Source organism: Nostoc foliaceum FACHB-393, assembly GCF_014698505.1.
Classification (GTDB): Bacteria; Cyanobacteriota; Cyanobacteriia; order Cyanobacteriales; family Nostocaceae; genus Nostoc; species Nostoc foliaceum_A.
Genome location: NZ_JACJTD010000014.1, coordinates 1 through 57,671 on the forward strand (window position 1 = coordinate 1; position 57,671 = coordinate 57,671).

At 41.5% G+C, this 57,671-nt stretch carries 46 protein-coding genes and 1 riboswitch (1 of these 47 running past the window's edge); of the genes, 23 read left to right on the plus strand and 23 right to left on the minus strand.

The window, feature by feature from the left end:
* Positions 1–287: 287 nt before the first annotated feature.
* Positions 288–1,523 (minus strand): FIST signal transduction protein, encoded by a 1,236-nt coding sequence (locus H6G92_RS13630; RefSeq protein WP_190894216.1) that lies wholly within the window; start codon positions 1,521–1,523, stop codon positions 288–290.
* Positions 1,524–1,892: 369 nt separating this feature from the next.
* On the opposite strand from H6G92_RS13630, the gene H6G92_RS13635 reads away from it, so the two are divergent.
* Positions 1,893–2,138 (plus strand): Calvin cycle protein CP12, encoded by a 246-nt coding sequence (locus H6G92_RS13635; RefSeq protein WP_190894217.1) that lies wholly within the window; start codon positions 1,893–1,895, stop codon positions 2,136–2,138.
* A gap of 461 nt (positions 2,139–2,599) precedes the next feature.
* On the opposite strand, the gene H6G92_RS13640 is transcribed toward H6G92_RS13635, so the two are convergent.
* A complete protein-coding gene (locus H6G92_RS13640) occupies positions 2,600–2,773 on the minus strand; it encodes a hypothetical protein (RefSeq protein WP_190971437.1) in 174 nt (57 codons plus the stop codon).
* A gap of 251 nt (positions 2,774–3,024) precedes the next feature.
* On the opposite strand from H6G92_RS13640, the gene H6G92_RS13645 reads away from it, so the two are divergent.
* From H6G92_RS13645 to H6G92_RS13670, 6 genes are all read left to right on the plus strand, one after another.
* Positions 3,025–3,621, plus strand: coding sequence for a DUF3177 family protein (locus H6G92_RS13645; RefSeq protein WP_190894219.1), 597 nt, complete (start codon positions 3,025–3,027; stop codon positions 3,619–3,621).
* 35 nt (positions 3,622–3,656) lie between these two features.
* Positions 3,657–3,953 (plus strand): DUF7734 family protein, encoded by a 297-nt coding sequence (locus tag H6G92_RS13650; protein ID WP_190894220.1) that lies wholly within the window; start codon positions 3,657–3,659, stop codon positions 3,951–3,953.
* Positions 3,950–4,366, plus strand: a complete 417-nt coding sequence (locus tag H6G92_RS13655) for a universal stress protein (protein ID WP_190894221.1) — start codon at positions 3,950–3,952, stop codon at positions 4,364–4,366. Before H6G92_RS13650 ends, H6G92_RS13655 begins: the two co-directional genes overlap by 4 nt.
* 128 nt (positions 4,367–4,494) lie before the next feature.
* A riboswitch (adenosylcobalamin-variant (AdoCbl-variant) riboswitch) is annotated at positions 4,495–4,584 on the plus strand.
* On the plus strand, positions 4,571–6,217 hold the full coding sequence (cobG, locus tag H6G92_RS13660) for a precorrin-3B synthase (RefSeq protein WP_190894222.1): 1,647 nt from the start codon (positions 4,571–4,573) through the stop codon (positions 6,215–6,217). (Overlaps the previous riboswitch by 14 nt.)
* Positions 6,218–6,265: 48 nt before the next feature.
* Positions 6,266–6,892, plus strand: coding sequence for a precorrin-8X methylmutase (locus H6G92_RS13665; RefSeq protein WP_190894223.1), 627 nt, complete (start codon positions 6,266–6,268; stop codon positions 6,890–6,892).
* Between the two features lie 2 nt (positions 6,893–6,894).
* Positions 6,895–7,599, plus strand: a complete 705-nt coding sequence (locus tag H6G92_RS13670; RefSeq protein WP_190894224.1) for a precorrin-2 C(20)-methyltransferase — start codon at positions 6,895–6,897, stop codon at positions 7,597–7,599.
* Between the two features lie 85 nt (positions 7,600–7,684).
* On the opposite strand, the gene H6G92_RS13675 is transcribed toward H6G92_RS13670, so the two are convergent.
* The 6 genes from H6G92_RS13675 to H6G92_RS13700 all read right to left on the minus strand — a co-directional run bounded on the left by H6G92_RS13675 (position 7,685) and on the right by H6G92_RS13700 (position 14,689).
* Entirely contained in the window at positions 7,685–8,371 is a 687-nt protein-coding gene (locus H6G92_RS13675; RefSeq protein WP_190894225.1) for a PHP domain-containing protein, read from the minus strand.
* A gap of 475 nt (positions 8,372–8,846) precedes the next feature.
* Complete coding sequence (locus tag H6G92_RS13680; protein ID WP_190894226.1) at positions 8,847–9,983, minus strand: AIR synthase related protein; 1,137 nt, start codon at positions 9,981–9,983, stop codon at positions 8,847–8,849.
* 98 nt (positions 9,984–10,081) lie between these two features.
* On the minus strand, positions 10,082–10,288 hold the full coding sequence (locus H6G92_RS13685; RefSeq protein WP_190894227.1) for a hypothetical protein: 207 nt from the start codon (positions 10,286–10,288) through the stop codon (positions 10,082–10,084).
* A gap of 266 nt (positions 10,289–10,554) precedes the next feature.
* Complete coding sequence (locus H6G92_RS13690; protein ID WP_190894228.1) at positions 10,555–11,157, minus strand: superoxide dismutase [Fe]; 603 nt, start codon at positions 11,155–11,157, stop codon at positions 10,555–10,557.
* 641 nt (positions 11,158–11,798) lie between these two features.
* Positions 11,799–13,400, minus strand: a complete 1,602-nt coding sequence (locus H6G92_RS13695; RefSeq protein WP_190894229.1) for a bifunctional pantoate--beta-alanine ligase/(d)CMP kinase — start codon at positions 13,398–13,400, stop codon at positions 11,799–11,801.
* A 185-nt stretch (positions 13,401–13,585) separates the two neighbouring features.
* Positions 13,586–14,689 (minus strand): septal ring lytic transglycosylase RlpA family protein, encoded by a 1,104-nt coding sequence (locus H6G92_RS13700; RefSeq protein ID WP_190894230.1) that lies wholly within the window; start codon positions 14,687–14,689, stop codon positions 13,586–13,588.
* A gap of 897 nt (positions 14,690–15,586) precedes the next feature.
* Here H6G92_RS13700 and glsA point away from each other — a divergent pair.
* Entirely contained in the window at positions 15,587–16,570 is a 984-nt protein-coding gene (glsA, locus tag H6G92_RS13705; protein ID WP_190894333.1) for a glutaminase A, read from the plus strand.
* Between the two features lie 365 nt (positions 16,571–16,935).
* Positions 16,936–17,253, plus strand: a complete 318-nt coding sequence (locus H6G92_RS13710) for a hypothetical protein (RefSeq protein ID WP_190894231.1) — start codon at positions 16,936–16,938, stop codon at positions 17,251–17,253.
* Positions 17,254–17,724: 471 nt separating this feature from the next.
* On the opposite strand, the gene H6G92_RS13715 is transcribed toward H6G92_RS13710, so the two are convergent.
* From H6G92_RS13715 to H6G92_RS13735, 5 genes are all read right to left on the minus strand, one after another.
* Entirely contained in the window at positions 17,725–18,540 is an 816-nt protein-coding gene (locus H6G92_RS13715) for a DUF1838 domain-containing protein (protein WP_190894232.1), read from the minus strand.
* 104 nt (positions 18,541–18,644) lie between these two features.
* Positions 18,645–19,829, minus strand: a complete 1,185-nt coding sequence (locus tag H6G92_RS13720; protein ID WP_190894233.1) for an AbrB family transcriptional regulator — start codon at positions 19,827–19,829, stop codon at positions 18,645–18,647.
* A 239-nt stretch (positions 19,830–20,068) separates the two neighbouring features.
* Positions 20,069–20,407: a hypothetical protein gene (locus H6G92_RS13725; protein ID WP_190894234.1), complete on the minus strand. Its 339-nt coding sequence runs from the start codon at positions 20,405–20,407 to the stop codon at positions 20,069–20,071.
* Between the two features lie 422 nt (positions 20,408–20,829).
* The gene (locus tag H6G92_RS13730) at positions 20,830–21,195 is read right to left on the minus strand and encodes a Lin0512 family protein (protein ID WP_190894235.1); all 366 of its coding nucleotides are present in this window, start codon (positions 21,193–21,195) and stop codon (positions 20,830–20,832) included.
* 294 nt (positions 21,196–21,489) lie between these two features.
* Positions 21,490–21,858: a Crp/Fnr family transcriptional regulator gene (locus H6G92_RS13735; protein ID WP_190894236.1), complete on the minus strand. Its 369-nt coding sequence runs from the start codon at positions 21,856–21,858 to the stop codon at positions 21,490–21,492.
* Between the two features lie 216 nt (positions 21,859–22,074).
* Between H6G92_RS13735 and H6G92_RS40280 the strand changes: the two genes are divergently transcribed.
* The 3 genes from H6G92_RS40280 to H6G92_RS13745 all read left to right on the plus strand — a co-directional run bounded on the left by H6G92_RS40280 (position 22,075) and on the right by H6G92_RS13745 (position 26,999).
* The gene (locus H6G92_RS40280; RefSeq protein WP_277926743.1) at positions 22,075–22,206 is read left to right on the plus strand and encodes a hypothetical protein; all 132 of its coding nucleotides are present in this window, start codon (positions 22,075–22,077) and stop codon (positions 22,204–22,206) included.
* 170 nt (positions 22,207–22,376) lie between these two features.
* Positions 22,377–25,259: an isoleucine--tRNA ligase gene (gene ileS, locus H6G92_RS13740; protein ID WP_190894237.1), complete on the plus strand. Its 2,883-nt coding sequence runs from the start codon at positions 22,377–22,379 to the stop codon at positions 25,257–25,259.
* Between the two features lie 588 nt (positions 25,260–25,847).
* Positions 25,848–26,999: a histidine decarboxylase gene (locus H6G92_RS13745; protein ID WP_190894238.1), complete on the plus strand. Its 1,152-nt coding sequence runs from the start codon at positions 25,848–25,850 to the stop codon at positions 26,997–26,999.
* Positions 27,000–27,072: 73 nt separating this feature from the next.
* Here the strand turns inward: H6G92_RS13745 and H6G92_RS13750 are convergent, their stop codons facing one another.
* Positions 27,073–30,465 carry an EAL domain-containing protein gene (locus H6G92_RS13750; protein WP_190894239.1) on the minus strand — a complete coding sequence of 1,131 codons (3,393 nt, stop codon included), beginning with the start codon at positions 30,463–30,465 and terminating at the stop codon, positions 27,073–27,075.
* A gap of 223 nt (positions 30,466–30,688) precedes the next feature.
* Positions 30,689–31,573 carry a ParA family protein gene (locus tag H6G92_RS13755; protein WP_190894240.1) on the minus strand — a complete coding sequence of 295 codons (885 nt, stop codon included), beginning with the start codon at positions 31,571–31,573 and terminating at the stop codon, positions 30,689–30,691.
* Positions 31,574–31,831: 258 nt separating this feature from the next.
* On the opposite strand from H6G92_RS13755, the gene H6G92_RS13760 reads away from it, so the two are divergent.
* Entirely contained in the window at positions 31,832–33,007 is a 1,176-nt protein-coding gene (locus tag H6G92_RS13760; RefSeq protein ID WP_190894241.1) for a homospermidine biosynthesis protein, read from the plus strand.
* A 115-nt stretch (positions 33,008–33,122) separates the two neighbouring features.
* On the opposite strand, the gene H6G92_RS13765 is transcribed toward H6G92_RS13760, so the two are convergent.
* Positions 33,123–35,465, minus strand: coding sequence for an adenylate/guanylate cyclase domain-containing protein (locus H6G92_RS13765; protein WP_190894242.1), 2,343 nt, complete (start codon positions 35,463–35,465; stop codon positions 33,123–33,125).
* Positions 35,466–36,234: 769 nt separating this feature from the next.
* Here H6G92_RS13765 and H6G92_RS13770 point away from each other — a divergent pair.
* The gene (locus H6G92_RS13770; protein WP_190894243.1) at positions 36,235–37,578 is read left to right on the plus strand and encodes a P-loop NTPase fold protein; all 1,344 of its coding nucleotides are present in this window, start codon (positions 36,235–36,237) and stop codon (positions 37,576–37,578) included.
* Complete coding sequence (locus H6G92_RS13775) at positions 37,529–39,589, plus strand: tetratricopeptide repeat protein (RefSeq protein WP_190894244.1); 2,061 nt, start codon at positions 37,529–37,531, stop codon at positions 39,587–39,589. Before H6G92_RS13770 ends, H6G92_RS13775 begins: the two co-directional genes overlap by 50 nt.
* Before the next feature lie 19 nt (positions 39,590–39,608).
* Here H6G92_RS13775 and H6G92_RS13780 read toward each other — a convergent pair whose 3' ends face one another.
* Together H6G92_RS13780 and H6G92_RS13785 are read right to left on the minus strand one after the other, a co-directional pair.
* Positions 39,609–39,827, minus strand: coding sequence for a type II toxin-antitoxin system HicA family toxin (locus tag H6G92_RS13780; protein WP_190894245.1), 219 nt, complete (start codon positions 39,825–39,827; stop codon positions 39,609–39,611).
* Positions 39,827–40,069: a type II toxin-antitoxin system HicB family antitoxin gene (locus tag H6G92_RS13785; RefSeq protein ID WP_190894246.1), complete on the minus strand. Its 243-nt coding sequence runs from the start codon at positions 40,067–40,069 to the stop codon at positions 39,827–39,829. The genes H6G92_RS13780 and H6G92_RS13785 overlap by 1 nt, the downstream gene beginning before the upstream one ends.
* 717 nt (positions 40,070–40,786) lie before the next feature.
* Here H6G92_RS13785 and H6G92_RS13790 point away from each other — a divergent pair.
* Together H6G92_RS13790 and H6G92_RS13795 are read left to right on the plus strand one after the other, a co-directional pair.
* Positions 40,787–41,146: a VOC family protein gene (locus tag H6G92_RS13790; RefSeq protein WP_190894247.1), complete on the plus strand. Its 360-nt coding sequence runs from the start codon at positions 40,787–40,789 to the stop codon at positions 41,144–41,146.
* 188 nt (positions 41,147–41,334) lie between these two features.
* Entirely contained in the window at positions 41,335–42,651 is a 1,317-nt protein-coding gene (locus H6G92_RS13795) for a recombinase family protein (RefSeq protein ID WP_190894248.1), read from the plus strand.
* 84 nt (positions 42,652–42,735) lie between these two features.
* Here H6G92_RS13795 and H6G92_RS13800 read toward each other — a convergent pair whose 3' ends face one another.
* Entirely contained in the window at positions 42,736–43,224 is a 489-nt protein-coding gene (locus tag H6G92_RS13800; protein ID WP_190894249.1) for a TIGR00725 family protein, read from the minus strand.
* A 467-nt stretch (positions 43,225–43,691) separates the two neighbouring features.
* Here H6G92_RS13800 and H6G92_RS13805 point away from each other — a divergent pair, with 467 nt between their 5' ends.
* The 5 genes from H6G92_RS13805 (at position 43,692) to H6G92_RS13825 (ending at position 48,617) form a co-directional block, all read left to right on the plus strand.
* Complete coding sequence (locus H6G92_RS13805) at positions 43,692–45,254, plus strand: phytoene desaturase family protein (RefSeq protein ID WP_190894250.1); 1,563 nt, start codon at positions 43,692–43,694, stop codon at positions 45,252–45,254.
* A gap of 48 nt (positions 45,255–45,302) precedes the next feature.
* Positions 45,303–46,628, plus strand: coding sequence for an FAD-dependent oxidoreductase (locus H6G92_RS13810; RefSeq protein WP_190894251.1), 1,326 nt, complete (start codon positions 45,303–45,305; stop codon positions 46,626–46,628).
* Between the two features lie 291 nt (positions 46,629–46,919).
* Positions 46,920–47,441 carry an adenylate kinase gene (locus tag H6G92_RS13815; RefSeq protein ID WP_190894252.1) on the plus strand — a complete coding sequence of 174 codons (522 nt, stop codon included), beginning with the start codon at positions 46,920–46,922 and terminating at the stop codon, positions 47,439–47,441.
* 20 nt (positions 47,442–47,461) lie between these two features.
* Positions 47,462–47,815: a Spx/MgsR family RNA polymerase-binding regulatory protein gene (locus H6G92_RS13820; protein ID WP_190894253.1), complete on the plus strand. Its 354-nt coding sequence runs from the start codon at positions 47,462–47,464 to the stop codon at positions 47,813–47,815.
* A 124-nt stretch (positions 47,816–47,939) separates the two neighbouring features.
* The gene (locus H6G92_RS13825; RefSeq protein WP_190894254.1) at positions 47,940–48,617 is read left to right on the plus strand and encodes a class I SAM-dependent methyltransferase; all 678 of its coding nucleotides are present in this window, start codon (positions 47,940–47,942) and stop codon (positions 48,615–48,617) included.
* A gap of 230 nt (positions 48,618–48,847) precedes the next feature.
* On the opposite strand, the gene H6G92_RS13830 is transcribed toward H6G92_RS13825, so the two are convergent.
* From H6G92_RS13830 to H6G92_RS13845, 4 genes are all read right to left on the minus strand, one after another.
* On the minus strand, positions 48,848–49,333 hold the full coding sequence (locus tag H6G92_RS13830) for a hypothetical protein (RefSeq protein WP_242059122.1): 486 nt from the start codon (positions 49,331–49,333) through the stop codon (positions 48,848–48,850).
* An 839-nt stretch (positions 49,334–50,172) separates the two neighbouring features.
* The gene (locus H6G92_RS13835; RefSeq protein ID WP_190894255.1) at positions 50,173–52,941 is read right to left on the minus strand and encodes a TIGR02921 family PEP-CTERM protein; all 2,769 of its coding nucleotides are present in this window, start codon (positions 52,939–52,941) and stop codon (positions 50,173–50,175) included.
* 625 nt (positions 52,942–53,566) lie between these two features.
* Positions 53,567–54,772 carry a glutathione S-transferase family protein gene (locus H6G92_RS13840; protein ID WP_190894256.1) on the minus strand — a complete coding sequence of 402 codons (1,206 nt, stop codon included), beginning with the start codon at positions 54,770–54,772 and terminating at the stop codon, positions 53,567–53,569.
* 351 nt (positions 54,773–55,123) lie between these two features.
* Entirely contained in the window at positions 55,124–56,371 is a 1,248-nt protein-coding gene (locus tag H6G92_RS13845) for an alpha-L-fucosidase (protein ID WP_190894257.1), read from the minus strand.
* A 317-nt stretch (positions 56,372–56,688) separates the two neighbouring features.
* On the opposite strand from H6G92_RS13845, the gene H6G92_RS13850 reads away from it, so the two are divergent.
* Positions 56,689–57,671, plus strand: the beginning of a protein-coding gene (locus tag H6G92_RS13850) for a response regulator (RefSeq protein WP_190894258.1). The gene runs 1,348 nt beyond the window's last position; only the first 983 of its 2,331 coding nucleotides appear in the window; its start codon is at positions 56,689–56,691; the stop codon falls past the right edge of the window.

Sequence of the window (57,671 nt, forward strand, 5' to 3'; positions counted from 1 at the left end):
TCCAGGTTAGACTGCCCTTCAGGCTCTGGTGCTCTAATAAGGAAACAACCTCGCTTGTATCAGCCTTATCTTGGAAGTTACCACATTTTCATTCATGGTAATGAAATTTTTTCATTGGGACTGCCCTCTGCCTTCTGCCTTAAAGCGCGTAACCTTTCATGATCACCAAAAGTTGCCAAGAACCTATTTATGCTCTAAAAAAGGGGCTGTTCTTGTTAGGTCTGTAATAAAATTCAAAATTCAAATTTGATTGACAGATTAATAAATTCAAGAGCCAGGTGTCTAATTCATAACTGATTTTGGCGACAAATTCCAAATGCTGAAGTGTAGGCATGTAAGAAGGTTCTGCCACCAACAGGGCCGATTTCACCACCACAGAAAAAACCGCCTACAGGAATATCGTTGAGGTAGCGTCGAAATAGTTCAGAATCGAAATTTGGTTTACCATATAGCCCTTCACCTCGCCCCAGACAGGCAAACATTAAGGCAGCTACGGCAGAGGGTTCAGACTCTCGTTGGTGTTGATAACTTTGGAGGAGTAATTCTAGGTCTTCAGCAGAGGCTTGGGCATCGCGTAGGTGGAATTGCAGCCTTTGACCAGGACGGACGCGATCGCCAATTGCGATCGCTCCAGCGGTTGGATCGACCCCAAGAATACCACGAATTAAAAAGTCTCCCTGTTGCAAAGCCAACTTAAATTCATCCATCGCCACACCAACAAACAGAGAGTGCTGTGCTAAAGTCCGTTCGTGTTCGCTGAGACTGGCAATCAAATCTCGCAACACCACTAGAGGCACTTTCTCATCTAACTCTAAAATAATATTGCGATCGGCTTTTGTAACTTGTAATGGTTTTCCAATCGGTCGGCATCCTTGGGCTACAATCGTTTCCAAAACAATATTGCCAGTCAAAGCTATACCAACAGTGCCCTCACGATACAAACTTTGGCATTCCTCGCCCTTAGTATCATTACAAAAAAGAGCAACACGACCACCCATCCCTCCACCACTAGCTTGTCCCCCCACTATCACCGATCCTGGATAAGCAAAATCCAGTCCCTGCAACAAATCGTTGATTCCAGAGGCGAAAGAACTAGACAGCAAAATGAACTGGGGTGTTGGTGATGCTGGCACACCGATCAAATCAACCCAAGCATCTGGTGAACTGTCTAAGTCAGGTAATTCTTCAGCAACAACATGAAAAACTTGAACCTTCACTCCTGGAAGGTGTGCTAAAGTCAAGCTAATAGCTGGTTCAGCCTCCAATTCTTGGGTTTCTCCGCTAACTGTAGTCCCAATCACACCTCCACCACTACAGCCAATTAGCACAGGCACAGAAAGTTTCTCAGCTAACAAGGGTAACAGTCGGGAATACTCACTCGTAAAAGCAGACGAAATGAATACCAGTCCTAGATCCGCAGGTGCTGTTAATGATGAGACAGCCCGTTCCACCACATCTGTAACAGCTGCTTCCAAAGAATGACGGGTTGATAGGGCGTTTGCCCACTGCATTTGGTCTGCCATGAGTTTCGGACTTCTTTTTCTTTTTAGGCTAGTAAGTTTTGATTTTTGATTTTGGGAAGAATTGCATCCTACAAGAATTGACACCAGCCCTTTGTCTCCTTTATCCCAAGAAGTTGGGGTTGTCATTCCTAATAGATGCATCTAAATATATTGTATGATTGTTTATCTATGGTACCGATTCCACAAAATCTTAAAAAATAAAGATGAATGCATTATAGATGCGGCAGTTTACTGTAATGGTTATAAATCAATAGGCTAAAATACTAACTTATTAGCTAAGTGGTTAGAATGGTTAGTAATCAAGCTAAAATCTGCCATTTCTGAAGTTTTTCTATACTAGTATTAACAACACACAACGAGACTAAAGCAATGACCAACATCCAAGAAACAGCAAAGAGCGACATCCAAGAGAAAATCCAAGAAGAAGTGGAGCAAGCGCGTACTGTCTGTGACATTAGCGGTAGCGGCTCACCAGAGTGTGCTGCTGCTTGGGATGCAGTAGAAGAATTGCAAGCCGAAGCTTCCCACAAGCGCCAAAGCAAGCCAAAGAATTCTCTAGAACAGTACTGTGATGACAACCCAGATGCAATTGAATGCCGGGTTTACGACGACTAAATATTGAGACAAGTGAATTTTCTGTCCCTTTGGTCAGCAAGCAACCAAGATTTACTTACTGAGATTTAGCACTTTTACCTCACTCCCGCCTAAAATCTTCCTCTCCTTCTTTCATATTTTTCCCTAACGGGCAAAAAATTGGTGAAATATCTGGAGTTAAGGATGTATAAAGGTTAAGCTTTGAGAGTTTTTATCTTAAAAGGAAACCTTTGTACCCAAAACAATTGGGCTTTTGTCCGGGAGTATTCAAGTATATAGCCGCTGGGTGGGTTTTTAACAGACTCCCTAGCGGTACTACAGGTAGGTGCAAAATCTAAGTTGAGGATCTTTGAGTTGCTTGTTTTTTTTGCTAAATAGAGAGATTGAGGAAAGTAAATTAAAAAATTTACTATGTAATACCTTTTGCACAAATCTTTGCAACAAATGAATTGGCTGTAGAGGTGTATAGAATGTTGTTGGTGTCAATTTAACAAAAAAACGATTCTAGAAACAGCTTTTAGGATTGTCTCGTCAAGAGTCTCTGACTGGGAATGCCCTTCGTTGGGGCTGTCGCCTTCCTTACTGGCGGCAGAGCCGCATTGAGCAGCATTTTCAGCCTCAGGCTGGAAACGAGGATTGAAAAGGGTTTTTGACACGTATGACATTCTATATGTCCCTACAATCGTGTTTATAGTATAAATTTCGTGAAATAGTAATGAATTGAGGAGCCACTTACTTGTACAAAGAAGTTAGAGCACAGTCTTGAGGCTAGACACTAAGCTTTGTACTTTGATTAAACTGTTATGTAATATAGATAGACTACTTGCTAGCTAATAGCTTACAGGGTTGTCAGTTATAGATACTTGCTCTTGGTTAAAAATGTTTTATTTATCGTTTGAGAAAAATTATGGACTATAACGTTTGGTTTCGCCCTTTCGTCTGGATTGATTATCGGCTAGCAGTATTATTCCTGGTAATTATTCCGCTAATTCTCCTGATTTGGGCATTTGTGCAAAAAGCAGAAGGCATACAACGCTTGTTAGCTATATATTGGCGAGTATCAAGCCTAGTGGCAATAACTATTTACTTAATGATTGCCCAGTATCCAGTTAGCTTTATCTCTGGGTTGATAGCTCAGATTTTGATCCCGATTTCGCTGTGGTTCTGGGTGGATATTAACGATGAAATTGAGTATCAAACTAGTGGCTCTTTGAAATTGATTTTTACCTCTTGGCGCTGGGCTACAACTGTTTATTGTATTTTGGGTACATTAGCCTTTATCCCGTTTGTAGGTTGTGCCTTTTCTGCCAATTTGCTAAAAACCGCCTATTGCCGTGTCTGGTTTGAAGCTCCGTTGCTATTCAAAGAATATTTCCATGCTAATAGCAAGGCTGATTTCTTAGGTTTTCTTGGCATAACTAGTTTAGTAATTTATGTGCTTTACTTAAGCTATTTTGTTCTGATTAAGCTGGGCAAGCAGGGACGTTCAGCCACACCACAGTAATCTTCGCTGCCCACAGTACCTCTAATTTTAAAAACATGAATTCCATTGGCAAGCGACTGGAACAATACACCGCTAAACGCCCCCAAGAAGTCCTACTTGTAACGGTGGAAATTGCTGATGAGCAAGATACCATTGCTGTTTTCAAAGGCTTTTCCAGTTCTTTGATGCGCCCTACGGCATTTGATGCAGATGTACCAGTTTTGCCAGATGGAGCAAACATCCTCAACATTGACCGAGTAGCCAGTCCTTATAATCCTGAAGCACCCCGTTATGTTCAACAAGGACTTTCTTGGGAAGCTATGGAAGCTTTATTATCAGAAATGGGAGTATGAATAAACCGATTGTTTGGATACATGGAGATTGCCTTAGTCCATACAACCCTGTACTGCAAAAATATCCCGATGTCCCAGCTATCTGGGTTTGGGACGAGGCTTTGATAGATGAATGGAAACTGAGTATCAAACGTCTCACCTTCATATACGAATGCTTGCTAGAGTTACCCGTTGTTATCCGTCGCGGTAATGTGGCACAAGAAATTTTAGCTTTTGCTAAAGAACATGATGCGAATTTAGTGGTCGCAGCCAACAGTCCCAGTCCCCGGTTTGATGATATCTGCAATCAAATAAAGGGTTCTATAGCAGTGGACGTGCTTGAGGTAGAACCATTTTTTGAATATGATGGCTATATTGACCTGAAGCGGTTCTCGCGCTATTGGAAAGTGGCTCAAAATTATGTTTTTGAATAGCTCAATTGTTATATTGTAATGTCTAGCGATCGCAGATCCAACTGATGAAGCAATCTGCTAGTTACAGCTTACAAATGGCAAAATTTATGAAGCATTAAATTTTCTGACTACCTTCTTGTGCTAAATTACTAAAGCTTGGAGTTGGGAAACTCCGGTGAAATTCCGGGACTGTGCCGCAGCTGTGATGGGATCACCCAAGTCAGAATGCCAACCCTCAAGATGTCCTCAATCCACACTCAGCGTCTACTCCCTGCGTTGCACGGGGAAGGAGTTCCAAGTTTGCTTTCTGGATTTGCCACTTGTCCTGGCTTGTTTTATGCTACACCCGCCGCAGATGGTATATTATCTCGCATTAGAATACCAGGTGGAATTATTAGTAGTCAGCAGTGCCGTGCGATCGCAGATATAGCAGAACAGCACGGTGGCGGCTATCTGGATGTGACTAATCGAGCTAATTTACAAGTCCGCGAAATCCACAATGGGATAAATACTGAAGTTCTAAAGTATTTACAGAGTATAGGACTCGGTTCTCACAATCCTGTTGTAGACCATATTCGTAATATTATGACCAGCCCTACTGCTGGTATCGACCCGCAAGAATTAATCGACACTCGCCCTTTTGTCCAAGGTTGGGAGCATTATATTGCTGCACATCCGGCCCTTTCGGGACTGTCAGCAAAATTTAGCGTTTGCTTTGATGGTGGTGGGATAATTCGGGTGTGCGATCGCTTGAATGATATCCTATTTGCTGCTGTCTTAGTTAACAGTGATGTTTACTTCCGCCTCTCTCTCAGTGTAGGGACAAAGGGTCAACCGCCCAGCGATATGGGAATATTGTTACCACCAGAGGAATGTTTGCCCGTCTTGGCAGCTTTGGCGGATGTCTATCTAGTTCATAGTAATACTACAAGTAAGCGTCGGCTACGGCTCTTAGAGTTATTGAATACTTTGGGTTGTGAAAATTATCTCCAGGAAGTTCAGCAGCGTCTACCTTTCCCTCTTTTACGCAGTGAAGCAAGAAATGACCTAACCCCCCAACCCCCTTCCCTGCAAAGGAAGGGGGAGAAATTCTCTCCTCTTTTGCAAGGAGAGGGTTTGGGAGAGAGGTCAAATGCTAGCTATCAGCATATTGGCATCCATCCCCAACGTCAAAAAGGCTTATTTTACCTTGGTGTTGTCTTGCCCCTTGGGCGATTGGAGAGTAGACAGATGCGGGGTTTAGCAGATTTAGCAGCAAAATACGGCAGTGGAACTCTCAGGCTAACCCCTTGGCAAAATTTGTTGCTAACTGATATTCCTCAGCAATGGTTTGGCGATGTCCAGCGAGAAATTGCTTGCTTAGGATTAGATTTCTCAGCAACCAACATCAAGAGTGCATTAGTTGCCTGTTCTGGAAAAAAGGGTTGTGCTGCTTCTGCTACGAACACCAAGGATCATGCATTGGCATTAGCAGAGTATCTTGAAACTCGCGTCATTCTGGATTGCCCTGTTAATATCCACTTCAGCGGCTGCGAAAAATCCTGTGCCCAGCATAGCAAAAGTGATATTACTCTGCTCGGTGTCAGCATTGAGGCTGACAATGGAACTGTGGAGGGTTATCACATTTATGTTGGTGACAGCAAGCAGAAATTCGGACGTGAAATATATCAATATGTAACTTTTACCGAACTACCTGCATTCATAGAGCGGATGCTATATGTATATAAAAATCAACGCCTAAATTCTGATGAGTCCTTTGGGAAATTTGCTAATCGATATGCGATCGCCCAATTACAGGATTTATTTAAAATTATTCCTAAATCATTCGTGAACAACAAGATTCCCAAGTTATTGGAAAAGTCGGGAATCTGAGTCTTTCGATTTTCATTGGTCAATCCCAAATTTAAAATCCCAAATTTAATGCCCGACTACATCCGAGATGCCAACGAAATTTACCGTAATTCCTTTGCAATCATCCGGTCAGAAGCAAACCTAGATGTGCTGCCACCAGATGTAGCAAAAGTCACTGTGCGTCTCATTCATGCCTGTGGGATGACGGATATTATTCCTGACTTGGCATATTCCCCGACAGCGGTGCAATCCGCAAGGGAAGCACTAGCACAGGGAGCGCCGATTCTGTGCGATTGTCGGATGGTTGCCGATGGCGTTACCAGGCGAAGGTTATCTGCAAACAATCAAGTTATTTGTACCCTCAATGAGCCGGAAGTGCCAGAAATTGCCCAGCGTCTAAATACTACAAGGTCGGCGGCAGCTTTAGAATTATGGCGATCGCACCTGGAAGGATCAGTGATCGCAATTGGCAATGCGCCCACAGCACTGTTTAGGCTGTTAGAAATGCTCGATGAAGGAGCGGCTAAACCTGCTATTATCTTAGGCTTTCCAGTTGGGTTTGTCGGTGCAGCAGAATCGAAAGCAGCACTAGCAGCAGATAGCAGAAATGTACCATTTTTGACCTTACATGGTCGGCGTGGTGGAAGTGCGATCGCAGCCGCAGCAGTTAACGCCCTGGCAACGGAGGAAGAATGAATATGAAAACCAAAGGTCGTCTTTATGGAATTGGTGTCGGCCCAGGCGATCCCGAACTATTGACTCTGAAAGCGTTGCGGTTATTACGTGCGGCCCCTGTGGTAGCCTATCAATCAGCAACAGATAAAGGAAGTATTGCTAGAGCGATCGTGGCGCAATATCTTCCTGGCAATCAAATCGAGGTGCTATTTCACCTCCCCCGCGCTTTGGAGCCAGAAAAGGCAAAGTATATTTATGACAAGGAAATTGAACCAATCGCCGACCATTTAGCAGCCGGTCGAGATGTCGTGGTGCTGTGTGAAGGTGATCCATTTTTCTATGGTTCCTTCATGTACCTGTTCACGCGGTTATGTGACCAGTACGAAACAGAAGTTGTCCCTGGAGTTTCCTCGCTGATGGCTTGTCCAGTAGCCTTGGGTGTCCCGTTCACCTACTATACCGATATCCTCACGGTGCTACCCGCCCCATTACCCGCAGAAGAACTGACTACACATCTGCTGATGACTGATGCCGCTGCAATTATGAAGTTGGGTCGTCATTTTACCAAAGTACGAGATATCCTGCATAAATTAGGGCTAGCATCACGGGCAAGATATATTGAGCGGGCATCAACTTCACAGCAACGCATCGTACCCTTAGATGAAGTTGATCCAGCCGAAGTACCCTATTTCTCGATGATTGTGATTCCCACCAAGAATCGGCTATAGTCCTTTGATAAATTCATCGAAAATCGAAAATAGAATAACCTCCTGGCAGATTGAACCAGGAGAGTTCAAAAAAATTGATTCATCTTTACAAACGTTGTAGCAGGCTCAAACCGTGGGTATCAGTACCACAGGTATTGAAAAGAAAGTATTCATCAGCCAACTTTTGCACTTGTTCTGATTCCAATACGCTGGGTTGCCAAGGGTTAGGGTTATTGTAGGCGTAGAAAGTTTCCACACCATCGATACCCTTTTGGGCCGCAGCTGGAATTAAGTCAAAATGCGATCGCTTGTAACGAGCCGGATGAGCCAGAACTGCCAATCCCCCAGCTTCATGAACAGCGGCAATCACGTTACTTGCCTGATATTCTTGGCCTATAGTCGGCCTTCTTTGGAGATAAGGCTTCATGCTAGGGTGTTCTGGTGTAAAAGCGTAAGCCAAAATGTGAACTTCTATATCCAAAAGGCTGGCATTAATTTCCACGCCACTCCACAGGTAAGGAGTACTTGCACCAGGATTACTCCACTTCCAGTCTTCTAACCAAGATTGTGCAGCTTGATAGCCGATAATACCATGATGATCGGTGATGGCTAACCCTTTTAGACCAATAGCGATCGCCTGTTCCATCAATCCAATCGGCTGCAACCTCCCATCCGAGTAGACAGTGTGCATATGAAAGTTAAATAACCTTGGACAACTTTGTGCATCAATGTTCTGGAATACTTGCTTCAAAAGTTCTGTGGAAGCAGTAGTCCGGGCCAAATTTACAGCCATAACCCCCTCTGAATAAAAATATATATTTTTAACACACTAAAACGCCCTATCTACAGATGAGAAACCTCCAACACTGTAAATTAGTATTGGTGGCTACTTTCTCAGCTTTTTCAGCAAATTTTTCAATATGTTAAGACTACGTTAGCAAATCTTAACCTCAGTAGTCATGGGTAATTTGGACTACTTAAAATGTAAGTAGTAAAAAATATTGCATATAAAATTTTATAAATATGCTTATAGTATTTGTGTGAAATGGCTTATGTTTAAAGGCTTAGGAGAGTAATTTTCTCTAGCAAGCCTAAGATGTGACTTTACATATCGTGTAAAAAATACTGTGTATAACGGTAATTACACTAAAATTATCTAACTAGTAATTACTTCAGCGTAGGCGTAGCCCACCGCAGGCATCGCAGTGATTGAAAATGGATAATTGTCTACAATAGCTCCAAGAAAACTAGCGATCGCTTGCGGCTAACTATACCCCTCGCGCAATCCCAAAAGAATCTCCCTTCAAGGTGATTCCAAGCGGTTTTACCACAACCTCGCGGGCAAGAGACGCTTCAACTTTTCCGGCAATCACAGCCGAAAGCTGATGTTCTCTTGCGAGGATAACGATCCTCTCTGCATCCTGCATCGACTCTGTATAAAATGCAAATCCTGCTCCGTAATTGAACACGGAAAGCATCATTGCTGCCCCGCCCTCAAGATGACCCTCGGCAAAGGTAAATATCTCCGGCACCGGGAGCATCGTTTCGATGACGTACCGCAGCGGCTTCACCGACCGCATCAGCTTCTGCCAGCCATGGCCAGTAATATTCTCCATTGCGGTGGGACGAATTCCCTCACCGAGCACCGCCTGCACGAGCGGCGTGTAGAGATACGAAGCGGCATTCATCGCTTCCCAGAACTCCTGCCCACTTGGAAGTTTTGTTCTGTAGCCATCAGGAAGAGACTCAGCAAGCTTTCGCAGTGGGGTAAAGCCGTTCTCATGGGGCCCCGAACTTTCGACGAGAACAATAGTATTTCCGGCATCTAGACGCGAGCTATCAATGGGAGCGACACCAGCCGGCATAACCCCAAAAACCGAACCTGCGATGTCGAGCCGACCTGGAATCATCTTTGTTTTTAGTTGAGGAGTTTCCCCTGAGAGGTACACACACCCCACTCGTTTGCACGCCTCAACCACTCCATCAAGAAACCCATCAAGGAACGCGGGGGTAAATATCGTTTCAGGAGTACTCGATGGCAGATACAAACCGAGAAGTATAGTCTGCATACCTGATGTTGCAGCATCATTCGTAAGACACGAGATGATCTTGATACCGATATTCCACCAGAAGCGTCGAAGCTCTTCTTCGGAAAGGTCGTCAGGTCGAGTATCGTCTGCGGTGCCCAGTCCTTCCGGGACAAGTGTCATAGAAAGTTCTCTAGCTCCCGCCTCTAGAAATGGAGCAAGGTTGAAGCTGAAAGCGTTAGCACTTGCTCCGAGACCCGATGCGGGAACGATGCCATAGGCGCTTGCAAAGCCAAGCGTGCGTTTTGCAGCATCGATGAAGCGTCGTTTTGCGGCATCGAGAGTATCGTAATCGACTTGATCGAGAGCTTGAGCCATCAGGTTACGTTTTAAGTTAGAAGTTAGAAGTTAGGAGAGACGCGATTAATTGCGTCTGTGCAAGAGTTAAAAGTTAGGAAAACTCATAACTCCTAACTTTAAAATACCTCATCTTCAATACCACGCCACCATTCCCCCAAATTCATCAAGTCTTTGTAAATGTCTTCTAATTCTTTGGTATAGACATCGTTTGTAAGAGTAGCTCGACGCTCTTGCAATTTCTGGAGGCGCAGTTGTACCAAGACCCAAGGTTTAGTGATGCTATTCGTTGCTTCGATGTATTGTGCTAGTTCTTTGCTATCCATAATGTTTTATATTTTGATTTTCATTTAACTACTTTTATTCAAGTGATTGCCCATACCGCCACTGAAGAATGGAAAAGGGAGAAATTAAAAAGAATTTCTCCCTTTTCTTGCTGGGCTTTCTGCTTCAACTTTTGTAAATTAACTGATTGTTTCTACTTTACATAGTCTGGCACAAGCCATGTATACACATTTAACTTTACTGTTCCCAAAAGGTAGGGTAGCAGCTTGCTAACATGTATAGCAGCCAGTTTAAAACTGACAATTAATTAAGCTTTGGCCAAGTTTTCAGCAGCAAAGTCCCAGTTGACCAAGTTTTCTAGGAAATTCTTGATGAACGCCGGACGGGCGTTTCTGTAGTCAATGTAGTAGGCGTGTTCCCAAACATCTAAGGTTAGGAGTGCCTTCTGACCATAAGCTAGTGGATTTTCTGCATTTGGTGTTTTAATCACCTTCAGCGTCCCACCATCATCAATCAACCAAGACCATCCACTGCCGAATTGAGTTGCAGCCGCGTTAGAGAACTCTTCCTTGAATTTGTCGAAGCTACCAAAATCTTTATCGATTTTGGCTGCGAGATCACCAGTAGGTGCGCCGCCACCGGCTGGTTTCAAGGAATTCCAAAAGAAGGTGTGGTTCCAAACCTGGGCAGCATTGTTGAAAATTCCCACCTTAGAGGAATCTTTGAAGGAAGTTTTGATCACTTCTTCCAGAGACTTATCAGCAAGTTCTGTACCTTCAGTGAGCTTGTTGAGGTTGTCTACATATGCTTTGTGATGCTTGCCATAGTGATACTCGAAAGTTTCAGCTTTCATGCCATGTGGCTCTAAAGCATTAATGTCGAAGGGTAGTGGGGGCTGTACAAATGCCATTGTGTCAAATCCTCTCTTTACCGGTTTCCAGTTTTAAGCTATTACAGAAGCTTAGGAAATTAACAGCTTTTATTTTTGGGGTTTTATGTCTTTAATGATGAAACATAAAACTTAACATCGTCATTTTACTACCAAAGTGAAGATAAAAACAAAGTACTCGTCCAATAAGTCAAATCGCTAGTAAATAATGACTATAAATAAAAATGGCTAATATTTCCTAGCTTAAAGACCAATAAGTAATTAAGTAGGCATAATTAAACGTAAAATGCCAACCACTGAAATCATCTTCCTGAGCAGGTTTTAGCTTCTGGAGGTGGTAGCATCTTGAGGTTTCCCCAGGTGGATTAACTGCCGTCCTTCTACCTCCAGCAAAAACTGCTTTTTACTTAGCATTTAGGAATTAAAGCTTTCTGGCTTCTATCTGTAGCAAGATTAATTGAGATGTGAGGTATCAGTCGAAAGCGTGATGATTAAGTACTGAAAAAATCTAAAATTTAGAATACGAGACTAAAATTTGAAAATTATTTATTTTGTTTCTGGGCTGTTTCTGGTGGGTGCAGTTTTAAGGATGGTAAGTGAATAATTACTCATTTACCACCCTTTTGAACTAAAAAACTAACAGCAAATAGCGGTGATTACCACTAAGATAAACGCTGCTGGTAGTAATCAACAATTTGTGCTGTGACTTCAGAAATACTCAGGCCATCGGTCTGAACTTCGATCGCATCGGCAGCTTTTTGCAAAGGAGAAACTTTGCGTGTACTATCTTTCCAGTCACGTTCGGCAATATCTCGTTCCAGCTGCTCTAAACTCACTTCGGGTTGACCTTGTTTGTTAAAGTCTTCCTGGCGGCGACGGGCGCGTTCACTCACAGAAGCAGTTAAGAAGATTTTCACTTCGGCATCAGGGAAAACGTGAGTACCGATGTCACGACCTTCAGCCACTAAACCACCTCTTTTACCCCAATTTTGCTGTTGTTTAACCAGTGCTTGACGGACAGCGCTTTGTGCGGCGATCGCAGATACTTTAGATGTTACCTCAATCGTGCGAATTGCCTGGGTAACATCAGTACCGTCAATCCAAACACGCACACTCGATTGTAAATCCTGAGTAGGAGTAAGTTCAATTTTACACTGGTTAGTTAATTCAGCGATCGCACACTCATCATCAAAGGGAATGCCCTTTTGCAGTACTAACCAAGTAACAGCCCGGTACATTGCTCCTGTATCTAAATACACTAAACCTAGGTTTGCTGCGACTTGACGCGCCACTGTGGATTTCCCAGCCCCGGCTGGGCCATCAATGGCAATAATGGGTTGACGATCGCGCAATATAATATTGTCAATCAAACGTGTAGACCCAAGACGAGCTGCGATCGCCAACATTCCTTCCTCCTCAACTTTTTCTAAAGACATCAACGTAGTCGGTTCAACCAATTCAATATATTCCACTAAAATCGTGCTGACTATAGCCACTTCTTGCTGTACCACTGCTATCAACTTGTTGCTATTGCGATCGCCTGCAATGAATGCAGCTTCAGCTCGTCGTAAGCCGCGATATAATGCCGCTGCTTGCTCTTTTGCTGTTGCAGTCAAATATTGATTACGAGAACTGAAGGCAAGACCCGACGCTTCCCGCACTGTTGGACAAGCAACAATTTCTACTGGCAAATTTAAGTCAGCTACTAAGCGTTTAATAATTGCCAGTTGCTGACCATCCTTTTGACCAAAGTAGGCACGGTCAGGCTGTACCAAGTTGAAAAGTTTGGTCACAATCGTAGCGACACCCTGAAAGTGACCTAGCCGAGAACGACCACACAAGCCTGTTATCATAGCAGATGGGGGGATAACTTGTGTAACCTTTGATTCTTGTATACTCTTCTGGGGAACTGCCATCTCTTCAGGAGTTGGTGCAAAAATGGCATCTACCCCAGCTTGTTCACAAAGTTTTTGGTCTTGCTCTAAAGTGCGGGGATAGCGTTGATAATCCTCATTAGGAGCAAATTGCAAGGGATTGACGAAAATACTCACAATCACCGTAGAATTTTCTTGTCGCGCCCGTTGGATCAAGCTTAAATGACCCTGATGCAAATTCCCCATTGTTGGCACCAGACCGACTGCCGTCTGATACCAGCCAGCCATCTCATCTAGTCTCAGATCCTCAGTAACCGCAATTAGCTTCTTTTCTGAGCAGTGTTTAGTTAAATAGCAGCGTAAAGCTGCCACTGTTGTCAGCAGGCGCACAAAAATACCCCTAGTTCTTATCGATCCCTCCCCCGTTAGTTTATATCTGAAATAGAGGGAAGAGATGATTGAACTAGGGGAATTAAGTGATACGGAACTGGAATAGGGGACAGGGGAAAGGTTATAGGTGACAGGTGATAGGGAATAATCTTTTCCCTCTAACCTGTAACCTGTAACCTACTCGATTATTTCCCCAAAACTTCAATATGTACTGGTGCCACGCCACTGCCCATCATTCCCAAAATGCGAGCTGCGCCAGTAGACACGTCAATGACTCGACCCCGAATGAATGGGCCTCGGTCATTAATTCGCAGCACTACAGAACGACCATTGCGGGTGTTGGTTACACGGACTTTTGTACCAAAGGGTAAGCTGCGATGAGCGGCAGTCATTCCTTCAGGGTTGAATCTTTGGCCGCTAGCAGTACGATTACCAGCAAAGTCATAGCCATAAAAAGAAGCTATACCTCTCAAGGTGGCTCGCACCGAGCCGAGGGCAATTTGTTGAGGCTGCTTTGGCATTGATATTGGTTGACGCACTGGTAAATTAGCAATCTCTTTTAAGGGAGATGCATTGCCTAGTAGCCTCCGCAGGCGATTGGTTGCTTGCAATGCATCTTGCGCCAGATTGTTGGTGCTATCTGCTAGTCGTGTACCTTCGTTGATTTCGACCAATTCTTCGCCATTAATTTTGATTATGTAGCGATCGCCATTTTGCTGGAGAGGGGCGCTTTTGTTTTGCGCTTGATTGGCAGTAGATTTTTCCCCTGCTTTCCAACTTACGGTAATCTTACTCCCGTCTACATTTTCCCGATTCAACTGGTTGATCTTAGCTGCTATTACACCAGCTATCTGAACCGGGTCATTGTCACCGTAGCTAATCTGGTTACTCACATCTGTTACGTTCCCAGCATTCAGTCCATTTGATGAATTGCTAGCAATAAGGGCGTACGATTGTACGCCCCCAGTATTTCCAATTTCACCAACTTTTTTAGTTTCAAGATTCGTATTTGATACAGAACTCAAAAAGGTCAGAACAGGTATATTTCGGATAAAAAGGGTTGCCGCCTTACGTCCTCTAATGTTGTGAGGATGAATTTCTGTAATCACAGCATCCAAGGTTTGTTTCCCTGCTCTGGATTGGTACTCTCCCACCTTCACCACTTCAGGGGCAGGTGATTTTTGGGAAGCTAGCGCATTTCCCTTGGTGGTTTGAGTGCAACCGACTGAGGGTATGCCCAAAACAGCCATAGAGAGGGTAACAATAATCCACAAATGTCTTTGATTCATGCGTCCGTTTTTAAAGCGACTGTAGAACTTAAGTTTTATAACTCGCGGGATTTTTCACTAGTGAAAGTGAATACCCTTCTGAAAAACTCGAACTCGTTCCGTTTTCACTTTGTTATTTATAACTGCAACAGACTAACACGAACCTTTTGGCTTGGGGATCAGGGTTTTAGCGTAATTATTGGCAGCTTTCTCTAATTCCAATTCCAATTTTAAGGGCGAAACCTTTCTCAAATAGGGACTTTGGCTATGTAACGCTTTTTTTGGCAAGTCAAAAATTTCTTAAAAAGACTTTACGCTTATTCCACACCAAAGTAACGATACCCTATTCACATCTGTTCTAAAGGCTCGTAACTACCCGTGTATTCTAGATTACATATATTTTGTCTATTTCCTATAAGAAGGTAATATAACTTTCATTAAATGGCAACGGCATAAATACTCAAAATCACTTATTTAATGAAATATTCAGATTTCCCTATGAATAAGTCGTGATATGAGTTACATCTTAAATAATTATGCAGATTAGTTTGAGTTTAATATCTTGTTTCAAAGTTTTTTCTACTTAGATTAATCATGACTTTTATTCTCCATGACTAGACTGAAACTAGTGATATATATAACTTATCGTACTAGTATTACTGAGTATAAAAAAAAGGGCAATACTCAACTTAATATTTTTCAGGATGAATGACTCAAAAATTAAGAAAACTTAGTGATCGCTTGGAGATGAATTTTTATTGGTATCAAAAATAACAATAGATGTTTTTTACTCTAAGTAGTTGCTCAAGTATGATGTTTTAGAGCAAGCTGTCTTTTCCAAAATCTTTCCAATTTTAGGGATGTACAGCTGCACCCCTACTATATATAGTGAGTATTTTGGGGAATGCTATCAGCATGATGACAAACCAAGCACATCAAGGAGATTTTAAAATAGAACCATCGCCATTATTAGCTGTTCTCAACGAGTTGCATTCCCAGTACAAGTCAGTGCGGGAGGGTGCAGTAACGAAATTTATTCCGGAACTGGCAAAGGCAAACCCGGACTTGTTCAGCATTTGCATTGTGACAGTAGATGGTCAGGTTTACAAAGTAGGCGACTACGATCACCTCTTTACCATTCAGTCAATTTCCAAAGTATTTGCTTATGGACTTGCCTTAGAAGATCATGGACTGGATTACGTATTGACTAGAGTTGGCGTGGAACCGACGGGGGATGCATTCAACGCGATTATTTTGGATGAGCAATCGAAGCGACCTTATAACCCAATGGTAAATGCTGGAGCGATCGCAACCACCAGCTTAATTAAAGGTTCCGGGCCAACCGAACGCCTCAACCGAATGCTGGATATGTTCAAGCGATATATTGGCCGCGACGTGTTCGTTGACATTTCAGTTTTTACCTCAGAACGGAGTACAGGGCATCGCAACCGTGCAATGGCGCATCTGATGCTCAACTTTGGCATGATTGACCGGAACATTGAAGAGTCGCTGGATCTTTATTTCCAGCAGTGTGCTGTGATGGTGAATTGCCAAGACTTAGCAGTAATGGCGGCTACCCTTGCTAACAGAGGTATTAACCCCATCACCAAAGAACGGGCGGTAGATAAGCGTTACATCAAAGATATTTTGAGTGTTATGTATACCTGTGGGATGTACAACTTTGCAGGTGAGTGGGCTTATAAAATTGGGATTCCGGCGAAAAGCGGTATTTGTGGTGGAATTATCGCTGTTGTACCCAATAAAATGGGCATTGGAGTTTTTTCGCCCTTGCTAGATGTGCGTGGTAATAGTGTGCGGGGGGTGAAGGTGTGTGAAGAACTTTCCCAACGGTTAGGTTTACATTTATTTGATTGTTCAGGTCAGGAGGTTAAATTTCAATAAATTTTGCTTGAAGTTAAAAAACCGCTACATAAAAACTACTCAATATTAGCCTTTTCTAGACTAGATAAATTTATCAAAATCTGATTTCTAAGCTCTGATTGTGATTCGGTAACAGGCATACCATCGCCAATTTTTGAAACTTCAATAGCCATGCCTACGGCTGGCTACGCCTACGCGGCAGTCGGAAGGATTAGTTTAAACGCCAATCTCATCCATCTTTAGATAGTTAGCCAAGTTTTCAACAGCATATAAAATGTTTTTTAGATATGAAATTTTTATAATAGTGAGTTTTTGCTAACAGTTACAGATAGGCGAGATGGCTTCTATCTCATAGTTCTTTTAAGGCGATAGTCGGGATGATGATTATGCATGAAGTTTCAAAACAAACTATAGAGACAGCACAAAAACATGCTCAGAAATCAATGAAACATAGTAAAGAGGTACAAGAGTTGGGTAAGAGTTTAGAAACAGATGAACAAATCGAACCGGAACAAAAAGAACGTATCGAAGCTTATGGAGAAACCATGCACGATCACGCGCAGAAATTTCAAGATATGGCGCACAGGCTAACAGAAGATCCTTCAACAGATGTATTTTCAAAAGCAGTAAAGGAGCATATAAAGGTAAATGAAGCCCATATCAAAGCCATTAAAGAATTTCAAAAGATACAGCCGCCAGCTTAAATGAGATTTTAATTGGATATTAAATTTATTTGCTTTTAGCTGGATGTATTATTGAGCTTGTTATAAATCTAATAACTAATTGAGCCTTTTCATTTCTGTTAAACACAGTCGAGTTGCCTATATATGTGATATTGGGATGCCGGATATAGACGGTTACATGTTGATACAGCAAGTGAGAAACTTGTTTGTACAAGGCGAACAGATAAGGGACTTCCAAATAAAAAAATATACCATCGCTATAGAGGCAGGGGGCAGGGAGCAGGGGGAGGGATAGTCGTAGTGAAGTCCAGAAATTGGATAATTTAATTTCTGGAAGTCCCTAAAAGCGATCGCCTTGACAGTCTATGTTGGAGAGATGAATCAGCAACAGGCACTAAAAGCAGGTTTCCACAAGCATATCTCTAAGCCAATAGAGCCAATGACGTTAGTGCAAGCAATATCTAGCCTGATTCGGTCTACTTAGCTCTAACGTCAAAATTCTTCTGCTTGGGGAAGCGGGAAGATTTCACCAGCCAAGTAAGCTGGAAAGTGCTTTTGAAAATACAACCAGGAAGTCATATCTTCACCATCTATCAATGCTTTTGGGGCTTTTTTATATAAAGGAATACGGTTATTAATTTCGTCTTGCAGCAATGGGGGCAGTTCTGTTAAACCATTGACTTTGCTGCCAACAGCACTGTAGATAAGTTGACCGGGGCGATCGCCCATTTTCATCCAGGGAAGCCATTGACCAATCCGATCCCAACTTAGTTTAAGTTCAGAAACAGAGGAGAGGGCTGTGTTGAATAAATCTGCGGTTGGCACAGTTAATTTAAACAATTCGGCTGCCTGATAAATTGGATTTGGGCTGTATTCGGCAAATTTTGGCTCGTCTGCTAAGGGATTGGGGTAATAGGGAAATATATCAAAAACAAAGGTTGTGCTGTCACCATCTACTTGTGCGGGAAAATTTCCCTCAAACTTACCCTGTACAGGATTATTAGCAACGTGAATCACCGGAACTGTCTCACCTGTCCAAGGATTCTCCCATTTGGATAAAACCTCATCTGTTTTTGGGTTGAGATAGTAAGTCAGTTCCCTGGAAGTAAAATCCCAGCTACCCTCTGCTGTGGGAATACATCTGCTAACACTCAATCCCAGCATCTTAAACAGGAGTTGTCTTTTCTCGCCGGGGATAAAGGCGTAAATTTTACCTTTCCAAATCAGGAAAGTCGATTCGGTAGGGTCGAGGGAAGAACGAGTTTTAACCCAGTGCTGCGCTTCAAGTTCTTGAATTTGGGCAACCATCTAAAGCATCCTTAGTATCTGGATAACAAAAGAATAAGCTAACCTGCATCTTTGTTATTAGTCATTAGTCAAAAACTAATGCTTCATGCCCAATACTTCGGCAATTAAACTGATTCAGAAAGTTGCTCATCCAGACGGCGAAACAAAAATAGCCAAAGTGGTAGGGAACTATTAATCGCAATTAATCGCACTAAATGACCAGTTGTGACAATTTCAACATTATGATTTAATGCCAGGGAAACTAGGATCATTTCTGCTGATCCTCCTGGGGCTGTGACTAAAAGACAGGTTAACCAGTCCCAAGAGGTTAATTGCATCGCAAGTATAGCAGCGATCGCTCCGGCTATGAGGGTCATCCCCACAGAGATCAAGGCATAGCCGACAGTCCGCTTTCTAAAGTTGGGTTTGTCTCCCCAATATTCACCAATAGTAATTCCCAGGAGCATTTGACCCAATAAGTTTATTATTGGCGGCGGACTAAAGCTAATATCACCCACAAAAGGCAGCCAATGCAGCAAAGGATTAAAACCGATACCAATCAACAACGCACCAAAGAAATCGCCAGCGGGAATTTTAAATAATATAGCTGGATAAACAACTAATCCAGTGATTAGGAGTACTAACAAGAGTAATTCTAGTTGAGATGGATCGAGATTGAGCCAAGCAGCGTTGATGGGGAGTGTTTGCGGATAGTAATTACCAGCTGATGTTCTAGCGATGAAGGGAATTAGAACAACTACTGAGGTGACGCGAATCGCCTGAACTAGGGCAACCAAGCTAACATTTTTATTGTAATCGGCGGCGATCGCTGCCATAATTCCGACACCGCCAGGAACTGTAGCCAGCATTGCTGTCAATAGATTAGTTTTGCTGATGCGGGAGTAAATGTAACCAATACAGCTTCCACTCAGCAGCAAAAACAAGGTAAGAAAAATAAATATGGGAATACCAGAAGCAACACTAGCCAGATTACCGTGAGCATTGGAAGCGCCGACAGTTAAGCCTACAAGTGCCATTCCCACTTTTCTCGCAGTGCGGTTAGGTTGGGGAGAATATTGATAAAAAACTCGACACCCTTGAAGAACAACTGTACCAGCTGCAATCCCACCAAAGATCCAGGCAATCCTGCCAATTTGAAACTTTGCTAGGAGTAAACCCAGAGGTAATGCCAGAAGCATTTCTAAGGTAAGGACAATTAGTTGCTTCGTAAATAGCTGTTGTTTCGTAACAACAGGAGTTTCATGAATGTGTTCTTCCAGGCTGGGAGCAACACTTAGGCTTTGATTCATCGATATGAGCTTTTTTATTAATTTAACTATGCATTTAAGGTAATGCGATCGCGTTGAAGGAAGAAGGTGGCAGGGGACCGCACTTCGCCGGAGGCAGAAGGCAGGAGATTGCCGAAACTTATCCTAGCTTTCTTTTCCAATTGTTATAGAGGATAGGGGCACAACAGCAGTTGTACCCCTACAAATAATTGGTATTCCTTTCAACAGTTTTCAGTGAACAAATTTAATACTTCACCCGTTTAATCTTCGTCAAGGGCTGGGAAAGCTTCTTCAAGCTGCCACAACCTATCTTTGTTTTGAACGAACCAAATACGAGTTTCTGGAGTTAATTTGCTCCAAATGACTTCAACAGGGATGTGAGGAGATGCATATTGGTACTGCTGACCAAGTGATTTGAGATTGTCTGCCACATCACGGGGAATTCCGAATTGTTCCCAGTCAACTGTGATATTTCTTCCCGAAACTCCGGCTGTGGGGTCGAAAATCAATTGCGCTGATCTGACTAAATCAGCAAAGTGTTTCGGTTTGAGTTTGGTGATCTCCTGAATTTGGAGTGATTCGTTATGCTCTTGAGACATTATCGCCGCAGTGGTAAAGATTAGTGATTCAGTTGAACTTACTGCCAGAGATTTTTATCCCAATATTTTTACTTTAGCGCAGAGCCACTAACTTGATCATGACTTAACCACATAAGAGGTTTAAGCAAATTGTTTAAGGTGAACAAACTTTTGATACCATGTCTAAGCTAATTTAAATTCTTGCTTTTCCTCAAGTGACTCAAAGGTAGAAGTTGGTGGTGTCGCCTGTAGTGTCTCTGTTTCTAATGACATAGTTTTCTCCAGGTTTCTATGATTTTATACCTTTGAATCAGCAGATTATTAGTCCCAGAGATAGAATATTTTTAGGGTAAAACTTCAAAAATTAACAATGTAAATGCACTGGAACATTCCTGTTTTAGATACGTTATTTGATTAATTCAATGTTGTAGCTTTTACCTCAGTTAATCATTTTCGATCAGAACTGTAACAGCTGCGATCGCAATCAACATTTCGTCATTTTTATCGTTGAGTTCGGGAATCGCCCGCCCTTGAACTACCATCCCCCCAGATTCTACGGTAAGAGTTTTCCGACCAAATGGTAGTACAGCTAATACTTCTTCTTCTCTAACTTGTTCTGGATATGGAACTGCTACCTGAACCTCTATAATCATTTCATTGGGATGACTTAAGCCAGCAACTTCCCAAACACCAGGTAAAGCATTGTGAGCGATCGCATTTCGTACTGCCCTAGATGCTGCTACTGTCGGTTCTTGTCCATGCTGATCTATTCCCATCCCCATCTCAATAATCAACCGTTTACGTGCCATTACTACCTCCTGTAAATTTTGCACCGATAAATCAGGAGTCAAGAGCCAGAATTTAGAGTTATGGGACTTCCAGAAATTAAATTATCCAATTTCTGGACTTCACTACGACTATCCCTCCCCCTGCTCCCTGCCCCCTGCCTCTATAGCGATGGTATATTTTTTTATTTGTAAGTCCCTATCTGAATACTGACTTATGACTCCCCAGAGAGCATGTATATTATGTATGGCCTTCTGGGGAGAAGGGAAAATTAGTAGCAGATTTTGATTCGTTTTGCAACTTCTGCTTGAGGTGCTTTAGAGCATGTGCTGCAAGCGACTCAGACGCTCTGAGTAACTTTTCATCACCTTTAGGGCAAACATGGGTGTTTCCTGAACGGCAAACAGAAATTTTTTCTCATCAAGGAAACCCAGTTTGGTATCCACCTTGGCAATAGCTGTGTAAGTTCTATTTTCTACTCCTACAAGTACCCCAACACCAAAAACTTCGCCTGTCTCAATGGTTTCTACAACCTTCCCATTGACTAATATATCCACTGTTCCTTCCAGAATCCCGTACATATGATTACCAGGCTGTCCTTCTTCAAAGATGACTTGACCTGCTGAAAATCCTTTAGGGTCGGGTTGTTTTTGAAAGATACTGACTGTTAATACAGGACTTAGCATTAGAGCAACCCCAAAAATATTGGTTTTTAGACGAAACTTTTTGATAGCTTTAGGCGAACCCAGAAAAGTATACTACTTTCTGTTGCTTAACTCTCAATCCCCGCAAAATTCCTGATGAGTTGCCTAATCTCTTAAAAACCTCTCCCTGGTTTTACTCCGCAAAACCGTCCCTCTCCAAGTCCTACGGTGTACACACAAGTCTCTTGACCTGCACCTTTGTTGTATCAACCTGCACCTTTGTTGTATCGACCTGCACCTTTGTTGTATCGACCTGCACCTTTGTTGCATCGACCTGCACCTTTGTTGCATCGACCTGCAAAAATTAACCTGCACTACGTTACGCAGTAACTTTAAAAGACTTGTGTGTACACCGTCGCCAAGTCAAAGAGGGAGAGACTTGAACAAAAATTCCAGGTAGAGAGAGATTTATCGAACTGACGTTCAAATAGGGAATTTTGGTTATCAGGTCATCTTCTATAATTGATAAAACCTGCACACCTAATTTTAGGCATGAGACTGTGACCGAACCAGGAAGTTACAAAGATACTGTCAACCTACCCAAGACTAACTTTGATATGCGGGCAAACGCCATCAAGCGTGAGCCTGAAATCCAAAAATTTTGGGAAGAAAATAAAATTTACGATCGCCTCTCCAAAAATAACCCCGGCGAATTATTTATACTGCACGATGGGCCTCCCTACGCTAATGGCTCACTCCATATTGGTCATGCCTTAAATAAAATTCTCAAAGATATTATTAATCGCTACCAACTGCTAAAAGGGCGTAAGGTTCGCTATGTCCCTGGTTGGGATTGTCACGGTTTACCAATTGAGTTAAAAGTTTTGCAGAACATGAAGTCAGCAGAACGGCAAAACTTAACGCCTTTACAACTCCGGCAAAAAGCGAAAGAATTTGGTCTAGCGACGGTAGATGACCAACGCCAAAATTTTAAACGTTACGGTATTTGGGGTGATTGGGACAACCCTTATCTAACTCTCAAGCCGGCTTATGAAGCGGCTCAAATTGGCGTGTTTGGTCAGATGTTCTTAAAAGGTTACATCTATCGCGGTTTGAAGCCGGTTCACTGGAGTCCCAGTTCTAAAACCGCTTTGGCTGAAGCTGAGTTGGAATATCCTGAAGGTCACGTTTCCCGCAGTATCTATGCAGCTTTTGCAATCACAAGTTTGGCGGAAGCTGTAAAACCACTGTTGGCGGAATATCAGTCAGATTTGGGTGTGGCTATCTGGACAACTACACCTTGGACGATTCCGGGGAATTTGGCTGTAGCGGTGAATGCAGATTTGAACTATGCAGTGGTGGAAGTTTTACATCCAGAGGCGCAAGCGCAGTGTAATTTCAAATACCTAATCGTTGCTGCTGATTTAGTAGAACGTTTATCTTCAACCTTGGGAGTTGAGTTAACCGTAAAAGCCACGTTCAAGGGGAATGACTTAGAACATACTACTTACCGTCATCCTCTATTTGACCGCGAAAGTCCGATTGTTGTAGGCGGAGATTACATTACAACTGAATCGGGTACTGGGTTAGTACATACCGCACCCGGTCATGGTCAAGAAGATTACATTGTTGGTCAGCGTTACGGTTTGCCCATCCTTGCACCAGTGGATGACAACGGCAATTTTACCGAAGAAGCGGGACAATTTGCGGGGTTGAATGTGCTGGGTGATGGGAATCAGGCGGTGATTGATGCACTGGCTGCGGCTGGTTCCTTGTTGAAGGAAGAACCATATCCCCACAAGTATCCTTATGATTGGCGGACAAAGAAACCGACGATTTTCCGCGCGACTGAACAATGGTTTGCTTCCGTGGAAGGATTTAGAGAAGAAGCACTAAAGGCGATCGCAACGGTAAAATGGATTCCAGCCCAAGGTGAAAATCGGATCACGCCAATGGTAGCGGAACGTTCTGATTGGTGTATCTCCCGTCAGCGCAGTTGGGGTGTACCCATTCCCGTTTTCTACGACGAAGCCACGGGAGAACCACTGCTGAATGAGGAAACTATCAACTACGTCCAAGGAATTATTGCAGAAAAAGGTTCTGATGCTTGGTGGGAACTTTCAGTTGAAGAGTTGTTACCAGAATCTTATCGTAATAATGGCAAGTCTTACCGCAGAGGTACAGACACAATGGACGTATGGTTTGATTCTGGCTCATCTTGGGCAGCTGTCGCTCAACAGCGTCCAGAGTTACGCTACCCTGCTGATATATATTTGGAAGGTTCCGACCAACATCGCGGTTGGTTTCAATCCAGCTTGCTCACCAGTGTAGCGGTAAATGACATTGCACCTTACAAAACTGTACTAACTCACGGCTTCGCTTTGGACGAACAAGGGCGGAAGATGAGTAAGTCAGAAGGAAATGTGGTTGACCCCAATACAATCATTGAAGGCGGGAAAAATCAAAAAGTAGAACCGGCTTATGGTGCAGATATATTGCGATTGTGGGTATCATCGGTTGACTACTCCGGCGATGTCCGCATTGGCAAAAACATCATCAAGCAGATGAATGATGTCAGAGGCAAAATCCGCAATACGGCGCGGTTTTTGCTGGGTAGCTTGGATGATTTTGACCCAGAAAAAGATGCAGTTCCCTTCGAGGAATTGCCGGAACTTGACCGTTATATGCTACACCGCATCACCGAAGTGTTTGAGGAAGTTACCGAAGCCTTTGAGAGTTTCCAATTCTTCCGCTTCTTCCAAACAGTGCAGAATTTCTGCGTGGTGGATTTATCCAACTTTTATTTAGATGTGGCCAAAGATAGGCTGTACATCAGTGCAAAAGATGCTTTCCGCCGTCGCAGTTGTCAAACGGTGCTGAAGATAGCTTTAGAAAATTTAGCACGAGCGATCGCACCAGTACTATCCCACACCGCCGAAGATATCTGGCAATATCTCCCTTATAAAACACCTTACAAATCGGTATTTGAGTCCGGTTGGGTGCAGGTTGAGGAAAAATGGCGTAATCCAGAGTTAGCGGAATTTTGGGAAACGCTACGACAACTCCGCACCGATGTTAATAAGGTGTTAGAACAAGCCAGGATTGAAAAACTCATTGGTTCTTCCCTAGAGGCGAAAGCTTTAATTCATATACCTCACAAGCAGTTAGGTGATGCTATCAAAGCCTTTAACCCTGCTAAAGGTAACGGGATTGACGAACTGCGGTATTTATTGCTGACTTCCCAGGTGGAATTATTAGATTCTGCTGAGGGGTTGCAAGAATTAAAATATACAGCGCAGACAGAAGACTGGACAATTGGGGTAGTGAACGCAGAAGGGCAAAAGTGCGATCGCTGTTGGAACTACTCCACTCACGTGGGAGAATCAGCAGAACATCCCCTAATTTGCGAACGTTGTGTTGCAGCCTTAGCCGGAGAGTTCTAGTAAAGATAGGTGAGTTCAACGAATCTCCCTCTACCTTGAACTAAAGTTCAAGTCTTTCCCCCTCCGACTCGGAGAGGGAAAGTTTTGCGTAGTAAAACCTCTTAGTGGTCATTTCATTCAGCTAATTAGATAGACACTACATCATCCGTCGAATTCACGTTAAATCAGGTTGCAGTCACCGCCTGAAATAGATATTTTGCGTAATACACATTATGGCAGGACTTACGTACAGGTAACGGAAAATCAAACCGCAGAGGGCACAGAGAAATAAGAGTTTTAGAGAGTTCTTGCTTAAGTCGTATATAGGTTATTTCCCAATAGATCACAAAGACGCGATAAATCGCCGTCTCTTCCCTTAACCAAACCGTATTGGGTTATTTCCTATAGTGCGTAATTTCTAAGGGTAATATGCTTTTGAACAAAGAAATGGGTATTATTACTGAAGATAACTAAGTATTATCACTGTATTCTATTCATGTATAGAGCCAGATTACAGTATTATTAAGAAAACATAAAGGTATGGATTAATACGTAAAATTTAGATTAAAACATCCATTAACTGAATCAAAATTTAAGAGATATAAAGATATGTCAAATAAAGTTGCTAAAGAATTGGCAGATTTTTTGCTGCAAATAGAACAGCGATCGCAGTTTCATGCAGGCTATCCATATAATTTAAGTTGTGATTACAGTTTGATAGCCAAATTTTTCAATCATCTGTTAAATAATGCTGGAGATCCATATATTGAGCCAGATTTTGGTCTGCATTCTCGTAAGTTTGAGCAAGAGGTCTTATCTTTTTTTGCTAACCTCTATAAGATTGCAGAAGATCAGTTTTGGGGTTATGTGACTGCTGGCGGAACTGAAGGTAATTTATATGGAATGTTCTTAGCAAGAGAAATCTACCCTAATGGGATTCTTTACTCATCACAAGACTCTCATTACTCAATTCCCAAAGCAGCCAAATTATTCCGCATCCAACATAATGTTGTTAATTCGCAAATTAATGGAGAAATGGATTATGACCATTTTGAACAACTAATTAGCGAAAATCGTAGTTATCCAGCCATCATCAATTTAAATATTGGCACTACTGTCAAAGGTGCAATTGATAACTTAGACAAAGTTCTAGAAATTTTAGAGCGTAATCAGATTAAAGATTATTACATTCATTGTGATGCTGCACTTTCAGGATTAATATTACCGTTTTTAGATGGCGCTCCGCAAATTAACTTTCAAAAACCCATTGATAGTATAGCTATTTCTGCTAAATTCATTGGTTCACCATTGCCTTGTGGTGTAGTTTTAACTAAGAAAAAATGGGTAGAAAAAGTTGAAACAGAAATTGAATATATTGGTTCAAAAGATACCACTATTCTGGGATCTAGAAACGGTCATACTCCTCTGATTCTCTGGTATGCAGTGCAAACAAGAGGTTATGATGGATTAGCTAGAGAAGCAAATACTTGTATTCATAATGCCCAGTATCTTTTTCAACAACTTCAAATAAGAGAATATCCATGTATGTTAAATAAATTTTCCAATACCGTAGTCTTTCAAAAACCTTCACAAAGGTTAATTAAAAAGTGGCAGTTAGCAATTTTTGAAGATTGGGCACACATTATAGTCATGCAAAATATTAATCGGAAGAAAATCGATATTTTTATTAATGAACTTTTACAAGAAGAAGGATTACTTGATAACGCAGAAGATTTCCAGTTACAGTCACTACTACACTAATGTAGACTATCAATTGAAATTAATCGCTCAATTTTGCAAGGTGTTTCCTTAAACAGAATTTAGTTCCAACATTTTATCTCTTTAAAAAGTTTTTGTTGCACAAGTTAGCAGCAAGTAGTATTTCTACTTCTGCACTTTCCATAGGTGGTAAGAAAAAATACCCTTGTCCATAATCACATTGTAAAGCCTTCAGTTGGGCTAATTGCTCTACAGTTTCTATCCCTTCTGCTGTTACAGACATATTTAAATTATGAGCTAATGTGACGATCGCTCGAACAATTTCTAAATTTTCTCCACGACTACCTATATTGGTGACGAAAGAGCGGTCAATCTTAAGGGTTTTAATTGGTAGGCGGTGTATATAACTCAAGGATGAATAACCAGTTCCAAAATCATCCATGTGCATCTCCACATTTAGCTCTGTTAACTGGGAAAGCACGGTGGTAGCTAATTCAAAATTATCCATCAAGAAGGTTTCAGTAATCTCCAATTTCAAACTGTATGGCTTCAGTCCGGTTTCCTGCAAAATATGTTTAACTTGTTTAAACACATCAGGTTGCGTGATTTGTTTCCCAGAAAAATTTACGCTAATCGTCAGGGGAAGTGAGGTAGGAAATTTTTGATGCCATGTGTGCATTTGGTGACAGGCTTCATAAAGCACCCATTGTCCGATATTAACAATCATTCCAGTTTCTTCCGCCAGGGGAATAAAATCTTGAGGGGAAATAAGTCCTCGTTCTGGATGATACCAACGTATTAGTGCCTCAAATCCAGTAATTTTTCCAGTTGTCAGTGAAACAATTGGCTGGTAATCAAGGCGAAATTCTTCTTGCTTTATCAGCGCATGACGTAAAGCAGTTTCTAACTCCAAGAGCAAAGATGCACCCTCATGCATCTTTGGGTCAAAGACCTCATAACGTGCTTTACCAAGTGCTTTGGCACAATACATTGCCACATCAGCATCGCGTAGAATCTGCGCTGCTTGCTCATAGTCTGCTTTACTTAAAGCGATGCCAATACTAACATTAGTAAACACCCGATGCTCATTTAATTGAAATGGCAAAGCTAGCACCTTTTTAATTCGCTCGGCTACCTGTATGGCGGTACTAATATCTTCAATTTCTTCAATTAAAATTGTGAACTCGTCTCCGCCAAAACGGGCAACTATGTCTCCGACTCGCAAAACTGACTTGAGCCGATGAGAAATTGCAATCAAAAGTTGATTTCCCAGTAGATGTCCAAGGCTGTCATTAACAACTTTAAAGCGGTCTAGGTCTAAGAATAGTACAGCAAATAAATAATTTTTTGGCTGGTGTTTAGTACGTTCTATTGCCCGCTGTACTCGCTCCATAAATAATCGCTGGTTAGGTAATCCGGTTAGCCCATCATGTAGGCTATTATGCAGTAATTGCTCTTGTGCTTGTTGACGCTTAATAATGTCTTGTTCAAGTTGTTGATTCACTCTAATAAGTTCAATAGTGCGTTCTAGAACCATCTGCTCAAGCTGATAACGATACTGAACTAATTCTTCCTCTACTAATTTACGCTTAGTGATGTCACGGACAATAACAACATACTCTCGTTGCTGGGCATTAAATGGCTGTGAAATAGTCGCTTCAACAATTCGTAAACCTTGGTTTATTTTTAAGGTTTGCTCAGTCCTAATAGACCATTGCTCCGGTTTGCCGCGATAGCATATTAAGAGTTGATTTAATTTTTTTCCAAGCAACTGCTGAACAGTTGTTTGAAATAATTCTTCAGCCGCAGCATTTGTCTGACAAATTCTACCGTTTTCATCTAAGACTAAAACAGTATCTGGAACGGTATCGAGAGTAGTGATAAATAGGTTTTTTGCTTGCTTGCGTGCCTCATCAATAGCAACAATTTGTGGTAGAGTTGTCCAGCAAGCGATCGCAACCCCGATAAAAGAAAGCGTCACTAATAAAATAGCTAGTAAAGAGTTTTGAGGATTACTAGAAACTCTGTCCAATAAATTGCGGATAACCCAACTGCTTGTGGCAGTAATACAAATTAATGATACTAGGACGACCACCTGTAGTACCAGAAAGTCTGAGTTGTTTTTATTAGGTCTAGTGTAGTAACGCTGTGTCCACCATTCTAGGTGTAATGGCGCAAATCTTAAGCGACGTAGCGCTACATCTCCTATCATCAAAACAATGGGTAATAATAATCCCACTAAAAAATCTCTCCAATTCCAAGCTAAACCTCCCACTATTAGAACTACCGCTTCTACAAAGAAAAAACCAAGTGACCACCAAGGCCACAACACCTGCGGTTTACCTCGACACAGCCATAATCCTAAATGTAGCCCCATAATGGACACGAGGTAACAGGTACCTGCTACTGTGACAAGTTGAGATACATTTCCCAAATTTAGACAAAGCAAACTGAGGATAAAGGTAATTAAAATAGCAGGCCCAAGAACACCTTGACGGGAAACTAATGCAAATATGGGAGAAAGCTGTCTGTCTAAGGCAAGTTGGTATAATATCCGAGGAGAGTTGGAAACTGCCGTAGCAGAACTTAGAAGGCAAGATACAGTAATTAAAAGTGTTACTAAAAAAGAGGCATTTTCACCCCAAAAAGGCTTAGAAGCCGCTACCATATTTAAAAATGCATCATCACCTATTGTTGGATTTGGAGCCGAACACATTAATACCCAAGAAGCACCTAAAAATACTGGAGGAATTAGCCAAGCAGCTACGGTTAAGAACCTTAAAGTTTTATACGGATGGTGGCTATCAGCAACAAAAGAAGAAGTGGTTTCACAAGCATAAATTGAATAGCTAGCCAGAAAAAACCACTTTGCCCATTCTTCAAAGCTCAGGCTATGTGTACTAGTTGGGGTAAATTCCAAACTAGCTGTTGAGAAGCCTAACCATATTACGCCTTGAATACAAAACAAAAGCAGTAATAAAATCGCTGGGAATACAAAAAATAAATGCAGTAGCGCTAAAGCCCGGCTGCCACTGAATGCCACAATAAAAGGAATCGCTGTAAATACAACTTTTAATAAAGTTTCTGGACAAGAAATACCTAATGTTTCAAAATTGACTTTAATTAAGTTTGTAAGAATAATCGCATAAAGTGCCGGTGCTGCTGCCCAGCTAAAAAAGTATCCTAAAGCTACGTAGCGACCTAAGCCAGGAAAGTTCTTTAGTAGCCTTGTAGTATAGTTTGGTGTTCCTCCAGCGACATCTGGCCAATGTCTACCTAGACTTTGTACCTGCAAGTTAAGTAAAAAGGAGATGATCGTGCCAAACAACCAAACTAAGATAGCTTTAGGCCCTAATGCTGCATGAATGATGGGGGCTGTACCAATCCATCCTACATGACCCGTTAAACCAAAGCCCCAGGTTTCGAGATAGCTCAAAGTACGTGGTAGGCGCATTACCAAGCTTTGATTTTTATCTGCCTCTGCCTGTACAGAATTGTTAGTAAGCATTGTTTCTTACCGAAATTTACTGACCTTTTCACTCAATAGCTGAATATTGCTGCATATAGCTTCGGTATAATTGCTGAACTTATCTAAAGGATAACTTACTCTTACTCCCCTTCCAGCAACAAAAGTTTTTCCGCTTCCCTCTCCTCGTAGGAGATGGAAGCGGAGAGGTAGGGAAGAGGCTGTTCTTGTTAGGTCTGTATTGAATGAAATCAACTGACAAAAGCTATAGCTTTTGCAACAACTCCTGAGTTAACTGAAAAAACGCTTTTGAACCAGCTGATTGGGGAGCATTTAAAACGGCTGGCATAAAACTGTCAACAGCTTTAGCAACATTAACATCCACTGGTATTTGTATCTTACAAATTTTTTCAACACCAAAATCCTCGACAACCCGGTGCATCACTTGTTTATAGTATCTACCAGTGAGAAGGTTAGCACTGGACATGCTGAATACAATTCCCAACATTTTTATGTCTATTTTGGTTTCATGTCCGTGACTGTCTTTTAATTGGGCAATCCGTCTTTCTAGCAGTTGAATACCGACTACAGACAAGGGTTCTGGTTTAGCAGGAAGTATGTAGAAATCGCTGGCGGCTAAAGCACTACGAGTCAATAGATTATATCCAGGCGCACAATCGAGAAGGATAAAATCATATTCTTGACGGACTGGTTTTAAGATGTTATTAATCAAAACTCTTTCAAAGCGATTCCAAATTGTTTCAAAGTCCTGTTCACCTAAAGCAGTTGCTTGCTGATGGAGCATTTCTGATACAACAAATTCATCATATAAGTCAATATCCCCCGGTAATAAATCCAGTCCTGGAAGATTACAAACCTGGGATTGAATGATATCTTGAATTGTAAGTTTTGCTTGTGGGTCTGGATTGATAACTTCGTCTATTAGATACCTAAATGTTTTACTTTGTTTACGACGCTTGGCAAAATCTAAAGGCGACATCAAACTGAGGGTGGCGCTAATTTGACTGTCTAAATCAAGAACAAGCACCCGCTTACCATGATTTTTAGCTAAACAGGTAGCTAAGTTGACGGTGAGGGTGGTTTTACCAACGCCACCTTTCATATTTGCAGTAGCAATTACATATCCCATTGCTTGAGTCCTCTGTTGACGCATTTCCATCTAGGTAGCGTACACCTCTCTCAATCTATTAAATCTTCCATTAAATTTAATATTTTCGGAAACTAAAAAGGTGAGATTGCCTCAATTGTAGGCATTGAGGTAGGTGACACGATTTAATCTCAGCCTTCGTACTGTTTTTTGATGAAATAGGCTAGTAAAATTGCTGTCACTTTGCTTGAAAGCTAGATAACATTAGATTCGGCGTGTTTACTGTTCGGGAGTGCCAAAATGTCTAAACAGCTGGGTCAAAAAATCGCACCCACACCTATATCAAATGATATCAATGTGGTGGATTTGATTGATCAATACTTCACGGCTTACAACTCAGCACGGTTGCGGGAAATCTGCCAACTTCTGAGTCGTGATGTGCTAACGGAAGGTGTCACGGTGGGAGTTAGCCTTTCCGGTGCGATGACACCAGCAGGATTTGGGGTTTCAGCGCTTGCACCCTTAATTCGCAACGGCTTTATTGACTGGATGATTAGTACTGGTGCAAATCTTTACCACGATATGCACTACGGTTTAGGTTTTGAACTCTTTGCTGGTAATCCGTTTTTGGATGATGTGAAACTGCGCCAGGAAGGCACTATTCGCATTTATGACATTATCTTTGGTTACGATGTGCTGTTGGAAACTGATGCATTCATCCGTAAGATTCTGCAAGGAGAAGCGTTTCAGAAGCGGATGGGAACTGCTGAGTTTCACCATTTACTGGGTAAGTATGTTCGAGAAGTAGAAAAGCAACTGGGTGTGCAGCATTCCTGCTTGCTTGCTACAGCTTATGAGTATGGCGTGCCTATATATACGTCTTCTCCAGGAGATAGCTCAATTGGGATGAACGTGGCGGCTTTAGCTTTGGAAGGTTCACAGTTGGTATTAGATCCATCAATTGACGTAAATGAGACAGCTGCGATCGCATATAATGCCCGTGAATCTGGTGGTAAAAGTGCGGCTGTAATTCTCGGTGGCGGTAGTCCTAAAAACTTTTTGCTACAAACCCAACCACAACTTCACGAAGTATTGGGACTAGAAGAACGAGGACACGATTACTTTGTGCAGTTTACCGATGCGCGTCCAGATACAGGCGGTTTGTCTGGAGCAACCCCATCGGAAGCCGTCAGCTGGGGTAAGATTGACCCGGAAGAGTTACCTAACACAATTGTTTGTTATACCGATAGCACGATCGCTCTACCACTGGTAACAGCGTATGTTTTGAACAAGTGCGAGCCTCGTCCTTTGAAGCGTGTGTACGACAGGCGAGAAGCCATTTTGGAGAAACTGCAAAAAGACTATCTAGCAGCCAAAACCCAACCATCGGATCAGGTTCCAGCAGCAGTGGCTGAAAGTGCCCAAAAGCAAACAGCGACTTATCCCTGTGGGCGGTTGATTCCGAATACTCCGTAGGTAGCAGGGAGCAGGGGAGAACTATTGAACAAGTTTCTTCCTTGTCTCCCCCCTCTTCCTTGTCTCCCCCCTCTTCCTTGTCTCCCCCCTCTTCCTTGTCTTTTCCCAATGCCCCTTATCCCTTCCCTCCAATCAACAAATAGGTGGTAATTTTCCCTTTACCTGGAACTTCGATTTCGCTCCGCTTTTCAAATAAAAATTCATCACACAAGCGTTTATAAGTATCTTCTGTAACCTGGATTTTACCAGCAATACCTTGGGATTCCATGCAGCTAGCGATATTTACCGTGTCTCCCCAGTGATCATGAGTAAAGTTTTTGAGGTCAATTTCTCCCGCCACTACGGAACCGCTATGGATGCCGATACGAATGTTGAAGTTTTGGTTATTCTCAGTATTAAATAGAGCGATCGCAGTTTGCATGTAGAGTGCCATTTGAGCGATCGCTTGAGCATGATCTGGGCGGCGTGTTGGCAAGCCACCAACTACCATATAAGCATCGCCAATGGTCTTGATTCTCTCTAAACCATGTTGTTTGGTGAGGCGATCAAAAGTTGAGAAAATCGAGTTGAGTAAGTTTACCACTTGAATTGCACTTATAGAAGCTGCAATTTCAGTCAAGCCAACAATATCTGCAAATAAAACTGTGACATCAGCAAAGTCTTCGATAACGTTAGCTGGTTCTTCTTTCAGTTCCTTAGAGATTGCGGTTGGCAAAATATTTAGCAATAAACGTTCGGTTTCTTCCTGCTGATGGCGCAGCGCTTCTTCTGCTGCTAGTCGTTGGGTGACATTGCGAAAAATGCCGCGAGTCGCAACTGGATGACCTTCGACAAATTTACAGTTAATATTACCTTCTAGAAAAATTGTTTGACCGTCTTTAGTAAGGAATGCGGCTTGTACTTGTTCAAGCTTTTCTCCTGAAAGCACACGATAAAACCTTTGCCAACAATCTTGTTTAAACTCTGGATGTATAATATCGAAAACATTCATATTAGTAATTTCGGCTTCGCTATATCCCAAAGTTTCTCGCCATGCACGATTGACATATAAAAAACGACCATAGGCATTGACGGATTGAATTAGGTCATTAGCATTTTCAAATAGATCTCGATATCGTTCTTCACTTTCTACAAGAGCATCTTCTGCTTGTTTGCGTTTGATAAACTGAGCAATTTGACTACCAATAGAACCCATCATTTGCAATAGGTCTTTATCTTTTGATTGTACGTCCCGGCTAAAGAAAACCATCACTCCCAAGATTTCACTATCTTCTAAGATGGGGAAGCCAAAAGCTGCGTGCAATCCAGCCTCAGCAGCTGGTTGCGATCGCCGAGTGTCTCCATCTTCTGTAATATCTTGAATCCACAAGGGTAAACGTCTAATCCAAATTCGACCAGGTAAGCCAACACTAGGTGTATAGGTAGTTTGCCAGGTAATTGCTTTAAACTCTCGCGCTGAAATTACTCGACTTGACCACATTTCCACACACCTTAGTACCGCATTAAGGCTATGTCCCTGTACCGAAGTGCCAATATATTGACTTGGTGTCCAAAGTTCGCCTACATCCCATCCCAAGTTTTGACAAATCGACTGTAAAATTTGGGGAATTACCTGCTTTACGCTCTGGGATTCTGATAATATTCGAGTGATAGCATATTGAGCACTTGTCCGCTGTTCCCGACGCTGCCGGGCAGTAATATCCCGACCAATGTAGACAATATCTTCTAATCCTTTTATTTTTTTCGGAATTACTGAACAAGAAAAAGCAATCAACCGCTTTTCTCTAGTCTTGGTTCGACAGACTACCTCTAAATTCTGAAAATTTTTCTGAAAAAAAGAATGCTTGTGAATGGCTTGTATTAAAAATTCATCATCATCAATTATCAGTGATATTGGTTGATTAATTAATTCTTCTTCACTAAAACCAAATAATTGTTGAGCAGCACGATTTACTTTTTTTATTTTCCCTACATTACTGGTTATAAACAAAGCATCTGCCATTGCAGTAATTACTTGATCCATGTAGTTTTTGTATGAGATTAAAGCACTTGATAGCAGACTTTTGGTATTGGCTTGCTGTGCTAATTTTTGCTTTAAAACTAGCTTGTCAGTAACATCTTCAATTAGGACAATTAATTTATTTTCATACTGCTCGCTGATAATATATATATCTATATATAGATGGGCTTTATTTTCTGAGCTTCTTCCAATTGCTTGTAATTCAAACAGTTCCTGCTCTCCTTTCAGAATAGCTTTTAAAATATTTTCAAGCCCGATAAACTCAGGAAAACTTAGCCGGACATCTTTTCCCTCTATTACCTCCTCAGGACGTTCTGCAAACCGTTGCACTTGCTCGGATGTATCGATGATGCAGAAATGATCATCCAGTTCCAAGCGTTCAAACTTATCTGGGAATGAAGGGTTGTTAAAAATCCGATCTAGTACTTGGTCTTTCATTATGGTGTGAAAACAGGCTTTACATTTATTTTGACCAGGAGAATTTAGAGCAAAGAGGAAATTTCAAGCGATATTAACAGAAAAGCTCAATTTTTGCCAAATGACGCAATCATCACACTAAAAATTAAGAACTAAGTAATAAGAACTAACAATTACTAATTTAGTACCACTGATGATTCTTTTAGTTATTCTTTCAAATGTTTGATCAACATACAAGCCTGTTTGGGTAAAATTTGTAGAAGTTACTAATACTCAGTTTTATTACTGAAATTGATATTAATTGATTAAGTGTACTATTTTTTAAGATCAACCCAGTGTGGTTGACGGAAAACGACCATGAGCAACCTTTTTATTTGGTTGATCAGAATTAACGAAGTAAACGTAAATAATATGTATTCTATCTTTTGGATGATTGACAATTGAATACAATTCTGGATTTTGTCAGCAAATTATACTCTATAGCGCGGTTTATAAGCGATCGCCATTTTAACAAAACCAGTCTTGGGTAAAGTCGGAAGTTATTTAAAGTTATAGCGCTTCTGGGTTGAATCCAATAGACCTAACAAGAACAGCCCCTTCCCTAATAGCGTTGGGAAGTAAGATGTATATAAACGAAAAGTGCTATATTGTTATCCACTTTATTAATGTATAAGATATTACAAAGAGTTGCCAATTCAAAAAGTAAACTTTTATTAGATGTAAAATTGCACTGCGATCGCCTAAAATTTAATCTTGAGAAAGTCGGATCAATAAAGTTAGTCAAAACCCAATGAATCACCAGCGTGCTAATACTCTCAAAGCTGCATTTCAAGTTTGTAATGTTGAACCGCTAGAGGGTGCAGACATGGAGCGCTACTATGTTGATTTATCAGCAGTCCGCAAAACTTCAGCAATAGACAGCGTTAGTACAATTTTAGACTTTCAAGAACCCGCAGATTTCAGCACGATTTTGTTTACCGGACATCGCGGCTGTGGCAAAAGTACAGAATTAAAACGCATTCAGAAACAATGGGAAGAACAATACCACGTAATTTATTTAGAAGTTAACGAAGAAACAGATATTAATGATGCTAGTTATACAGATTTATATTTAATCGTCATCAAACAAGTAGAATTTGAGTTGCGTAAATTAGGTTTGAAATTTGATCCTCAACTTCTGGGGAACTTTGAATCTTGGTTTAAGGATATTACCAAAGAAACCGAAGAAACTGTGGAAAGGTCTGTCAGTATTGAAGGAGAAGCGACTCTGAAACCGGAAGCTCCATTTATCGCTAAATTGATGGTTAAATTACTGGCACAAATTAAAGGATCTGATAAACAAAAAACTACTATTCGTCAAACTTTAGAAAAAGACCTATCACGTCTGAAAGCAGATATTAACCTTTTATTAGGAGATGCCTACGTTAAACTCCGAAAAAAATTCCCTCAATATAAGGGTTTATTGATTATTTTTGACAACATGGATCGTGTACCACCGACGATTGCAGAACATTTATTTTTTGACTATGCGGCTCAGTTACAAGAACTAGATTGCACGATAATTTATACAGTGCCAATTTCTGTGCTTTGTTCCCCTAAAAGTCCACTCAGTCAGTTTGATGGTAATCCTCATATTGTACCAATGGTGAATATTTATGAATTTGAACGCGATCGCTGCGATTTAAATTACAATCAAACCGGACTAGAAGCAGTCGCTAGTGTCATTGAAAAGCGGGTAGATATTGATGCTGTATTTGAATCTCCCCAGGAATTGCTAGATTTAGCAAAAGCCAGTGGAGGACATGTCCGCCAATTAATGCAGATGATGCGGACTGCTTGCCTAAATGCTAGTACTCGCAAACATCCCAAAATTATTGCCGAAGATATTATCTATGCTGTGAAACAACAGCAATTTAGTTTTGAAAGGTTTATTCCTGAAGAACATTATGCGTTTTTAGCTCAAGTGTGTATAACCAAGAATATTAGCAAAGATGATCTCGGTCAGTTAATGCTGTTTAACACTTCAGTTTTGGAATACAACGGCGAGAAACGGTGGAATTATCCCAATCCAGTGGTGAAGCAAAATGAATTCTTCCAGAACGCCATCGAATCTGTACTCGCAGAGCAACCTTAGGTCAGAAATAGGGCCATTTATCGCGCTTAATCAAGAAGTATTTAATGAATTACTTACTTTTGTAGACTTTGCAGAAAAGTTTACGATTGGTTCTGTAGAAATTAATTTTCCCCCAGACGCAGAATTATTAGTTGAGGCGCTAAAAACAAGTCCTGAGTGTCAGGATATTCAGTTTGTGACTATGAATTTTTATGATGCAAATTTGCGATTTATCAGGGATAAAATTGTCAATATATTACCAAGTATTGAAATAGAACTTCACAAAAAATTAGTCTTGATTGTACAAGGTTTAGAAAAGTCTATTGGCGTTTATGGAGAGTATCCGCCAGTTTTACAAGACCTCAACTTTGTCCGAGATGCTTATAAAAGAACTGTTCCTCATCCGATTCTGTTTATTCTGCCAGATTATGCCCTGACTCGGTTAGCCAAATTTGCTCCTGATTTTTGGGCTTGGCAATCGGGAATATTTCAGTTTGAAACACCTCAAAATACCAAAGAGAATGCAATTAATGAAACTCGAAGTACTGAGAAAATCCTAAACAGATTAGAACCTCCAGAAAAGCAAGAGCGGATCGATTTATTACACCGCCTGCTAATGGAATATAAAGCTACTGGACATCAGGTCACAGGAGAAAACCTCCGCAGCTATAGTAATATTTTGCATCAGCTAGGAGTCGCCTATCTAAGTAAGAATGAACCTATCAAAGCTAGAGAATATTTAGAAGAAGCCGACGAACAAATAGCTAATGAGTTTCAAGATTCCACCTTCGGTGCTGAAGTCCTCAACACATTGGGAGATTCTTATGGGCTGCAAAGGCAATTTAATACAGCGATCGCTTATTATCAAAAATCTTTAAGTATTTCACAGCAACATCAGAATTCTCGCGGCGAAATTGCTGCTTTGTTGAAACTGGGGAATGCTTACCGAGACTTGAGACAATTTACACAGGCGACAACTTTCTATCAACAGCGTCTAGAAATTGAACAACAAATAGGCGATCGCTATTCTCAAGCCAACACCTACCACCAGTTGGGAATAGTTGCCCAACAATTGCGGGAATTTGAGGAGGCGCGGCGCAATTACCAACAAGCTTTGGCGATCAAAATTGAATTTGGTGATCGCTATTCTCAAGCTAGCACCTACCACGAGTTGGGAAGAATTGCCCAACAATTGCGGGAATTTGAGGAGGCGCGGCGTAATTACCAACAAGCTTTGGCTATCAAAATCGAATTTGGCGATCGCTATTCTCAAGCTAGCACCTACCACCAGTTGGGAATAGTTGCCCAACAATTGCGGGAATTTGAGGAGGCGCGGCGCAATTACCAACAAGCTTTGGCTATCAAAATCGAATTTGGCGATCGCTATTCTTCTGCCAGCACCTACCACCAGTTGGGAAGAGTTGCCCAAGATTTGCGGGAATTTGAGGAGGCGCGGCGCAATTACCAACAAGCTTTGGCTATCTACATCGAATTTGGTGATCGCTATTCTTCTGCCAGCACTTACCATCAGTTGGGAAGAGTTGCCCAAGATTTGCAGGAATTTGAGGAGGCGCGGCGTAATTACCAACAAGCTTTGGCAATTTACATCGAATTTGGCGATCGCTATTCTTCTGCCAGCACTTACCACCAGTTGGGATATGTTGCCCAAGATTTGGGGGAATTTGAGGAGGCGCGGCGCAATTATCAACAAGCTTTGGCTATCAAAATCGAATTTGGCGATCGCTATCACCAAGCTAAAATATACCACCAGTTAGGATATGTTGCCCAAGAATTGCGGGAATTTGAGGAGGCGCGGCGCAATTACCAACAAGCTTTGGCTATCAAAATCGAATTTGGCGATCGCTATTCTCAAGCACTCACTTACCACTGTTTAGGAATGCTTGCAGAAGCAGAAGAAAACTACGCAGAGGCGAGGGTTAATTTGCAGACAGCGTTGGAGATATATGTTGGGTATAAGGATGAATATTGGGCGGCGATCGCACGGGAGGCGTTAGAGAGATTACCAGAGTGATGACAAGGCGATCGCTTATTTAAAGCGCTTCCCATTCTTCTCTACTAACTTGAGTTTGTTTTAAAATTTTTGCCAGTAAGCTTTTGCTGATATCTCCTTCGTGGGGGTTAGGAATGATTAATCTCAGTTCATCTTTAACCATAAATTGATGTTTTTTACCTGAAAAAGGCCTTTCAAAAGCAAGTTGTTTCAAGTAATAAATTAAGTCCCTGCGATTAATCGGCCCAAAGTTTGGCATTAAGCCGCATCCTTTTTTAAAGCAAGAGAGATTCCGTCTAGTTCAGGTAAATTGTGCCCTAACTGTAGTCCTAAAACAATCCACTCTTCTAAAGATTGTTTTAACTCTTCTCTGCAAGCTTCCAGCGTAGACGCATTCGCATATAACCCCTGCAATTCAGGTACTTCTACATAAAAAGTACCATCTTCTAAAATTTCATAGTTTGCTCTGTGCAAAGCTGCTTGAATATACTCTGTCAGCATTTCAAGAATTTATACAAAACTGCCTATTTGACTAAATTGTAAGCTAAAAATCAAAGTTTAGATTAGCGATCGCTATTCCTAAGCACTCACCTACGACGCTTTAGGAACGCTTGCAAAAGAAAAGCAGAAGAAAACTACACAGAGGCGAGAGTTCATTTGCAGACAGTGTTGAAGATATATGTTGAGTATAAAGATGAATATCGGAGGGCGATCGCACGGGAGGCGTTAGAGAGATTACCAAAGTGATGGGGTGATGGCATTTAACAAGGGGGCGACCAGATCATACTTATTAGGCAGGCGTAGCAAGTTGGTACAATCGCATTGTCAGCCAAAACAATCAAATTCAATTCGGGTGGTCGTTTATTGAATTCGGGTGGTCGTTTATTAAATTCGGGTGGTCGTTTATTGAATTCGGGTAGTCGTTTATTGAATTCGGGTAGTCGTTTATTGAATTCGGGTGGTCGTTTATTGAATTCGGGTGGTCGTTTATTGAATTCGGGTGGTCGTTTATTGAATTCGGGTGGTTGTTTATTGAATTCGGGTGGTTGTTTATTGAATTCGGGTAGTGGTTAAGGTGGAGTAAAACCCAGATTCTTGAACCACTTCAGACTTGTGTGTACACCTTAGATCCTAAAAGGAGAGAGGAATGGAAGTGAGGTCAAAGTATATGCCAAAACTACGTCAAAATTTAAATAAACGCGATCGCACTTACCAACAATGCAGATTACCCAAAGTCTCCATACAGCAATTCTCGTAACTGATTTAGAACGCTCCGAACACTTTTATGGCAAAGTATTGGGATTATCCAAAATAGATCGTTCCCTAAAATACGCTGGTGCATGGTATCAAGTCGGCGATTATCAAATTCACCTGATAGTTGCACCTACTGTCCCCACCGACAACCCAAACGAAAAATGGGGACGCAACCCCCACATTGCTTTCTCTGTCGCTAACTTGGAGGCTGCCAAACAAGACTTGCTCAATCATAATTATCCCATTCAACCCAGTGCTTCGGGTCGCCCTGCCTTATTCACTCAAGATCCTGATGGAAATATTATCGAGTTGAGTCAGCAGTGAGAGGATGTTTGAAAAGTTTACGGTTGTATTAAGATCCCCCCTAAAAAAGGGGGAAATAACCTTCTCAAAGTCCTCCTTTTTAAGGAGGATTTAGGAGGATCTAAACTTTTTGGTACATCAACCACTACTTTTAAAACATCCTCTGAGAGGGAGTGGGAAAATAATCAATGACTAATGACTAATGACCAATGAAAATAATTGCCTACTCTTACACCAATCCGCTATTAGAATCTTCTCCCGATCAAGCCGATTGGGGATGGGAGGTGGATCGGGTTTATGAAGATTTGGGCAAGCCAGAGTCTTCTGGACACGCTACGCGAACGCAATTACAACAATTATTTACCGATTGCGAAACTGAACCAGCAGATTACCTTTTGATTCGTCGGTTGGAAGAATTAGGGGATACTGTAGAGGAAATTAGCGATCGCTTGCATGAACTCGAAGCAATCGGAGTAGCGATAATTGCCACAGAACAGCCCTACACTTCCGAAAATTACCCTCTCGGTGCTGACTTGCTGAATTTGCTACACGCAATCCAACGTCAGCAACGTAGTCGCCGCATTCGTCAAGGACACGCCCGTAACCGTCTTGAGGTTGCACCGCCACCCGGCAAAGTTCCTTACGGCTATCGCAGAGGTAAGGGAAAATATACTGTTGATCGCAGTACTTCACCAGTAGTCAAAGATTTTTTTGAACACTTTTTACTCTATGGTTCCCTGCGGGGTTCAGTTCGTTACTTGGCGAAAAAATACGGCAAAAAAATCTCTGTAACCACAGGAAGACGCTGGCTGACTAATCCAGTTTATCGCGGTAATACAGCTTACCAAAATGGTGAAATTATCTCCAATACTCATATTCCGATAATTTCTAAGGAAGAAGCTGCCCAGGTTGACCGACTTTTACGCCGTAACAGCCGTTTACCATCCCGAACTGCCAGTGCGCCGCGTTCTTTAGCTGGGTTGGTTGTCTGTGCTGAGTGTCACTCACACATGACAGTTACTCGTGTCACCCAACGCAATCAAGATAAGGAGTATCTTTATTTACGTTCTACTAGCTGTCCGCAACAGCCAAAGTGTAAGGCTATTCCTTACCAAGAGGTTTTAGAACATACAATTGAAACCGTTTGCCGTGATTTACCCTTAGCTGTAGCGGGAATGAATTTTCCCCAATTGGATGCAGTGAAGAATAGTTTAGGACAAGCGATCGCTCGTCAGCAAGAAATACTTGCTCAGTTACCCGCTTTAATCGAAACTGGAATTTTAGATATTGAAACAGCAAAGTTAAGGGCTTACAAACTCCGCACAGAAATTTCCGCACTCGAAGCAAAGTTGGCGACTCTTCCCCCAGTTAACTTGCGTTCTGTTGCTCAAGCTGTTTCTATACCACAATTTTGGTTAGATTTGTCGGAAACAGAGCGACGATTTTACTTTCGAGAATTTATCAGGCAAATTGATATTAGTCTTCAGAATAAAGAACTAAAACTCCAAGTTATTTTTATTTTTTAATTTAAATGTTATTTCTGAGATGGTTGATCTTAGTATACGCAGCAGCCCTTTGGAAGAATACCTTACTGATTCACTAATTACCAACTAGTATAAAATTGTTTTGGCAGTAGCGATCGCCTGATCCACACTCTCCACAATATAAACATTTTCTGGCGACAGTTTTTTAAAGAAAAGTTTACTTTCTTCATCATTATTCAACAAAATTACTTGCTTGTTTGCTTTCAAAGCGAGAGCAATTTCTGAAGCAGTTCCTGCACCCATACCACAAGCAATAATCAGATCACTGGTAAGAACATTAATATTGTTTCTAGAATTACCCATGTCTGTGAAAATAGCAATATCTACCCAAGAGGAAATACCATCCTGATTCTCACCCGGAAGTATACCAATAGTTAAACCATCAGCAGATTTTGCACCTTTACTTACTGCATCCATTACCCCTACATTTCTACCACCAGTGAGTAAAATCCATCCTTGTTTGGCAATAAGTTGACCTAGTATATAAGCATGTTGTAAATCATTTGCTGTCGCATTTTCTCCCCTCCCCATAACCCCAATAATAATTTTTCGCATAAGATTTCAGATGATACTGGTTTTCAGCGACAAGTGAAAGCAGTCTCCCTGAAAGGTCAGACCGCTATCCATCCCCACCGTATAGACAGACGGATGGGGTTTTCCGCGAATTCTGATAAATCACCTCGAAGCATTCTCTTGAAAAGTTGAGCACCCACTTTTCGTTGCAAATAAAGGAAATCTAGGATTATTACTCCTACTGAAGTTACTTTAATTACGGGCGGCATCAAGAGAAATTTATGCCGAAGATTTCGGCATCACAATATTTTTTATTATAAGTTTACCTATTGATGAACTGATGTTTCTTCCTGATGAAAGAGAACTTAAGCATCAACGTCTTCTAAAGTAGGCTTAAAGAATTAACTACGATGCGATCAAGCTATGGCGATCGCATCCTGTTTGCAATGCGAGTTTTAGGATAAAGAGCGGACAAATTGTGAATATCTCGTCGATCAAGGAATCAGACTATGAAACCAGATTATCTCATTGTCGGTAGTGGTTTATCAGCATTAGTCTTTGGCGCTTTGATGGCAAACGATCGCAAAATAGTGCAAATCCTCGAAGCCCATGAGCATCCAGGTGGCTTTGGTCACACCTTTACGATGGCTAAAAAATATACATTTAATGCCCAATTCCATTATGTTTGGGATTGCGGTGAAGGACAAACGGTGAATCGGGTACTCAAGAAACTGGGCTTGGATCGGGAAGTTACTTTTGAGCGGTACGACCCGGATGGCTTTGACCACATGCGAATGCCAGGATATGCATTAGATATTCCTTCGGAACCGGAGGAACTGATCCAGCGATTATCAAAGTTGTTTCCTGCACATAGCGTTGGCGGAGCCTCTCGATTAGAGAATCGCATTCGCCAATTTGTTAATGATGTCGAAAAAACGAGCGCAGGTTTGAAAATACTCGCTCCTCCAGTTAAGCCAATTGAACTGCTCCAACATACAGGTGAAGTGGTTTGTACTGTCCAATATCTCAACAGCACACTTCAAGATGTATTCGACAAGTTTCAGCTACCCCAAGCCGCCCAAACCCTATTGGCTCTGCAATGGCCTGATTTTTTGCTGCCTCCAAATCAACTCTCATTTTATGCCTGGGTCGCTTTGTTCAAGGGCTATCAAGCCGGTGCATTTTACCCAACCCAGCATTTTGAGCATGTAATTAATTCGTTAGTCAAAGTGATTGAATCACACGGAGGGCAAGTACTGCTCAACCATGAAGTCACGAATTTTAGACTCACAGACCGAACAGTTACGGGAGTTGAGGCGATGGATTTAACCACCCATCAAACTCATGAATTTACAGGCGACACCGTGATTTGCAACATTGACCCCAAAAAAGCCGCCAAAATGATTGGTGAGTCAAAGTTCTCTAAAGCCGTGCGCCGAAAACTCAACTATGAGTATTCTGCATCTAACTACATGGCTTATTGCGTCGTCAAAGACCTAGACCTCCGCAACTATGGATTTGGCAAGTGGAATCTTTTCCATACAGGTCATCAGGATTTGAATGAAGCCTTTACTCAGATGTATGAATACAATGACTTTTCCAATCCCAGCTTTGCGATGACAACGCCCACTTTATTGACACAAGCGAGTCGGGATTGTCCAGAGGATTGCCAGATTGTCGAATTCCTTACCGTTGCCAATTACGACTACTTTAAGCAATTGCGACAGAGCAATCGCAAAGCCTACAACCAGAAAAAGCAAGAAATCTTCGACTCTATTTTGGATGTCGTGGAAAAAGAATATGTACCGAATTTTAGAAAGCATATGGTTTTTCATATCACAGGTAGCCCTACCACCAATGAACGTTTTTGCTGGTGTCCTAACGGGAATTCCTACGGTTCTAGTCTCACACCGCGCAACATGGGTCTGGGACGCTTGAATCACGAAACCTCACTCAACCATTTCTATTTCTGCAATGCTTCATCAGGTTATCCGGGCTTTGCTCCCACATTCTGGACTGGGGCATTGCTGTATCAACGATTATCTGGTGACGTGCTTTTAGGTAATAGCTAAACAGACAGCCACACGTATTATTCATATTCAACAACTGAGAGGTCAGTTATGAGAATTGCAGTTATCGGTGGTGGAGGCAGTGGTATGGCTACAGCTTACCTGCTTGATAAACAAGGGCATCATGTCACCGTGTTTGAACGGCAGCCCATGTTGGGGGGACATATTCGGACACTCAACAAGAATGTTCAGCCTAATCAATCTGATTGCAATGAAATGTTGGAAAGTGGAGTGCTAGAATTTCCTACCGTATTTCACAACTTTGTTGCTTTTATGCAAGAGCTAGGAGTGGAACTAGAACCCATCCGTGTCGGTTCAGCTTTATTCCCCAAAGATGGCAATCCCTTTTTCTCGAAGGTCACGAATGAGAACAACTATACAGGCATCCAACGCCTCATTGAATCTCTGCGGTTCGATGCCCTCCATGCCCGTTCCGTTGGATTATGGCTAAAAACGCGATTTGCCCAGATGGAAGATTTTTATGACCAGCCACTGTCTCAATATGTGAACAACCAAAGTATAAGCAATACTTGGCTAAAGTTGCTGACGATGTATAGCTACTCAATGCCGTTTGAACTCATTGATAACTTTCCCGCAGAGATGGCAATTCCGATGTTACGCGATTACCTCTCAGTCAAATGGCTTAGGATTAAAGGCGGTGTATATTCCTATATTGAAAAAATTTTGGAGCGATTTAAAGGTGAAGTCCTGTTGAATGTGGAGATTGTCAATATTGAAAGAAGCGCAGATGGTGTAAAAATCAAGCGATCTGCCTCTGGCGGCAGCGCTTCTCTACGAGACGCTCCGGGAACGCTATCGCAGGATGAGATCCAGGAGTTTGATAAAGTCGTGTTTGCCACGCCACCCGACCAAGTGATGGTACTGTTAGCTGACCCAACCGATGCTGAAATTAAACGCTTCTCAGGTTGGAAAGCCAATTGTGCAACCACTACAATTCATACGGATAGTTCCATGTATGATCATCATCACATTCATCACCCCTCGGAATTTGATTTCTTCCAGACAGATACCCGATGGGGATATAACAGTTACTTGAATCAGCTTTGTGGCATCTCATCGCCACAGCATTACTTTTTATCGTTTCAACTAGAAGGATTGATTACTCGCGATCGCATTATTCACACTCAAGAACATCACACGCCGTTGTATACCACTGAATCTTTTAGATACCGTGATGAAGTAGTTGCGACCAATGGAGAGAACAATACTTACTATGCGGGAGCTTATCTCGGAGATGGCTTGCATGAAGGAGCGATCGCGTCTGCTTTTCGAGTTGCTCAACTCATCGGTTCACCTTTGGCTCTCTCCATTTCTGGTTTCAACGACAAAAACACACTCAGGTTAGCAAAGACATAGTAGGACTTGGACAAAAAGTAGCCAGAAAAAAGCCTCAAATTTATATGCACAGAGACTTTGACATCGTTAAGCCTAGTTTCTTGATATATCTGGGTTTCAATAATTTTTGAATATTTGGTCTATTTTCCTTGCCCTATATAGGTTTGAGTCTTTTTTATGCCTTTAAGTCTCGGTAGTACAAATCCTTTGACAGCACATTTTGTAGTATAAAGGTAATATAGCTAAAACTTTTATTCTTTCGTGACAAGCTTGTGCCAAATTGGGCTTGATTGCACTAAAAGGAGAGTGGCGATGAAAAAAGTAGCGGTGTTTGGCAATGCTGGAGGCGGGAAATCAACTCTAAGCAAGAGATTATCTCAAATCACTGGTTTGCCACTTTACGTCTTGGACAAGATTAAATATCAATCAGGAGGCACAGAGGTTCCACATGAAGACTATAAGCACGCCCATCAGCAAATTTTAGTTAGTGACCGATGGATTATTGATGGGTTTGGTTGCATGGAAACTCTCTGGCTACGACTTGACGAGGCAGATACTCTGGTTTTTGTCGATTTACCGCTATATGTGCATGGATGGTGGGTAACTAAACGACTAATCACAGGTTACTTTAAACCGCCAGAAGGTTGGCCCTCCAATAGTCCAATATTAAGAAGTTCACTTAGTAGCTACCGCGTGCTTTGGTTGTGTTACAAATATTTAACCCCAAAATATCGTGAGTATATTGAGCAGGCTCAAAGCATCAAAAATGTTTATCACATTCGCTCGACTAAACAAATTTCCCAATTTTTTGAATTAATTGATGACACGCCTTAACTTTGTTGCTTAATTGTTTTATGTCTATTCAAGTCTACGGAATTCCCAATTGCAGCACTTGCAAAAAAGCTTTAACGTGGCTCCAACACAACAACATTAACTATGAGTTCATTAACACCAAAGAGAGTCCGCCGACCCGTGAGCAGATCCAAAACTGGGTGAAATCTTTGAGCTTTGCTCCCATGCGAAATACCTCCGGTCAATCCTACCGTGCTTTAGGAGATGAAAAGAAGACTTGGACTGATCAACAATGGATTGACGCATTCACTCACGACGCTATGCTGCTTAAACGTCCGCTTTTTGTCAAAGATGGAACAGCTGTCCTGGTCGGCTTTCGAGATGAGGCAGTAGTTCAAGAAAAATTAGGATTTTAGTCAGGAAGCAACGCTCTAACAGTGAGATCGGGGTTAAATTATCAATTACATTGCTGCACAAAGCTAAAGAGCAGAAGGCAGGAGTGAAAGTATAAAAATATTTGTGCTATTTGAGCGGTGTTGTATGGATGATAATGAAAAACGAATCCTTGACTCATGGCAGATCAATGCTTTGTTATGGACAAAAGCAATTCGTAATAAACAAATTGAAAGTCGTGCGATCGCCACAGATGCCGCTATAGTCAAAGCAGTCAGCCAACTTAATCCAAGAACATTCTTAGATATTGGATGCGGTGAGGGATGGTTGTCTCGACAGCTTTTTTCTTTAGGAATTGATGGCTGGGGTGTTGATTTTTGTGCCGATCTCATTGAGGCAGCAAGGCATAGTGGTGATTCTCGCTTTGTTGTCTGTTCGTACTCGGATCTAGCCTTACAAAGATTTAGCACCATTAACTATTTCTCTTGTTTTATCTGCAACTTTTCAATTCTAGGTGAATGCGCTCTTGATGAGATCGCCAAGGCAGGTCATAGCCTGTTAGAGGACAAAGGCAAAATAATCATTCAAACACTTCATCCGATAATTGCTTGCGGTGACTCTACATACTTTAATGGGTGGCGCGAAACTTCATGGCAAGCAATTGCAGATGAGCCATTTTACCCTACTCCTTGGTATTTCAGAACTCTCGAATCATGGATCAACCAGTTCCATGCTTTGAATTACCGATTGCTAAATTTACATGAGCCGTGTGATCCCAAGACGAACAAACCGATTTCAATTATTTTTGTCTTTGAACGCCAATAACGTCTTAAGCATATTTATTCTCCCGCTATCTACTTTTATTGGCAGAATACTACAAATTGCAAATGCTCAGTACAACTGTTACATTCCCTTGGCAATCCATTGATAACTCTTTCTTATTGATACACTAAACAGGTTAGCAAAGGCATAGTACAACAGAGTATGACAATGTAGATTACTGTGCCCCTTTGTTTTATTTTCACGACTTTATAGTGTCAAGGAAGATCGTGATTTTAGTCAACATAATCTGTTGGTATTTCCTCTTCCACGGTGTTATCTGAAACTATTGGGCGGCTACCATCTATCTCTAGAGTATCCTGAACTTGAAAATTACTCTTAGTGATTGGACGTTGACCATCTATGTCAAGAATTTCTTCAACATCTAAATCACTAGGATCAATTGGACGATTACCGTCTACATTTAGCATCTCATGCTCTTGGAAAGCGCTCTTAGCAATCGGACGTTGCCCATCTATATTAATTGTTTTATCATAATCGTTTTCGTTCTTACCAATTGGGCGCTGACCATCTATATTAATTGTTTTTTTGATTTCAATATTACTTGGATCGACTGGACGCTGACCATCTATATTAATTGTTTTATTTGTCTGTATCACTTCGCTAGATGATGAAGGCATATCAGTTTCATTTTCTATTTTCTGCTGAACAAAATTATTTTTATTGCTATCAATTTCTTTCGTGTTATCCATGTTTGTCATTGTTATTCTAAAACTATTTATCTGCTACCAACATGACCTTAAAAATTGTTTGTTTTTAAGTAAAAGGTACTACAGGGGTTCTTGTTTACGTGATGTAATGTTGTACCGCATCTGAATGGGAACCGCCATAATGATTAACTAGAGATCAGAAAAATTATGATGTTCTCTAACAATTCCTTTATCTAAATATAGGACTAGTATTTGATTTTTGACAAGATACGTAGGATGCGTTAGCGACAGCGTAACGCACCATTCTTAAAGCTTTGGTGCGTTACGGCTTACGCCTAACACACCCTACAAATACTTAGATTTTTTCAGAAATCAAATATGATTCCTATAGAATACTGAAGTAGGAACAGAAAATCCTCTATCACAGCACAGAATGCATCTATGACTTGAGAGGGATTTGTCATTTCTCAGCACTGAGAGATTTCTCAGAGATATCTGTGCGCGGCTGGGCATTGAGAGGGTTCGTATCCACAGTTTCCGCAGCAGGTGCTTGGCTAGCCTTCGCAAGCAAGTTGATTAAAATTACTTCTTAAAATCTTGACAAACATCCTCTAATGCTTTTTGTCCTCAGCTAAGTCAATCATAGGAGTTGGTAGTCTTGAAATAGTTAACTGTAACGCTTGCATTTGAAGAAAATCCATACATGAATCTAGGGGCTGCAAGTAAGGACGTATTATTTCTCGTGTTACACATTTCGAAATAAATATTTTTACTTTTGGGCATAAATTTAGTTGCTCTCTAATCCTTGTGGCAGGGTAATTCCAGTATCTTTATCTTTCTCCCAGCAAGACAGCAAGAACTGCTCAAGAGCCTCTTCAATGATTAATTAATTAACGCCGACGCTTCACAAGGATGAATAGGGCGATCGCACTCACACCTAAAAGCCATCCCCCTGATGCTTCAGGTACGCTAACTTTCAAGGGATTAATGGGTTTAGAGAGATTTTCCTTACCATTCTCAACTTTACGATCAAAGCGATCGCTTTGAGCTTCTGCTTCTTTGAGTAACTGTCTTTGTTCATCGTTGACTAATACCAACATCGAAGAATAAGGGCTGACAATCTTGTACTTTTTGGCTACGGTGTGAATCGCATCCAAACCTTTGAGGTTGTCTAACTTAATTTTTTTACTCAACCCTAAAATTAATTGTCTGGCTGCTAATGGCAAGAAATCATCTTGTTGGTTGCTAGTTGCAATTGCTGTGTCTAATGTTTGCAGATACCAAGCATAACCATTAACAACACTCACAACAGAGTCACTTAAAACTGATTTGGTAGCAATTCTTTGCAGCACCTCAGAAATATCAATACCAACTCCACCACCGCTATCTTGTAATGATTTAATGATGCCATCGTTATAAGCCCCAGGTAATCCACCTAGATGTAGCATCCACAAAGGTGCAGGCGGATTGGGGACGGTTTTATTGTTCTTCGACAATTCATAACTACCTTCATCGCTCAACAGCAAAACGACATCATAAGCTGTATCTCCACGCAAATTATTAAACTGTGTCAGCATTTCTTGGGGTTGAATTGTGCCGTAAAAGGCGACTTTTTCCGGTTGAAATTGCTGGAGATCATCTAAGCGTTTGGACGTAGCTCCTGGAGAAACACTAAGATATAAATCTGCATCGTTGTTTGTCAAATCATTATCTGCAAAACCATGTTTTTTCAACCATGATAATGTTTGCACCAATTCTTTAATATGTTCTCCCATGCTGCGAGAGGTATCGAGAACTACAGCAACTCGTTGGCCTTTGGGTAAGGTGTAATCTTGACGAGATAAGGGTTTAGCTAGTATTTTGTAGCCTTCCTCTAAATTCACTTCATGTAATACAGGCTGAATTTTTGCACTCGCGGGGATGAATTCTTCTAACCAAGCATCGTCTTTCAAATCGATTTCTTTGCCGTTGCGGATACGCTTGGTTTGATTAGTCCAGAATATATTACGTTTTTCCCCTAAATGGGGCATTTGCCAACCCAAGTCTTGTCCCAGGACTTTGTAAGTTAACCATAGGTGCATTTCTGTGGGGAGTGATGGTTGCCCTTGTATTTGTTGTACATTCTTAGGAGGAATAGGAAAAGCCCGTAAGCGATAATGTCTCGGTCCTACTTGTTCCAACAAAGCTGGATCTATAGGGCGTGAACGTCTAACTTGAGAATTATAAACTTTCTGGGCAGCACCGCGAGGAGAGACAACAAAACGGAAACGTTGGTCTAATTTATTAGTATCTCCTAACCATAAGCCAGTAATTACAGCGCTTTCTGGCAAAGAAAAGGAGTAAAAAACTTCCTGAACTTCTCGTGTTTGGTTTTTATAAACTTCGTACAATTCCACATCAGCCCAATCACCATGTTCTTTAACTGTGACTTGTTGTGATACCAATAAAACTTTTTTTTCGTTGATGTTTAATAAACCTGCTTTAACTTCTTGTTCGTTAAAAGTAGATTGTACTGCGTGGCTAACTGCTGTTTTTTCTGCTTTTTGTAGAGGTGTATCAAAAAAATCGGCGTACAGTTTCTCTGCCTTGGCAGGATCTTTGTCAGAACCATTATATAAAAATGGTGACATCAGAAAGTTATAAGTTGCTTGCAATCCATCAGCAGCTGATTTATTTAAGCCTAATACATGATGATACATAGCACTGATGTGGTTATTTTCTTGCTTGCTGCTAAGGTAGCGGTAAGAAGATAAATAAGCGTTAACTAATCCTGTACGGATTTGTTCTGACTTGGCTACGAGCGTTTGGCGATCGCTATCATTTTTAGGTGCATTAGCTAAAAGTGAAAAAGCTAATACTTGGGGTTGTTGTTGTAAAGATATAAAAGTAACTGCAAACGCCACAACAACTGCACCAGCACCAGCAAATGTTTTATTCTTACCATGTTCTGAAGCAAAAGCTCTTAAAATTTTTGCTCCTGAATGTACATACATTGCTGTTAACGCCGATGGCATTGCAATAAACAATGTGGCACTAAAACCAAGAATAGCTAGCCAAGGGAGAATCAGGAATAGCCCCCCCACAAAAGCTGAGTGATATAGTACATCCCATAATGGTTTTACCCATGCAAATTTTATAAATTCTTGCAACAGAAATACCGCTAATGGCAAGGCATAAAATAACAACACCGTACCCGCATAAATGCCAAATACGAGCATTAATGTATGGGCTAACATTTGTACCCATTGCAAACTACTTTTGCGTCGGTCAGCATAACCCCAAAATAATTCTCCCGTAAAAGCAGCTATACATACGCCCGTTGTTATCAGAATTTGGCTACTGGCTGATGTCAGTTCTCGAATCACAAATAACCGCAACAAACACAACACAAATAGGGGTGCTTCTACACCATAAAATAGGCGAATTAGTTGTAAAGGTTGTTTAATAAACTTCCAGCCACCGATAATACTAGAAATTGTGGGAATTGCAATTAAAGTAACTAGAGTCAAGGAAAATTCAGATGGGATATCACCTGTTAAGGTCGCCTGAAATAATGGCACACCTACGTATGGTAATATCCCTATGTAAACTAACATTAAAAATGTCAGGTTCCAGAGCCAAAAAATCCCGTAAAAACTTGTATTCCAAAACAATTTCACAGATTTACTCCTCCTAAAATTGACGTTCCTGCACCCATACACTACCCTTGAAATTCAATAGTTTTGATTTATAAGTCCCCACGATTTTGCCGTAAATTGGCGATGATCTGGTCAAGTGGATTATCTACAGATTACAATACGTGTAAATCTTAGGTCAGAATGCTCTTAGTTGAACCTGCGTACCGTCCCCACAGGAAAGTATGTACATATTAGTACAATAACTTATCGCGTTTTTTGTGAACTCTAAGATGTTCATAAATTATTTTTACCTTTATGACAAACTAATCAATGCTTTAAACATAGTTCCTTATTTTAATTTTTCCCTTAACACTGGCTTTTATAACAATTTTCTTAGACAATGAAATCTTGGCACAAGGTTTAACACCAACATGTTACTCATCACTCTAATAACCCATATCACTACTGTTTAAATATAAGGCGTTGCTCAACCAAGGGATGAAATTTTATGTAATGAAATCTAAACGGCAAATCATTTATTTATAAGGCTTTTGGGTGTTGGGTGTGGGGTTCTAGACCTGAATCGTGGTCTATAGCGGTTCTCGTTTACGTGAGGTACACCCGTAGGGGCACGGCAGTGCCCCTACACTAGGCTCGTGCCTGAATCCTACTTGATGACAAAGTTAGACGGGTCTTGATCTCGTCGATGCTTAGTGGGAATGGGGGCTGGCTGCCCATCACCCGCAAGGGCTGCGGTTTTCTCCAGGGATTCCCTCAATCGCTTGGCTGCGTAGATGGACATGTCTCGCGGTACATTAATGCGATCGCGCAAATATCGGAGAGCGACATCAGATCCCGATGGAGGTACACAGTCTTCACCAGTCATCATGTGTGTTAAAGCACAACGTAAAGCTCGATCAAACAATTTATCATCTAAGGGGTTTACTCGGATAATATTGATGCGGTGCTCGATAGTTCGTTGAAGAGCTTCCATACGGGAGTTTTCCGGTTCTGGATAAGTAACATCTGGTAGCCCGAACCAAGGGCCGTTATCCACCCGCGCTTTATTGAGAAGCATCTGGGCTTCGCCGTTTTCCCAACAGCCCCCCATCTGGGGCGGCAAATCATGCACGTGGGTGTGAAAGTCGCTTTGGGTACCGCAGTAGGTCGGTCGGCTTTCCATTGCCGCAAACCATGCACTCAAGCGAGGGTTTTCCTCTCTTAGGGAGTAGCCTTTGTAGTAATAAAGGCTCGCATTCATCCGTTCGACATAGGGTGTAAAAATCACATCGACGATGCCAAAGCTATCTAGAAAGTAAGGGCTTGGAGTGCGACCTAGAGCTTCCTCGACCTTAGCCACCACTCCGATAAATTGTTCTCGGTTGCGTTGTTCTTGTTGAGAGGAACCTGCTCTAGAGCACAGCCAAGCGCACCAGGCTCTAAATAAAAGTCGTTCTAATTGACGTAGAGGAAGCACCGTGCGGTCTTCCATCCCTTGGCTCAATGGAGCAAAAACCTTTTCCAAAGCGATCAAAATGTCATCGCTTTCCTTAATAATCCGTCCATCTAACTCGATCGCGGGGAGCATTCCTGATGGTACCTTACGTTTGTACCAACTTTCTTTCTCCCCATAGCAGAACATTGTCACTTTTTCGATCCGGTAGGGGATCTGTTTTTCCTCTAGCCATAACCAAACTTTTTGACAGTAAGGACACCAAGCGTGGTTATCGCGGTACAGCGTTACCCGCACATCAGATTCCGGCTGACCAAACAAGCGCAACCTGGCTCTAGCGTTGGTAAGACCATTAACGGTATCTATTTGATAGTTCGTGAGAGTTTCTAGTTCTTGCCAACTTAAGGCTGCGGTAGTCATAGGGTGAGTTACGTAGGGCAATACTTAGGACTTTTCTTGACTCTACAATATTTTCAATTACATCAAGGCTTAATTTAACCAGTAGGTTGTTTAGGGTTATCGTATTTAAACACTTTTTCGCCCTCAGTAATGACTGCAAAGTGTTTCAACCCTAAGTCGATACCGTAAATTTTCCCTTCTGAGTTGACGTATTTTCTCCGTTAACTGTCGAATGAGATGACCGCTTTTCTGATTCGCATTAACCAGGAAACCGGGAAAAGAGGAGCAGAGAAGGACTGGGCATTAGATATGAGTTGTCAGATTGAGGGGCAAAGGATATCAATAATTTACAATTACTTAATTTACAATTACTCAAGAATCAATATCAATACAAATCACTGTAACATATGGATTAATTACTGATTCAGGTACATCAATTGTTAATTCTCCTAACGGATTAGAATTGAGAATAGAATCCATAATTGCACAGCGGCTTGTGTAGGTTAGTGCTCTGCCGTCAGCAAGAACAAACACCGATTTTACTCGTTTGATTGGTATACCCCTAACTGATATTGTTTCGTAAGGTTTCATTAATAGGTGTAGATAAATGCGATTGCCCTTACGAGTTGAGGGGCCATAAAATTGCCACGGTTCTAATCCTGGGATTGTATCAAGGATACTTTCACTGTGACTCTCCATCCAATCTGCTATATCTTTGAGACGCTCTAACTGCTCAGGAGGGATTTTTCCATTACCCATTGGACTAACATTAAGCAAGAGGTTACCTCCTTTGCCTGCTACTTCGCAAAGGGTATGAATTAGCTGACGAGATGACTTAAAGCAATGGTCGTCTGAATTATATCCCCAACTTTCATTGATAGTTAGACAGGTTTCCCAACGATGAGTTGGTGGATGAGGAGGAATAAACTGTTCAGGAGTTTCAAAGTCTCCACAATTTGGAAGACGATCATTGATGAGAATATTCGGTTGTAAATCACGAATCATTTTTGCTAATTTTTGAGCCTGCCATTGCTCTGGAGTGCGTTCCCAACTTCCGTCAAACCAAATGATGTCAATTTGACCATAGTTAGTCAATAATTCTCGGATCTGATTGAACATAAATTGGATATATCGCTCCCACTGTTGCGCTGTAGGTTGAGGTAGCTGGTCAAAGCGATAAGGTTTATCTGCTTCTGTAAAAGCCGGATAGTCTGGATGATGCCAGTCACTAAGCGAAAAATAAAGACCAATACGCAATCCTACAGAGCGCATCGCTTCGATATATTCACGTATAATATCTTTTTTATAAGGTGCAGATGCAATTGAAAAGTTTGATTCTTGCGTATGGAATAGGGCAAAACCATTATGATGTTTGGCTGTTAATATGGCATATTTCATTCCTAGACTTTTTGCTAAATCTGCCCATTCTTGAGGATTGTACTGCTGTGGATTGAAAGTATTAGCTGTGTAGTGATATTTCTCAACTGGAATATCTTTGCAAAAAGGTAGGCTGAATACACCTCCAACTAACGGCCAAGATAACTCACATCCTTGTTGAGAACTATGTCCCCAATGAATAAACATCCCCAGTCGAGCTGTGTCAAACCAGTTATTCATCATGATGAAATTTGGCAATAATTCTGCTTAATTCGGAGAAATAGCTCCCTTTGCATCTTAGTACATATACAGATTTTGGTTGTTATTAGTTATTGACTGAGGTGAAAATGCAATCGCTATAAAGCGGGGCGTAGCCCATCGCCCCCCTTGCCTCCTTTCCCTAAGAACTAGAGATAAGCGTTTGCTTGCCGTGGGTATAGATAGCGTAGGGCGTTATGTAAAGATGTCAATACTTCTCGGGTTTTGCATTTTTAACTCGGAATCGGGTTTGGTGTAAAGGGTAAAGGGTAAAAAAAGAAATTTGTGTGGAGTAAGTTGCTATGAGAATCTTGCTGATTGAAGATGACGAAATTTTAGCGAGTGTTTTGTTGCAGTCTCTTACCCAACAACACTATGCTGTTGAAATTGCACAAGACGGACAAATTGGCTGGGAATATGCCCAAGGTACGAACTACGACCTGATATTAACAGATGTTGGACTGCCGAAACTGGATGGCATTACTTTATGTCAGCGCTTACGTTCTAGTGGCTGTTCCACTCCTATTTTGTTGATCACAGCAAAAGATGAAACTAGCGATCGCATTCGTGGACTCGATGCTGGAGCAGATGATTATCTCATTAAACCTTTAAATTTGGGAGAACTCCAAGCAAGGGTACGCGCTTTGTTACGTCGCGGCGATACTCCCCGTCCTCCAGTGCTAGAAGTTGGGGCATTGCGTTTAGATCCAAGTATTTGCGAGGTAACATACAATAATCAAGTTCTGGATTTAACACCCAAAGAATATAGTCTGCTGGAGTTATTACTACGGAATCCATCGCGGGTTTTTAGTCGGGGAGATATTATCGAACATCTCTGGACTTTTGATGACCCACCCCAAGAGGAAACTGTTAAGTCTCATATTAAGTGGTTGCGACACAAGTTGAAAGTAGTTGGAGCCGTAGACTGGATTGAAAACGTTTATGGTTTGGGATATCGCTTAAAACCGCAAAAAGCTACTAGTAGTGGAAAGAGCGAAAAAATAACTCAAAAAAATACAGATCGGGATTCCTCCATACCCGATACTTCCCCATCCGTTGAACAGCAGTTTAAGCAAGCAATGGGTGAGTTGTGGAATCAATACCAGGGGCTAATGACACAGCGAATGGAGGTACTGCGTCAAGCAGCAACAGAACTATCTAGCGGCATCCTAACTATAGAATTACGTAAATCGGCAGGACGGGAAGCGCACAAGCTAGCTGGTGTTTTGGGAATGTTTGAGCAAGAAACAGGTACTCAAATAGCGCGGGAAATCGAACAGATTTT

Coding starts and splice junctions, on each gene's coding strand:
- H6G92_RS13825 (WP_190894254.1), top strand. CDS start 47,940: ATGGATGATAATGAAAAACGAATCCTTGACTCATGGCAGATCAATGCT.
- H6G92_RS13720 (WP_190894233.1), bottom strand. CDS start 19,829: ATGAATCAAAGCCTAAGTGTTGCTCCCAGCCTGGAAGAACACATTCAT.
- H6G92_RS13655 (WP_190894221.1), top strand. CDS start 3,950: ATGAATAAACCGATTGTTTGGATACATGGAGATTGCCTTAGTCCATAC.
- H6G92_RS13785 (WP_190894246.1), bottom strand. CDS start 40,069: ATGCTGACAGAGTATATTCAAGCAGCTTTGCACAGAGCAAACTATGAA.
- H6G92_RS13685 (WP_190894227.1), bottom strand. CDS start 10,288: ATGGATAGCAAAGAACTAGCACAATACATCGAAGCAACGAATAGCATC.
- H6G92_RS13635 (WP_190894217.1), top strand. CDS start 1,893: ATGACCAACATCCAAGAAACAGCAAAGAGCGACATCCAAGAGAAAATC.
- H6G92_RS13775 (WP_190894244.1), top strand. CDS start 37,529: ATGAATTCTTCCAGAACGCCATCGAATCTGTACTCGCAGAGCAACCTT.
- H6G92_RS13675 (WP_190894225.1), bottom strand. CDS start 8,371: ATGGCTGTAAATTTGGCCCGGACTACTGCTTCCACAGAACTTTTGAAG.
- H6G92_RS13750 (WP_190894239.1), bottom strand. CDS start 30,465: ATGCTTACTAACAATTCTGTACAGGCAGAGGCAGATAAAAATCAAAGC.
- H6G92_RS13815 (WP_190894252.1), top strand. CDS start 46,920: ATGAAAAAAGTAGCGGTGTTTGGCAATGCTGGAGGCGGGAAATCAACT.
- H6G92_RS13735 (WP_190894236.1), bottom strand. CDS start 21,858: ATGCTAAGTCCTGTATTAACAGTCAGTATCTTTCAAAAACAACCCGAC.
- H6G92_RS13665 (WP_190894223.1), top strand. CDS start 6,266: ATGCCCGACTACATCCGAGATGCCAACGAAATTTACCGTAATTCCTTT.
- H6G92_RS13810 (WP_190894251.1), top strand. CDS start 45,303: ATGAGAATTGCAGTTATCGGTGGTGGAGGCAGTGGTATGGCTACAGCT.
- H6G92_RS13710 (WP_190894231.1), top strand. CDS start 16,936: ATGCATGAAGTTTCAAAACAAACTATAGAGACAGCACAAAAACATGCT.
- H6G92_RS13795 (WP_190894248.1), top strand. CDS start 41,335: ATGAAAATAATTGCCTACTCTTACACCAATCCGCTATTAGAATCTTCT.
- H6G92_RS13845 (WP_190894257.1), bottom strand. CDS start 56,371: ATGATGAATAACTGGTTTGACACAGCTCGACTGGGGATGTTTATTCAT.
- H6G92_RS13670 (WP_190894224.1), top strand. CDS start 6,895: ATGAAAACCAAAGGTCGTCTTTATGGAATTGGTGTCGGCCCAGGCGAT.
- cobG (WP_190894222.1), top strand. CDS start 4,571: ATGCCAACCCTCAAGATGTCCTCAATCCACACTCAGCGTCTACTCCCT.
- H6G92_RS13745 (WP_190894238.1), top strand. CDS start 25,848: ATGTCAAATAAAGTTGCTAAAGAATTGGCAGATTTTTTGCTGCAAATA.
- H6G92_RS13800 (WP_190894249.1), bottom strand. CDS start 43,224: ATGCGAAAAATTATTATTGGGGTTATGGGGAGGGGAGAAAATGCGACA.
- H6G92_RS13755 (WP_190894240.1), bottom strand. CDS start 31,573: ATGGGATATGTAATTGCTACTGCAAATATGAAAGGTGGCGTTGGTAAA.
- H6G92_RS13715 (WP_190894232.1), bottom strand. CDS start 18,540: ATGGTTGCCCAAATTCAAGAACTTGAAGCGCAGCACTGGGTTAAAACT.
- H6G92_RS13820 (WP_190894253.1), top strand. CDS start 47,462: ATGTCTATTCAAGTCTACGGAATTCCCAATTGCAGCACTTGCAAAAAA.
- glsA (WP_190894333.1), top strand. CDS start 15,587: ATGACAAACCAAGCACATCAAGGAGATTTTAAAATAGAACCATCGCCA.
- H6G92_RS13780 (WP_190894245.1), bottom strand. CDS start 39,827: ATGCCAAACTTTGGGCCGATTAATCGCAGGGACTTAATTTATTACTTG.
- H6G92_RS13730 (WP_190894235.1), bottom strand. CDS start 21,195: ATGGCACGTAAACGGTTGATTATTGAGATGGGGATGGGAATAGATCAG.
- H6G92_RS13760 (WP_190894241.1), top strand. CDS start 31,832: ATGTCTAAACAGCTGGGTCAAAAAATCGCACCCACACCTATATCAAAT.
- H6G92_RS13650 (WP_190894220.1), top strand. CDS start 3,657: ATGAATTCCATTGGCAAGCGACTGGAACAATACACCGCTAAACGCCCC.
- H6G92_RS13830 (WP_242059122.1), bottom strand. CDS start 49,333: ATGACAAACATGGATAACACGAAAGAAATTGATAGCAATAAAAATAAT.
- H6G92_RS13725 (WP_190894234.1), bottom strand. CDS start 20,407: ATGTCTCAAGAGCATAACGAATCACTCCAAATTCAGGAGATCACCAAA.
- H6G92_RS13690 (WP_190894228.1), bottom strand. CDS start 11,157: ATGGCATTTGTACAGCCCCCACTACCCTTCGACATTAATGCTTTAGAG.
- H6G92_RS13765 (WP_190894242.1), bottom strand. CDS start 35,465: ATGAAAGACCAAGTACTAGATCGGATTTTTAACAACCCTTCATTCCCA.
- H6G92_RS13645 (WP_190894219.1), top strand. CDS start 3,025: ATGGACTATAACGTTTGGTTTCGCCCTTTCGTCTGGATTGATTATCGG.
- H6G92_RS13700 (WP_190894230.1), bottom strand. CDS start 14,689: ATGAATCAAAGACATTTGTGGATTATTGTTACCCTCTCTATGGCTGTT.
- H6G92_RS13790 (WP_190894247.1), top strand. CDS start 40,787: ATGCAGATTACCCAAAGTCTCCATACAGCAATTCTCGTAACTGATTTA.
- H6G92_RS13840 (WP_190894256.1), bottom strand. CDS start 54,772: ATGACTACCGCAGCCTTAAGTTGGCAAGAACTAGAAACTCTCACGAAC.
- H6G92_RS13630 (WP_190894216.1), bottom strand. CDS start 1,523: ATGGCAGACCAAATGCAGTGGGCAAACGCCCTATCAACCCGTCATTCT.
- H6G92_RS13805 (WP_190894250.1), top strand. CDS start 43,692: ATGAAACCAGATTATCTCATTGTCGGTAGTGGTTTATCAGCATTAGTC.
- H6G92_RS13770 (WP_190894243.1), top strand. CDS start 36,235: ATGAATCACCAGCGTGCTAATACTCTCAAAGCTGCATTTCAAGTTTGT.
- H6G92_RS13680 (WP_190894226.1), bottom strand. CDS start 9,983: ATGGCTCAAGCTCTCGATCAAGTCGATTACGATACTCTCGATGCCGCA.